At 67.6% G+C, this 53,598-nt stretch carries 57 protein-coding genes and 3 tRNA genes (2 of these 60 cut by a window edge); 23 read left to right on the top strand and 37 right to left on the bottom strand.

All coding sequences use genetic code 11. The annotated features are described in order from the left end of the window. The 4 genes from MLE18_RS05130 to MLE18_RS05115 all read right to left on the bottom strand — a co-directional run. Window positions 1–228: the beginning of a DMT family transporter gene (locus MLE18_RS05130; RefSeq protein WP_243367926.1), read on the bottom strand. Its footprint begins 729 nt before the window's first position; the window shows 228 of its 957 coding nt (coding positions 1–228); it begins with the start codon at window positions 226–228; its stop codon lies beyond the left edge, outside the window. A 19-nt stretch (window positions 229–247) separates the two neighbouring features. Further along, window positions 248–1,111, bottom strand: a complete 864-nt coding sequence (locus MLE18_RS05125; protein ID WP_243367925.1) for an AraC family transcriptional regulator — start codon at window positions 1,109–1,111, stop codon at window positions 248–250. A 100-nt stretch (window positions 1,112–1,211) separates the two neighbouring features. After that, window positions 1,212–1,288: transfer RNA gene (locus tag MLE18_RS05120), tRNA-Asp, on the bottom strand. Window positions 1,289–1,382: 94 nt separating this feature from the next. After that, entirely contained in the window at window positions 1,383–2,312 is a 930-nt protein-coding gene (locus MLE18_RS05115; protein ID WP_243367923.1) for an oxidoreductase, read from the bottom strand. A gap of 583 nt (window positions 2,313–2,895) precedes the next feature. On the opposite strand from MLE18_RS05115, the gene MLE18_RS05110 reads away from it, so the two are divergent. Next, a complete protein-coding gene (locus MLE18_RS05110; RefSeq protein WP_243367921.1) occupies window positions 2,896–3,141 on the top strand; it encodes a hypothetical protein in 246 nt (81 codons plus the stop codon). 236 nt (window positions 3,142–3,377) lie between these two features. Here the strand turns inward: MLE18_RS05110 and MLE18_RS05105 are convergent. Beyond that, window positions 3,378–3,454 (bottom strand) — tRNA-Asp (locus MLE18_RS05105). An 11-nt stretch (window positions 3,455–3,465) separates the two neighbouring features. Further along, window positions 3,466–3,541: transfer RNA gene (locus MLE18_RS05100), tRNA-Val, on the bottom strand. Between the two features lie 205 nt (window positions 3,542–3,746). Here MLE18_RS05100 and MLE18_RS05095 point away from each other — a divergent pair. From MLE18_RS05095 to MLE18_RS05080, 4 genes are read left to right on the top strand one after another with little or no spacing between them, the layout of a single operon-like run. Further along, entirely contained in the window at window positions 3,747–4,631 is an 885-nt protein-coding gene (locus MLE18_RS05095) for an esterase/lipase family protein (RefSeq protein WP_243367920.1), read from the top strand. A 46-nt stretch (window positions 4,632–4,677) separates the two neighbouring features. Beyond that, on the top strand, window positions 4,678–7,686 hold the full coding sequence (locus MLE18_RS05090) for an ABC transporter substrate binding protein (protein WP_243367919.1): 3,009 nt from the start codon (window positions 4,678–4,680) through the stop codon (window positions 7,684–7,686). Continuing rightward, complete coding sequence (locus MLE18_RS05085) at window positions 7,686–9,092, top strand: sigma-54-dependent transcriptional regulator (protein WP_243367918.1); 1,407 nt, start codon at window positions 7,686–7,688, stop codon at window positions 9,090–9,092. The genes MLE18_RS05090 and MLE18_RS05085 overlap by 1 nt, the downstream gene beginning before the upstream one ends. A gap of 11 nt (window positions 9,093–9,103) precedes the next feature. After that, a complete protein-coding gene (locus MLE18_RS05080) occupies window positions 9,104–10,342 on the top strand; it encodes a methyltransferase domain-containing protein (RefSeq protein WP_243367917.1) in 1,239 nt (412 codons plus the stop codon). A 21-nt stretch (window positions 10,343–10,363) separates the two neighbouring features. Here the strand turns inward: MLE18_RS05080 and MLE18_RS05075 are convergent, their stop codons facing one another. Together MLE18_RS05075 and MLE18_RS05070 are read right to left on the bottom strand one after the other, a co-directional pair. Beyond that, window positions 10,364–10,996, bottom strand: a complete 633-nt coding sequence (locus tag MLE18_RS05075) for a LysE family translocator (RefSeq protein ID WP_243367916.1) — start codon at window positions 10,994–10,996, stop codon at window positions 10,364–10,366. A gap of 265 nt (window positions 10,997–11,261) precedes the next feature. Continuing rightward, window positions 11,262–12,233 (bottom strand): deoxyhypusine synthase family protein, encoded by a 972-nt coding sequence (locus tag MLE18_RS05070; protein ID WP_243367915.1) that lies wholly within the window; start codon window positions 12,231–12,233, stop codon window positions 11,262–11,264. Window positions 12,234–12,564: 331 nt separating this feature from the next. On the opposite strand from MLE18_RS05070, the gene MLE18_RS05065 reads away from it, so the two are divergent. The 4 genes from MLE18_RS05065 to pdxR all read left to right on the top strand — a co-directional run bounded on the left by MLE18_RS05065 (window position 12,565) and on the right by pdxR (window position 18,080). Beyond that, complete coding sequence (locus tag MLE18_RS05065; protein WP_243367914.1) at window positions 12,565–14,256, top strand: long-chain-fatty-acid--CoA ligase; 1,692 nt, start codon at window positions 12,565–12,567, stop codon at window positions 14,254–14,256. Window positions 14,257–14,301: 45 nt separating this feature from the next. Then, window positions 14,302–14,802, top strand: coding sequence for a cyclic nucleotide-binding domain-containing protein (locus tag MLE18_RS05060; RefSeq protein WP_243367913.1), 501 nt, complete (start codon window positions 14,302–14,304; stop codon window positions 14,800–14,802). Window positions 14,803–14,836: 34 nt separating this feature from the next. Continuing rightward, window positions 14,837–16,285 (top strand): menaquinone biosynthesis decarboxylase, encoded by a 1,449-nt coding sequence (locus MLE18_RS05055; protein ID WP_243367912.1) that lies wholly within the window; start codon window positions 14,837–14,839, stop codon window positions 16,283–16,285. Window positions 16,286–16,676: 391 nt separating this feature from the next. Then, complete coding sequence (gene pdxR, locus MLE18_RS05050; RefSeq protein WP_243367909.1) at window positions 16,677–18,080, top strand: MocR-like pyridoxine biosynthesis transcription factor PdxR; 1,404 nt, start codon at window positions 16,677–16,679, stop codon at window positions 18,078–18,080. Between the two features lie 91 nt (window positions 18,081–18,171). Here pdxR and MLE18_RS05045 read toward each other — a convergent pair whose 3' ends face one another. The 6 genes from MLE18_RS05045 to MLE18_RS05020 all read right to left on the bottom strand — a co-directional run bounded on the left by MLE18_RS05045 (window position 18,172) and on the right by MLE18_RS05020 (window position 24,352). Beyond that, window positions 18,172–18,552: a pyridoxamine 5'-phosphate oxidase family protein gene (locus tag MLE18_RS05045; RefSeq protein WP_243367907.1), complete on the bottom strand. Its 381-nt coding sequence runs from the start codon at window positions 18,550–18,552 to the stop codon at window positions 18,172–18,174. A gap of 453 nt (window positions 18,553–19,005) precedes the next feature. Further along, the gene (locus tag MLE18_RS05040) at window positions 19,006–20,412 is read right to left on the bottom strand and encodes a sigma-54-dependent transcriptional regulator (RefSeq protein ID WP_243367905.1); all 1,407 of its coding nucleotides are present in this window, start codon (window positions 20,410–20,412) and stop codon (window positions 19,006–19,008) included. 2 nt (window positions 20,413–20,414) lie between these two features. Beyond that, window positions 20,415–21,041, bottom strand: a complete 627-nt coding sequence (locus MLE18_RS05035) for a hypothetical protein (RefSeq protein ID WP_243367903.1) — start codon at window positions 21,039–21,041, stop codon at window positions 20,415–20,417. A gap of 1 nt (window position 21,042) precedes the next feature. After that, a complete protein-coding gene (locus MLE18_RS05030; protein ID WP_243367901.1) occupies window positions 21,043–22,506 on the bottom strand; it encodes a sensor histidine kinase in 1,464 nt (487 codons plus the stop codon). A 62-nt stretch (window positions 22,507–22,568) separates the two neighbouring features. Beyond that, window positions 22,569–23,075, bottom strand: coding sequence for a PH domain-containing protein (locus MLE18_RS05025; RefSeq protein WP_243367899.1), 507 nt, complete (start codon window positions 23,073–23,075; stop codon window positions 22,569–22,571). A gap of 317 nt (window positions 23,076–23,392) precedes the next feature. Then, window positions 23,393–24,352 (bottom strand): rhomboid family intramembrane serine protease, encoded by a 960-nt coding sequence (locus tag MLE18_RS05020; RefSeq protein WP_243367898.1) that lies wholly within the window; start codon window positions 24,350–24,352, stop codon window positions 23,393–23,395. Window positions 24,353–24,443: 91 nt separating this feature from the next. On the opposite strand from MLE18_RS05020, the gene MLE18_RS05015 reads away from it, so the two are divergent. Then, window positions 24,444–25,583 carry an AI-2E family transporter gene (locus MLE18_RS05015; RefSeq protein WP_243367896.1) on the top strand — a complete coding sequence of 380 codons (1,140 nt, stop codon included), beginning with the start codon at window positions 24,444–24,446 and terminating at the stop codon, window positions 25,581–25,583. Between the two features lie 19 nt (window positions 25,584–25,602). On the opposite strand, the gene MLE18_RS05010 is transcribed toward MLE18_RS05015, so the two are convergent. Genes MLE18_RS05010 through MLE18_RS04995 form a run of 4 tightly spaced genes read right to left on the bottom strand, consistent with a single transcriptional unit; the run spans window position 25,603 to window position 28,552 of the window. Then, window positions 25,603–26,043, bottom strand: coding sequence for a hypothetical protein (locus MLE18_RS05010; RefSeq protein WP_243367894.1), 441 nt, complete (start codon window positions 26,041–26,043; stop codon window positions 25,603–25,605). A gap of 47 nt (window positions 26,044–26,090) precedes the next feature. Next, complete coding sequence (locus MLE18_RS05005) at window positions 26,091–26,645, bottom strand: class I SAM-dependent methyltransferase (RefSeq protein WP_243367892.1); 555 nt, start codon at window positions 26,643–26,645, stop codon at window positions 26,091–26,093. Between the two features lie 9 nt (window positions 26,646–26,654). Then, complete coding sequence (locus MLE18_RS05000) at window positions 26,655–28,136, bottom strand: SagB family peptide dehydrogenase (RefSeq protein WP_243367891.1); 1,482 nt, start codon at window positions 28,134–28,136, stop codon at window positions 26,655–26,657. Beyond that, window positions 28,130–28,552 (bottom strand): DUF4079 family protein, encoded by a 423-nt coding sequence (locus tag MLE18_RS04995; protein ID WP_243367889.1) that lies wholly within the window; start codon window positions 28,550–28,552, stop codon window positions 28,130–28,132. The genes MLE18_RS05000 and MLE18_RS04995 overlap by 7 nt, the downstream gene beginning before the upstream one ends. 124 nt (window positions 28,553–28,676) lie before the next feature. Here MLE18_RS04995 and bioB point away from each other — a divergent pair, with 124 nt between their 5' ends. From bioB to bioA, 5 genes are read left to right on the top strand one after another with little or no spacing between them, the layout of a single operon-like run. Beyond that, window positions 28,677–29,681 (top strand): biotin synthase BioB, encoded by a 1,005-nt coding sequence (gene bioB / locus MLE18_RS04990; RefSeq protein WP_243367887.1) that lies wholly within the window; start codon window positions 28,677–28,679, stop codon window positions 29,679–29,681. Continuing rightward, entirely contained in the window at window positions 29,674–30,828 is a 1,155-nt protein-coding gene (bioF, locus tag MLE18_RS04985) for an 8-amino-7-oxononanoate synthase (protein WP_243367885.1), read from the top strand. The genes bioB and bioF overlap by 8 nt, the downstream gene beginning before the upstream one ends. Continuing rightward, window positions 30,825–31,469, top strand: coding sequence for an alpha/beta fold hydrolase (locus MLE18_RS04980; RefSeq protein ID WP_243367883.1), 645 nt, complete (start codon window positions 30,825–30,827; stop codon window positions 31,467–31,469). The genes bioF and MLE18_RS04980 overlap by 4 nt, the downstream gene beginning before the upstream one ends. Continuing rightward, a complete protein-coding gene (locus MLE18_RS04975) occupies window positions 31,466–32,275 on the top strand; it encodes a methyltransferase (RefSeq protein ID WP_243367881.1) in 810 nt (269 codons plus the stop codon). The genes MLE18_RS04980 and MLE18_RS04975 overlap by 4 nt, the downstream gene beginning before the upstream one ends. Window positions 32,276–32,288: 13 nt before the next feature. Continuing rightward, the gene (gene bioA, locus MLE18_RS04970) at window positions 32,289–34,235 is read left to right on the top strand and encodes an adenosylmethionine--8-amino-7-oxononanoate transaminase (RefSeq protein ID WP_243367879.1); all 1,947 of its coding nucleotides are present in this window, start codon (window positions 32,289–32,291) and stop codon (window positions 34,233–34,235) included. Window positions 34,236–34,300: 65 nt separating this feature from the next. Here the strand turns inward: bioA and MLE18_RS04965 are convergent, their stop codons facing one another. Then, window positions 34,301–34,726, bottom strand: coding sequence for a MauE/DoxX family redox-associated membrane protein (locus MLE18_RS04965; protein ID WP_243367877.1), 426 nt, complete (start codon window positions 34,724–34,726; stop codon window positions 34,301–34,303). Further along, a complete protein-coding gene (locus MLE18_RS04960) occupies window positions 34,726–35,217 on the bottom strand; it encodes a rhodanese-like domain-containing protein (protein ID WP_243367875.1) in 492 nt (163 codons plus the stop codon). The genes MLE18_RS04965 and MLE18_RS04960 overlap by 1 nt, the downstream gene beginning before the upstream one ends. A 116-nt stretch (window positions 35,218–35,333) precedes the next feature. Here MLE18_RS04960 and MLE18_RS04955 point away from each other — a divergent pair, with 116 nt between their 5' ends. The 3 genes from MLE18_RS04955 to MLE18_RS04945 all read left to right on the top strand — a co-directional run bounded on the left by MLE18_RS04955 (window position 35,334) and on the right by MLE18_RS04945 (window position 37,124). After that, entirely contained in the window at window positions 35,334–36,182 is an 849-nt protein-coding gene (locus tag MLE18_RS04955; RefSeq protein WP_243367873.1) for a rhodanese-like domain-containing protein, read from the top strand. 83 nt (window positions 36,183–36,265) lie between these two features. Next, window positions 36,266–36,691 carry a YccF domain-containing protein gene (locus MLE18_RS04950; RefSeq protein ID WP_243367871.1) on the top strand — a complete coding sequence of 142 codons (426 nt, stop codon included), beginning with the start codon at window positions 36,266–36,268 and terminating at the stop codon, window positions 36,689–36,691. 25 nt (window positions 36,692–36,716) lie between these two features. Further along, window positions 36,717–37,124 (top strand): hypothetical protein, encoded by a 408-nt coding sequence (locus MLE18_RS04945; RefSeq protein ID WP_243367869.1) that lies wholly within the window; start codon window positions 36,717–36,719, stop codon window positions 37,122–37,124. 63 nt (window positions 37,125–37,187) lie between these two features. On the opposite strand, the gene MLE18_RS04940 is transcribed toward MLE18_RS04945, so the two are convergent. The 14 genes from MLE18_RS04940 to MLE18_RS04875 all read right to left on the bottom strand — a co-directional run bounded on the left by MLE18_RS04940 (window position 37,188) and on the right by MLE18_RS04875 (window position 48,243). After that, the gene (locus MLE18_RS04940) at window positions 37,188–37,445 is read right to left on the bottom strand and encodes a hypothetical protein (protein WP_243367867.1); all 258 of its coding nucleotides are present in this window, start codon (window positions 37,443–37,445) and stop codon (window positions 37,188–37,190) included. 6 nt (window positions 37,446–37,451) lie between these two features. Beyond that, window positions 37,452–37,868 (bottom strand): class I SAM-dependent methyltransferase, encoded by a 417-nt coding sequence (locus MLE18_RS04935; protein ID WP_243367865.1) that lies wholly within the window; start codon window positions 37,866–37,868, stop codon window positions 37,452–37,454. A 42-nt stretch (window positions 37,869–37,910) separates the two neighbouring features. After that, the gene (locus MLE18_RS04930) at window positions 37,911–38,654 is read right to left on the bottom strand and encodes a TlyA family RNA methyltransferase (protein WP_243367863.1); all 744 of its coding nucleotides are present in this window, start codon (window positions 38,652–38,654) and stop codon (window positions 37,911–37,913) included. Between the two features lie 193 nt (window positions 38,655–38,847). Next, the gene (thrC, locus tag MLE18_RS04925; protein WP_243367861.1) at window positions 38,848–40,296 is read right to left on the bottom strand and encodes a threonine synthase; all 1,449 of its coding nucleotides are present in this window, start codon (window positions 40,294–40,296) and stop codon (window positions 38,848–38,850) included. 60 nt (window positions 40,297–40,356) lie between these two features. Next, window positions 40,357–40,899, bottom strand: coding sequence for a DUF456 domain-containing protein (locus MLE18_RS04920; protein ID WP_243367859.1), 543 nt, complete (start codon window positions 40,897–40,899; stop codon window positions 40,357–40,359). Between the two features lie 214 nt (window positions 40,900–41,113). Then, window positions 41,114–42,412 (bottom strand): phenylacetate--CoA ligase family protein, encoded by a 1,299-nt coding sequence (locus tag MLE18_RS04915; protein ID WP_243367857.1) that lies wholly within the window; start codon window positions 42,410–42,412, stop codon window positions 41,114–41,116. Between the two features lie 76 nt (window positions 42,413–42,488). Further along, window positions 42,489–43,943 (bottom strand): replicative DNA helicase, encoded by a 1,455-nt coding sequence (dnaB, locus tag MLE18_RS04910; protein WP_243367855.1) that lies wholly within the window; start codon window positions 43,941–43,943, stop codon window positions 42,489–42,491. Then, window positions 43,912–44,424, bottom strand: coding sequence for a 50S ribosomal protein L9 (gene rplI / locus MLE18_RS04905; RefSeq protein ID WP_243368013.1), 513 nt, complete (start codon window positions 44,422–44,424; stop codon window positions 43,912–43,914). Before rplI ends, dnaB begins: the two co-directional genes overlap by 32 nt. Window positions 44,425–44,443: 19 nt before the next feature. Further along, window positions 44,444–44,704: a 30S ribosomal protein S18 gene (gene rpsR, locus MLE18_RS04900; RefSeq protein ID WP_243313056.1), complete on the bottom strand. Its 261-nt coding sequence runs from the start codon at window positions 44,702–44,704 to the stop codon at window positions 44,444–44,446. Window positions 44,705–44,707: 3 nt separating this feature from the next. Continuing rightward, on the bottom strand, window positions 44,708–45,025 hold the full coding sequence (gene rpsF / locus MLE18_RS04895) for a 30S ribosomal protein S6 (protein WP_243367852.1): 318 nt from the start codon (window positions 45,023–45,025) through the stop codon (window positions 44,708–44,710). A gap of 62 nt (window positions 45,026–45,087) precedes the next feature. Then, on the bottom strand, window positions 45,088–46,809 hold the full coding sequence (locus MLE18_RS04890) for a dynamin family protein (protein WP_243367850.1): 1,722 nt from the start codon (window positions 46,807–46,809) through the stop codon (window positions 45,088–45,090). Further along, complete coding sequence (locus MLE18_RS04885; protein WP_243367848.1) at window positions 46,806–47,474, bottom strand: hypothetical protein; 669 nt, start codon at window positions 47,472–47,474, stop codon at window positions 46,806–46,808. Before MLE18_RS04885 ends, MLE18_RS04890 begins: the two co-directional genes overlap by 4 nt. Before the next feature lie 2 nt (window positions 47,475–47,476). Next, entirely contained in the window at window positions 47,477–47,815 is a 339-nt protein-coding gene (locus MLE18_RS04880) for an STAS domain-containing protein (RefSeq protein ID WP_243367846.1), read from the bottom strand. A gap of 11 nt (window positions 47,816–47,826) precedes the next feature. Then, the gene (locus MLE18_RS04875; protein WP_243367844.1) at window positions 47,827–48,243 is read right to left on the bottom strand and encodes an ATP-binding protein; all 417 of its coding nucleotides are present in this window, start codon (window positions 48,241–48,243) and stop codon (window positions 47,827–47,829) included. A 94-nt stretch (window positions 48,244–48,337) separates the two neighbouring features. Here MLE18_RS04875 and MLE18_RS04870 point away from each other — a divergent pair, with 94 nt between their 5' ends. From MLE18_RS04870 to MLE18_RS04850, 5 genes are all read left to right on the top strand, one after another. Next, window positions 48,338–49,135 (top strand): YkgJ family cysteine cluster protein, encoded by a 798-nt coding sequence (locus tag MLE18_RS04870; protein WP_243367843.1) that lies wholly within the window; start codon window positions 48,338–48,340, stop codon window positions 49,133–49,135. 3 nt (window positions 49,136–49,138) lie between these two features. Beyond that, window positions 49,139–49,660 carry a D-glycero-beta-D-manno-heptose 1-phosphate adenylyltransferase gene (gene rfaE2, locus MLE18_RS04865; RefSeq protein ID WP_243367841.1) on the top strand — a complete coding sequence of 174 codons (522 nt, stop codon included), beginning with the start codon at window positions 49,139–49,141 and terminating at the stop codon, window positions 49,658–49,660. A 30-nt stretch (window positions 49,661–49,690) separates the two neighbouring features. Beyond that, entirely contained in the window at window positions 49,691–50,032 is a 342-nt protein-coding gene (locus MLE18_RS04860) for a hypothetical protein (protein WP_243367839.1), read from the top strand. Window positions 50,033–50,140: 108 nt separating this feature from the next. Next, window positions 50,141–50,878, top strand: coding sequence for a substrate-binding periplasmic protein (locus MLE18_RS04855; RefSeq protein WP_243367837.1), 738 nt, complete (start codon window positions 50,141–50,143; stop codon window positions 50,876–50,878). A gap of 4 nt (window positions 50,879–50,882) precedes the next feature. Continuing rightward, entirely contained in the window at window positions 50,883–51,794 is a 912-nt protein-coding gene (locus MLE18_RS04850; RefSeq protein ID WP_243367835.1) for a hypothetical protein, read from the top strand. Here MLE18_RS04850 and MLE18_RS04845 read toward each other — a convergent pair. The 3 genes in view from MLE18_RS04845 to MLE18_RS04835 are tightly spaced (at most 49 nt apart) and all read right to left on the bottom strand, a layout consistent with a single transcriptional unit that may run on beyond the window. Beyond that, window positions 51,791–52,891, bottom strand: a complete 1,101-nt coding sequence (locus tag MLE18_RS04845) for a sensor histidine kinase (protein ID WP_243367833.1) — start codon at window positions 52,889–52,891, stop codon at window positions 51,791–51,793. The genes MLE18_RS04850 and MLE18_RS04845 overlap by 4 nt on opposite strands. Window positions 52,892–52,905: 14 nt before the next feature. Beyond that, the gene (locus MLE18_RS04840) at window positions 52,906–53,355 is read right to left on the bottom strand and encodes a response regulator (RefSeq protein ID WP_243367831.1); all 450 of its coding nucleotides are present in this window, start codon (window positions 53,353–53,355) and stop codon (window positions 52,906–52,908) included. 49 nt (window positions 53,356–53,404) lie between these two features. Continuing rightward, window positions 53,405–53,598, bottom strand: the 3' end of a protein-coding gene (locus MLE18_RS04835) for a sensor histidine kinase (protein ID WP_243367830.1). Its footprint extends 457 nt past the window's final position; only the last 194 of its 651 coding nucleotides appear in the window; its start codon lies beyond the right edge, outside the window; it ends in the stop codon at window positions 53,405–53,407.

Genomic DNA, 53,598 nt, shown 5'->3' with positions numbered 1-53,598 from the left:
CGTGACGTGCAGCGCCAGCCGGGGGGAGCGGCGGGCGGCCCGCATCGCGGCGGGCAGGAAGGGCGTAAGCACCAGGGCTCCGGAGGCCAGGCGCAGCCAGACGGCCTGGGATGCGGCCAGGCTCGAGGTGCTGATCTTCATGAAGAGGAAGTTGGCCCCCCAGAGCAGGCCGAGGACGCCCAGCCAGAGGAACGGGGCGTTGCGCAGGGAAAGTCGGTCGCGGAGCATGAAGCCCTCCTGAGTGGATTCAGGAGCCTTCTGCATCCTTCCCTGCGGGATCGTCTTGCAGATTCTTGCTCTTTTTGCGGAAGGCCCCGGGGGTGACGCCAACAACGGCCTTGAAGCGGTTGGTGAGGTGGCTCTGATCCGCGAAACCGGTGGCCGCGGCCACGTCCGCGATGGAGGCCCCGCCCGCCAGCAGGCGCTTGGCCGCCGCGATGCGCCGCTGGAGCTGGTAGATGTGCGGGGGCACGCCCACCTCGGCCCCGAAGGAGCGCACGAAGTGGTAGGGGCTCATGCAGGCCACGGCGGCCAGCTCATCCAGTCCGGGGGCCTGGGCGTGGTGGGCGTCCAGGTATTCGCGGGCCCGCTGGATGCCCGGGCGGGCCTTGCGCAGGGGGGGCGCGGCGGGACGGGGCGAGGAGTGCCTCCCGATCAGCCGGGCCAAGGCCCAGTTGAGCAGGCTCTGCTTGGCCAGGGGGGTGGCGCAGCCCGAATCCAGGGCGGCGTGCAGGGCGAGGAAGCCGCGCGTGAGCTCGTCGTCGCGGATCACCAACTCGTCGAAGGTGGGCACGCCCACGGGCCGCCCGGCAAGCTGACTGGCCACGCCCTGCAACACGGACGGATGCGGGTAGAAGACCCGGTAGCTCCAGCCCGCCTCGGTGGCGCCGTGGCCTGTGTGCTGCTCGCCCGCGTTCATCACGCAGGTGGTGTCGGCGGGCATGATCTCGTCGCCGCCCCGGTAGCGGGCGCGCTGGGCGCCGGCCTGGATCACCCCGATGACGAACTCCTCGTGGGCGTGGGGCGCGAAGCGGTGGTTCACGAAGGAGGCCTGGAGGCACTCCAGGCCGCCGAGGTTGGGCTCGATCCAGTAGCGGGCGCTGTCTTTCATGGGCTGGACTCGCGAAGGGCTTGCCAGGCAGGATAGGCGCGGCCAGGGCGCAGGGCAAGAAAAAGGGCCGATGGAGTTACCATCGGCCCTGTGGGCTCAGTGGCGCGAGAGACGGGACTTGAACCCGCGACCTCCGACGTGACAGGCCGGCGTTCTAACCAACTGAACTACTCCCGCGCATGCCCCGCGTCGGCTTTCACCGTCGCGGGGAAGCGTGATTTATAGGGGCTGGCCAAAAAGGTCAAGCCCCTTGCGCGGGGAAAATGAAAAATCATGCTCCCGCGCACTCGCCGGGGAAGCGCACGCCAGTCAGCCGCTCGGACGCGGCCCACAGGTCGCGGGCCAGGGCCGAATCCCTGGAGCGGCAGGAGCCGCGCACCTTTTTGGGGTAGCCGCGCATCTGCATGCAGCCGTCCGGCCCGATGAAGTCCCCGCTTGCGACCTCCGGGTCGGTGGCCGCGCACAGGGTGGGCAGCGCCCCCTGCCAGGGGCGCATGGCGAAGCAACCGTTCAGGGAGCGTACTCGTGTGGTGCGCTGCAGGTTGGTCGCCGTCCAGCCCGGGTGGGCGGCGGCCACCACCATGCCCGGCTTCGCGCCGCGCGCCGCGGACGCCAGCTCGTTCATGAACAGCAGGTTGGCAAGCTTGCTGTCGCCGTAAGCCTTCCAGGAACCGCAGGAGCAGCAGCCTGTGCAGCAACAGCGGCGTTGCTCGCCCAGGCGCTTGGCGTCCAGGCATCCCCAGCGGTGGGACACGCTGGAGACCACCACCACACGCGGGGCGTCCGAGAGCAGCAGGTGCGGCCAGAGCAGGCCCGTGAGCGCGAAGTGGCCCAGATGGTTCACACCCATCTGGGTCTCGAAGCCGTCGGCGGTGACGCCGGGGGGCGGCACCATGACGCCCGCGTTGTTCACCAGCAGGTCCAGCCGGGTGAACCGCTCGCGGAAGTCACTGGCAAAGGCGCGCACGGAGGCCAGGTCAGCCAGGTCCAGCGGCATCAGGACGGCTTGCGCGCCAGGGATTTCCTCTGCCAACCGGGCCGAGGCCCCCTCGCCGCGCTCCGGGCTGCGGCAGGCCAGCACCACCTGCGCGCCCTTTGAGGCCAGGGCCTTGGCCGTCTCGTAGCCGATGCCGCTGTTGGCGCCGGTGACGATGGCGATCCGGCCCGTCTGGTCCGGGATTGAGGCTGTGGTCCATTGCATGTCGTTCTCCTTTGTTGATTGTAAAATTTGACAAGTTTCGAATTAAAACCAAATGCCTTTCCCTATGCGGACACGCGCCCGCAATAGTCTTCCGCCACCAACACAAGCTGGCGCGGCTGTCAGAGAGCCCTCCTCATCCGCAAGCCCTGTCCGGCCTGTGAGCCGATTGGCCGTAACGCGAAAGCCTCCAGCGGAACCTCAGGACCGGCGCGGAGACGTAGCCACAGGCGCGGAGACGTAGCCACAGGCGCGGAGACGTAGCTGGAGCCGCAGGCGCGCCATGGACCGGACTGCGCGAGGGTTCTGTACGCCCATACTTCACCTGGCAGGGCTGGGCGGAACGCCCTGCCGCCGCTTACAGCGGCCTTGTCGAACGGATTAACGTTTCGACAAATGTCGAAACGACTTTTATTCCGAGTTCTCAGACATGTCAACGAGAGAAACGGGGAGACACGATCCGCAATCTGCCGAAGCCTGAAAAGTCTTGCCACAGGAGGCGTTCAGCCGCACTAAATCTATAATGGATGTGATGCTCTGTGGGCGCGAGGCCCGCAATCGGGATTGGACAACTACGGGGGACTCCATGGAAGACCACACCTGCGGGAAGTGCCTGTATTGGCTGCCCTTCGACGGGCACACCCAGCGCGGCTATTGCCGCCTCAACCCGCCGTGCGTGCCGGACGAGCACTCCGGGCGGATGCTCCCGGACGGCAGCGGCAGGATCGTGAAACGCTGCCAGTGGCCCGTGACCGAGCAGGAGCAGTACTGCGCCCAGTTCAAGCAGGCGGCGGGACAGGCCACCAAGGGCGGCGCGGAGTTGTGGGCGTAGGTTCCGGCGGGGCTAACTGACCTGCGCCACGTTCGCCGGATTGGGGCGTGGCCGAGTGGGCGCTGGTTCCGGCGGGCAGGGCCGCGCGCCTGAAACCGTAGCCCCGAACCATCCCAGGCCGCCGAAGCCAATGGGGGGCCGAACCGCAGGGGGCGGCCCATGCCCCCAAAAAGCGAAGGGCCAAGCGTTCGCTTGGCCCTTCATAATCCTACCAGCCGCTGGGGCTGTTTGCTTGCTGGCGCGAGAGACGGGACTTGAACCCGCGACCTCCGACGTGACAGGCCGGCGTTCTAACCAACTGAACTACTCCCGCGCGTTTCTCTGTGGTAGGCGGAACAGGGCTCGAACCTGTGACCCCCGGCTTGTAAGGCCGATGCTCTTCCAACTGAGCTACCCGCCCGCCCTCACGAGAAAAGTGCTCTTACGCCCACACCCCGGAAAGGTCAACAATTTTCTCGCAGAAGAGCGACGTCTCCTTCCGCTGCTGATCTTCCGCCAGCACAATCCGTCTCTGATTCGCCGCTTTCGTCATCAAATCGTAACAATTGTCTTCTAATTGGCATGGACAACGCCCTGGCAGGCCTTATTCAGGGACGGAGCTCCCCATGCTGCAGACATTCATCCTATGCATTCTGGCCGCCGGCACCGTGATATCCGGCATTTCCTACACGCTGTACTGGCGAGCGGCCGTTCGTCACCCCCATCACTCCCACGCCGCGGCGTTCACCAGCGCGGCTGGACTCTTCTTCTGCGTGCTCCGGGCGTTCATGGGCAGCGTGTTCAGCCAGTTCTTCATTTACGCCTCGTACCCGCTGGGCTTTCTGAAGCTCCGCCGGGGCGGGAATATCCGCCCGGATTGCGACAAGCCCACGGTGGTGCTCGTCCACGGCCTGTACCACAACGCCTCGGCCTGGTACGTCTACGGCTGGATGCTGCGCCGCCAAGGCTACGCCAACATCGTCCGCTGGAGCTACAATACCGTCCGGCACGACTTCTGGGAGTTGGCCGGGCAGTTGCGCGGCGTCATCAAGGAAGCCTCGGAAGCGAGCGGCGGGCGGGTTGCCCTGGTGGGCCACAGCCTGGGCGGCCTGCTGGCCCGGGCCGCCGTGGCCGACCAGGACTGCGCCTCCCGCGTGCTGGCCCTGGTCGCCCTTGGCTCCCCCCACGGGGGCAGCACCCTGGCCGGGCTGGCCCTGGGACGCCTGGGCCGCAGCCTGGCCCACGGAGGCGAACTGGTCCGCCGGTTGGCCGCCCTGCCCTGCCCCAGCGGCATGCCCAAGCTCAATATCTATTCACCGCTGGACAACATGGTCCTGCCCACCGGCTCGCTGGAGGTCACACAGCCCGGATGGGTGCAGGTCGAGTCCGCGCCCATCAGCCATGTCAGCATGCTCTACCATCCGCCCACGCTGCGCCTGGCCCTGGACTTCCTGGAGGAGGCCTCGGGCTGCGCCGCCAGCCGGGGCGAAGAGGCCCTCGCCGGCGCTTGATAAACCGGGGGAAGGTGGTCTACTGCCTGTGCAGGCGGCACACCCAATGAAATCCCTCCTGCTCAATGTCCTGTTCCTGCTGGCTTTCGGCTGCGGCCTGGCCCACGCCCAGGCCGACAGCGCCAAGAAGCGCATCCTCTATTTCAATTCCTATCACAGCGGCTATGCCTGGTCCGACCAGGTGCTCGTGGGCATCCGCTCCGCGCTGGACAAGTCCGGCCAGCCCTACGACCTGCTGATCGAGTTCATGGACACCAAGCGCTTCGTGACTTCCGACGTGGGGGACATCCTGGAGCGGCTCTACCGCGACAAGTACGCCGGCATCACCCCCGACGTGATCATCGCCTCGGACGACTACGCCTTCCAGTTCCTGCTGGAGCGCCAGGACAGGCTGTTCCCGGGCGTTCCGGTGATCTTCTGCGGCGTCAACGATTTCGATCCGGCCATGATCGCCTCGCGCCGCAACATGACCGGCGTGGTGGAGAACCCGGACTTCAAGGCCAACTTCAAGCTCCTGCGGGAGCTCCTGCCGGACGTGCGCCGCGTCATCGTGGTCACGGACTACTCCCTGACCGGCCAGGCCATCCAGAAGCAGCTGATGCGGGCGGCGTCGGAATTCAAGACCGACTTCACCCTGGAGTGCATCACGGTGCGCACCCTCAACGAGGTCCTGGAGGAGACCAAGAACCTCACCGAGCGGGACATGGTCTACCTGGTGCCCATCTATCTGCACGACGACGGGCAGGTCTACTCCGTGGAGGACGTCTGCGACATCCTCTCCGCCAAGCTGCCCGTGGCCATCAACAGCGCCTGGCAGTTCATGCTCGGCCACGGCATCATCGGCGGGAAGCTGCACTCCGGCGAGGGCGAGGGAGTCCTGGCCGCCAACATGGCCCTGCAGGTTCTCGCCGGGGAGCCAACCGCGAAGATCAAGGTGGTCGACACCTTCAGCGACCCCTTCATGTTCGACTACAAGGCGCTCAAGCGCTTCGGCATCCCGCAGATCAAGCTGCCCTTCGGCTCCACGCTCATCAACGAGCCCCTGAGCTTCTACACCATCAACAAACACATCGTCTGGTTCGGCCTTGCGGGCTTCTTCTTCCTGGTGTTCATCCTGGTGCTGCTGGTCACATCCATCCTGCAGAAGCGCTCGGTGGAGCTGCAGATCAAGAACCAGCTCTCCTTCCTGCGCATCCTCATGGACACCATCCCCCTGCCCCTCTCCTACAAGGGGGTGGACGGCCGCTACCTTGGCTGCAACCTGGCTTTCGAGAAGTGGTTCGGGGTCGAGCGCGACCTCCTGCTCGGCAACCCGGTGCACCCCCTGGCCACCCGTTTCGACTCGGCCGAGCGCAACCTGCTGGCCCGCCCCGGGGTCATCAGCTTCGAGACCGACATGCTCGACGCGGCGGGCAGCCCCCACGGCGTCATCGTGAGCAAGGCCACCTACCTGGACGCCAAGGGCGAGATCGCGGGCGTGGTGGAGGCCATCCAGGACATCACCCTGCGCCGCGAGGCTGAGAAGGCCCTGCGGCAGTCCCAGACGATGCTGCAGACCGTGCTCAACAACATCCCCCAGCTGGTCTACTGGAAGGACAGGAACCTCAACTTCATCGGCGTGAACCGCTCCTTCCTGGACTTCTTCGGCCTGGAAGGCCCGGAGCAGATCGTGGGCAGCAGGCTCAACAGGCTCCTGCCCGAGGACGAGGCCAAGGCCTCGGAGGAGATCAACCGCAGGGTGCTGGCCTCCGGCCACTCCATCCACCGGAGGGAGTGGATACTCCACCTGCCCGGGCGCGAGCCCGTGGTGCTGGAGATGACCATCGTCCCCCTCTACGACGGCGCGGGCAACGTGGTGGGTATCCTGGGCACCGCCGAGGACGTCACGGCCAAGATGAGCCTGGAGAAGCAGCTGCTCCAGTCCCAGAAGATGGAGGCCATCGGCGCGCTGGCCGGCGGCATCGCGCACGACTTCAACAACATCCTGACCTCCATCATCAACTCCACCGAGCTGGCGCTCATGGACATCTCCGACGAATCGGACACCGCCCTTGACCTGGAGCGCACCCTCAAGGCCGCCCGGCGCGGCGCGCGGCTGGTGAAGCAGATCCTGTCCTTCAGCCGCCCCACGCAGGAGGGCTTCACGGCCACCGACGTTGCCGAGGTGGTGCACGAGGCCCTGGCCATCTTCGCGGCCACCCTGCCGCGCTCCATCTCGCTCAACGAGCGCATCGAGGTGCACCCGGCCATGGCCTTCGCCGACCCCACCCAGCTGCACCAGATCGTCATGAACCTGTGCGCCAACGCCTTCCAGGCCATGCGCGAGACGGGCGGGCACATGTCCATCGAACTGGACGAGACCGACTTCGACGAGGTGGGGGCGGAGGTGTTCTCCATCCAGCCGGGGCGCTACCTGCGCATCAGCGTGACGGACAACGGCCCGGGCATCCCCCCCGAGATCATGGACCGCATTTTCGACCCCTTCTTCACCACCAAGGCCAAGGGCGAAGGCACCGGCCTGGGCCTGGCCGTGGTGCACGGCATCGTCAAGTCGCACCGGGGGGCGCTCAAGGTCTCCAGCCAGCCCGGCCAGCGCACCAGCTTCGAGATATTCCTGCCCAAACTCGAGGAAGTCAGCCGCGCCAAGATCGCCCTGCCCTTGGCGGCGCCCATGCGCCAGGGCCACGAGCACGTGCTCTTCGTGGAGGACGACGAGGACCAGCTGAAGGTCATCCCCCGGGTGCTGGAACTCATGGGCTACACCGTCACGGCCAAGAGCCGGGCCCAGGAGGCGCTGGACTACCTGGCCATCTCCGCCGCCGACGTGGAAATCGTGGTCACGGACTTCGACATGCCAGCCATCTCGGGCGTGGAGTTCGCCGGACGCCTCGGCAAGCTCCACCCCCACCTCCCGGTGATCCTGGTGTCGGGGCGCCGTAGCGCCTTGACTGCCGCCGAACGCGCGGGCAACATCCGCACCGTTCTTCTCAAACCCTACAACGGCGAGGATCTGGGCCGGGCCATCGGCCACATCCTCGATGCCGGACGCAGCTGATGTCCACCATACTCGTAATCGACGACGACGCGGAAATCCGCGACACATTCCAAAGCCTTTCCCGCCGCATGCGGTTCACCTTCCTTGGCGCGGGCACCCTGGCCGAGGGCCTGGGCATGCTGCGCGCCAACCCCGTGGACGTCATCCTCCTGGATATACGCCTGCCCGACGGCAACGGCCTGGACGCCCTGCCCGAGATCAGGCGCGGGGACTCCCCGCCGGAGGTCATCATCCTCACCGGCCTGGGCGACCCGGACGGCGCGGAGATGGCCATCGCGGGCGGCGCGTGGGACTATCTGGTCAAACCGGCCCCCATCAAGCAGACCATGCTCTCGCTGACCAGGGCGCTCAAGTACCACAAGGAAAAGGGCAGCGAGGTGGCCACTGTGGCCCTGCGCCGCGAGGCCATCGTGGGCACCAGCCCCAGGCTGGAGGCCTGCCTGGACCACGTGGCCCAGGCCTGCCGCCTCACCGGACCGGTGCTCATCATGGGCGAAACCGGCACCGGCAAGGAGCTCATGGCCCGCACCATCCACCAGAACTCCCCCCGGGCCACGGGCGAGTTCGTGGCCGTGGACTGCGCCTCCCTGACCGAGACCCTGCTGGAGAGCACCCTCTTCGGCCACCGCAAGGGCTCCTTCACCGGCGCCGACCAGGACCGCCCCGGCCTGGTCAAGCTGGCCGACGGCGGCACGCTGTTCCTGGACGAGGTGGGCGAGATGCCGCTGAACATCCAGCGGGCCTTCCTGCGCGTCCTGCAGGAGAAGCGCTTCCGCCCCGTGGGCTCCAACGTGGAGGTGCAGAGCGACTTCCGGCTCATCGCGGCCACCAACCGCGACCTGGAGGAAATGGCCGCGCGCGGCGAGTTCCGGCAGGACCTGCTCTTCCGCCTCAAGACCTTCACCATCACCCTGCCCCCCCTGCGCGAGCGCAAGGAGGACATCAAGGCCCTGACCCTGCATCACCTGGACACGCTCTGCGAGCGCTACGGCCTGCCCACCAAGGGCGTGGGCACCGACTTCTCCGAGATGCTCATGGCCTACTCCTGGCCGGGCAACGTGCGCGAACTCTATGGCGTGCTGGAACGGGCCCTGGCCGCCTCGGGCATGGAGCCCACGCTCTACGCCAAGCACCTGCCCCCGGAGGTGCGCCTGCAGGTGATGAAGGCCAACATCGAGCGCGGCAGGCAGGACGACCGCCCCGCGGCCATGCCCGAACCCCTCCTGCGGGACCTGGCCAAGGGCCACATGCCCACGCTCAAGGCCTACAAGGAGAACAAGGAGCGCGAATACCTGGACGCCCTGATCCTGCATACCGGCAAGGACCTCCAGTCCATGCTGGACACCTCGGGGCTGTCGCGCTCGCACCTGTACGCCCTGCTCAAGAAGCACAACATGTCCCTCTAGGCGGGAATCCCATGGGCTACAGGCAGGCGCACGCCCCCATCTACGGCTACATGCGGGGATTCAGGCACACCATCCCCCTGCATCTGGTGCATTATGCCCGCACCTTCAGCATCTTCAGGCTGCTCAACACGCTGGACCTGGGCAGCGTGCTCAACGTGGGCGGGGCGGACGGCTGCCAGTCCCACCTGGTGCGCACGCTCTTCGGCAAGCCCGTGACCACCGTGGACATTGACGAGGGGGCGCTGGCCATCGCCCGCGAGCGTTTCGGCCTGGAGGTGGCCCTGGGTTCCGCCCTGGACCTGCCCTTCGCGGGCGACTCCTTCGACACGGTGCTCTGCATCGAGACCATCGAGCACATCCGCGACCCCGGGCGCGTGGTGGCGGAGCTTACGCGCGTGGCCCGGCGCAACGTGATCGTCTCCACCGAGAGCTTCTTCGACAGCGAGGAGCAGAAGCGGGCCTTCCTGCTCTACATCCGCGAGACGCACCCCCAGTTCTTCCGCGAGCGCGACCCCGTGACGCCGGGGGACGTGAGCTACTTCACCCGCGAGGACTTCCACGCCCACTTCGGCACCCGGAAGCTGCGCTTCCTGCCGCAGTTCAGCAGCAAGCAGGCCGAAATCATCGGGAGCATCGAGGCGGTGCGCGAACACGTGCGGGACATGACCGAGAACATCCAGCCGGACAGGCGCAGCAAGGTGATCGTGCACTACTCCAAGGGCGCGCCCGCGCCCAACCCCTCGCCGCTGGACGAGGACGACATACTGCGCGCCATCGTCACCGAAGGCCCCCTGTTTCCGATGCCCTCCCTTGAGCGAGACGAAGAGATGCTGGCCGAGGATGAGGAAAACCTGGAGAGGATCGCCCGCTTCCACGAGGAGAAGGCCTTCTGCGCCGTGACGACGCCGGATGGAGTCGCCGAAACGCCAATCGAGGAAACCGGGGCCGTCGGCATGAGCATGCGCTGGCTCACCCGGGACGACCTGGAGCGCTCACCCCGCTTCTGCACTAGGCTGGTCACGCTGGCCCCTGGTGGGCGCACCCCTGAGCGGGAAACACCCTGGGAGCACCAGCTGCACATCCTCTCGGGGAAGGGCCTGCTGGTCGAACGGACGCGCGAGACGGAGCTGGCCCCCGGCGCGACCGTGCTGGTCCGCGAAGGGCTGGGCTTCCGCGTGGAGAACGCCGGGGACGAGCCCCTGAGCTATCTGGACATCATCCCCTCCATCACCCACTACTTTGGGCGCTGACGTCAGCGGCTTCGAGGGGCCTCACGCCTCCCGCAACGCCGTCCAAACTCCCGCCCCGACCAGCACGGCCCCGCCGGTGCGCGCGCAGGCCCGCTGCATCCTGGGGTTGGACGCCACGCGGCGCAGCCTGCCCGCCAGGCAGATGTAGGCCAGGGTGTTCAGGAAGGCTAGAAAGAGGAAGGTGCCCAATATCGTGGCCAACTGCGGCAAGGGCTCGGCCTGGGCCGAAATGAACTGGGGCACGAAGGCCACGAAGAAGAGGATGGACTTGGGGTTGAGCGCGGTGACCGCGAAGGCCTGCGTGACCAGGCGGGTGCGGATTCCCCCCGCCGCCGCCCCGCCGCCAGCTGCCGGGCTTGCGGAGGTCTCGGGGCGCTGCCGCCACATCTTGTAGCCCAGCCAGAGCATGTAGGCCGCGCCCGCCATCTTGAGCACAGTGAAGGCCGTGGCGCTGGCCTGCAGGAACACCCCCAGCCCCGCCAGGGAGCAGCCCAGGGACAGCGCGTCGCCAAGCACGACCCCGATGGCCGCCCACCAGGCCCGCCGCGCGCCGTAGGCCAGCCCGAACCCGGACACGAGCATCACGGTGGGCCCCGGAAACACCAGCAATATGGTCGAAGCCCCCACGAAAGCCAGCCAGGTATGCAGTTCCATCCCGCTCTCCATATCAACACGGCCTGCCACCGCGAAAGTTTACGTTACCGTTCCATCCCCGCCCGCCCCGGCGTTCGCATACTCCGCGCTCCTGCGAGAAAGGCCGCGTTCTCTTCGTATCCGTGCGGCCCCACCGCAATCTCTGTTCAAGTCTCGGGGGCGTCCGACGCCTGCCCGGCCTTCGTGTGAGGCGGCCGCCACGAGAAAGGCCGCGCCCTTGCGGGCGCGGCCTCTTCGATCGTCAGTCGGAGGCGTTGCCCTCCCGCTAGTCGCCCAGCACGTAGCTGAAGATCAGCGGGGCCACGATGGCCGCGTCGGAGTTGATCATGTAGCGGGGGGTGTCGATGTCGAGCTTGCCCCAGGTGATCTTCTCGTTGGGCACCGCGCCGGAGTAGGAGCCGTAGGAGGTGGTGGAGTCGCTGATCTGGCAGAAGTAGGCCCAGAAGGGGGTGTCTTCCATCTCCATGTCCTGGATGAGCATGGGCACCACGCAGATGGGGAAGTCGCCCGCGATGCCGCCGCCGATCTGGAAGAAGCCGATGGGGGTCTTCTGCTTGGCCATCTCGATGTACCACTCGGCCAGGTGCTGCATCTGCTCGGTGCCGTGGCGGATGGCGGCGTGGCTCTTCACGTTGCCGCGCATCACCTCGGAGCAGAAGATGTTGCCCAGGGTGCAGTCTTCCCAGCCGGGGGTGTAGATGGTCAGGCCCATTTCCTTGGCGGCCAGCACCCAGGAGTGCTCGGCGGGCACCTGGAAGTGCTTCTCGATGCCGGGCTGGTCCAGCAGGTCGTAGATGAACTCGAAGGGGAACTTGGGCTTGTTCTCGTCGGCGGCCTTCTTCCACAGCTTGGAGATGTCGCGCTGCACCTGGCGCAGAACGCCCTCGGGGATGCAGGTGTCCGTGACGCGGTTGAAGCCCGCGTCGTAGAGCTCCTTCTCGGCCTCGGGGGAGAGGTCCCGGTAGTTGGCGCACATCTTATATTCGTTGTGGTTGAAGAGGTTGAACAGGTCCTCCTCCAGGTTGGCCGCGGTGCAGCAGATGGAATGCACCTTGCCCTGGCGGATCATGCGCGCCAGGATGATGCCGATCTCGGCGGTGCTCATGGCGCCGGCCATGGTCAGGAACATCTTGCCCCCGCCAGCCAGCAGCGTGTTCCATTCTTTTGCCGCGTCCAGGGTCTCGCGAGCGTTGAAGTGCCTGAAGTGAAGGTCCATGAATTTCGTGATGGTGCTCATTGCCGCTCCTGTGCCGCTGATCGCGCCGTGTGGCGCTTGAGGATCTTTATTGGATATATGTGTATTCAAAGGAAATGCTCGAATGCACTCCGCCCTGGCCCCGTTCCGGCCGCCGCTTCCGCTGGCGTTGCGGCTGCCGGATCGGCCCTTGGCGGCGATGCCCCAGCCAAAGAATCAAGTCCGTACCAGATGAAAGGGGTACGCGTAAAGCCCGGCGGGCCATCCGGGGCGGTTGAAGGGGGGCGAAAGTCACTGTAGTGTAACCTTCGCCGGGCAAAACATGTCCGACCGGCCGCATCCGGCCCGCATGCCACCCCAACCCGGAACACCCATGACGTACAGCGCCACCCCCTGGATCGACCACTACGACCCGGGCGTCCCCTCCAGCATCGACTACCGCCTGGAGCCCGTCACCGCCCTGCTCGATTTCGCCGCCGAGTGCCACCCGAAACGCACCGCAGTGCTCTTCCGCAACCTGCGCATGGATTACGCAACCCTGCGCCACAAGGCAGGACGCTTCGCCAGGGGCCTGCGCGACATGGGCATACAGCCCGGCGACCGTGTGGCCATCATGCTGCCCAACCTGCCCCAGACCATCGTGGCGTATTGGGGCGCGCTCTACGCCGGGGCCGTGGCCGTGTTCGTCAACCCGCTCTACATGGATACGGAACTGACCCACATCCTCCAGGACAGCGGGGCCAGGGTGCTCATCGTGCTGGACCTGCTCTGGGAGCGGCACAGGCCGATCCTCGAGGCCTCGGCCCTGGAGCGCATCATCGTCACCCGCATCAGCGACGGCCTCGCCTTCCCCATGGACTGGCTCTACAGGCTATCCGCCTGGCGCCAGGGCAAGTTCCCCCGCCTGGAGCTGGACGGCAAACGCACCCTGCCCTTCGTCGGCTGCTTCGGTTCCGAGCCGTACCACATAGAGGGCGTGGACCCGGTGGAGACCACGGCCCTGCTGCAGTACACCGGCGGCACCACCGGCATCTCCAAGGGGGTGGTGCTCACGCACCACAACCTCTCCTGCAACATCCAGCAGGCCAAGGCCCTGCTCTCCGTGATGGCCAAGGAGACGGAGGTCTTCCTGGGGCTTCTGCCCTTCTTCCACATCTACGGGCTGCAGCTGCTGGTCAACTTCGCCACGGCCAACGCCGCGGCCGTGGCCCCGGTGCCCCGCTTCGACCCGCTGGAGACGCTCAAGGCCATCGCCCGCTACAGGCCCACGGTGTTCCCGGGCACGCCCTCGGTCTACATGGCGCTCCTGCAGCAGAAGGCCCTGCCCGATTTCGACCTGACCTGCGTGCACTACTGCGTGTCCGGCTCCGCCCCGCTGCCCGTGGAGGTGCTGCGCCGCTTCAAGGAAATCACCCGCGCCGAGATCGTGGAGGGCTTCGGCCTCACCGAGGCCTCGCCCTTCACCCACGTCACGCCGCTGCAGGGCAGGCGCAAGCCCGGCTCCATCGGCCTGCCCTTCCCGGACACCCAGGCCCGCATCGTTGATCTTGCCGACGGGGTGACCCCCATGCCCCCCGGCAGCCCCGGCGAGCTGCTCATACGCGGCCCGCAGGTGATGCGCGGCTACTGGAACCGCCCAGGCGACACCGAGGAAACCCTGCGCGGCGGCTGGCTTTACACGGGCGACATCGCCGTGATGGACGAGGAGGGCTATTTCTTCATCGTGGACCGCAAGAAGGACATGATCATCAGCGGCGGCTTCAACGTCTATCCCCGGGAAATCGAGGAGGTGCTGCACACCCACCCCGGCGTGCAGGAGGTGGCCGCCATCGGCGTGCCGCACCGCTCACGCGGGGAGGTGGTCAAGGTCTACATCGTGCCCAAGCCCGGGCTGACCCTGACCCGAGAGGAGGTCATGGCCTTCTGCAAAGCGCACCTGGCCGCCTACAAGGCCCCCAGGTTCGTGGAGTTCCGCACCGAGCTGCCCAAGACCTTCGTGGGCAAGGTGCTCAGGCGCACCCTGCGGGCCGAGAACCCGCAGCACGCCCCCGAAGCGCGGGCCTAGCGGTTTTCCCCGCCCTGTGGCATACCCGCCGGGCGGAGGAACATCATGGACTACTGCGCGGGCGAAGACCTGTACCACAACCCCGACGTGGGGCCCAAGCTGCTGGAGATGCTCGACAGCTCCACCTGGGCCAAGCACCTCTCCGAGGACGACATCAAGGGGCTGTGCCGCTATTTCAGGCTGGAGCACCACCCCAAGGACTCAATCATCTTCGAGGAAGGCGCCGCCGAGGACTCGATGGCCATCATCCTCACCGGCGCCATCGAGATCACCAAGCGGGACGCCACCCCGGACCACCGCCCCAAGTGCCTGGTGCGCATCGGCCCCGGCAGGGCCTTCGGCGAACTGGCGCTCATCGAGGGGCCGCCGCGCTCGGCCACGGCCCGGGCCATCGAGGACGTGTCCATGCTCGTGCTCACCCGCCCCAGCTTCGACTGTCTTTGCGCCAAGGAGCAACCCCTGGCGCTCAAGTTCGTGCTCAACATCGCGCGCCTCATCAGCTTCCGCCTGCGCAACACGAGCGTGAAGCTGGTGGAATATCTCTAAAGGCCCAGCGCCCAATCACATTCTGGAGAAACGCATGGCTTACAAGGACCTGCAGGAATTCATCCGCGTCATCGAAAAACACGGCGAGCTCAGGCGCGTCGGCGTGGAGCTGGACCCATACCTCGAAATCGCGGAGGTCACGGACCGGGTGAGCAAGTCCGCCGGCCCGGCCGTCCTGTTTGAGAACGTCAAGGGCAGCAAGTTCCCCGTGCTGACCAACGCCTTCGGCTCCTACAACCGGATGAACCTCTCACTGGAAGTGGAGAGCCTGGACGCCCTGGCCGAGCACATCGAGACCTTCTTGGAGGTCAAGAAGCCCGACGGCATCATCGAAAAGCTCAAGCTGCTGCCCAAGCTGGCGCGCATGGCCAACATCTTCCCCAAGGAGGTCTCCAAGGCCCCCTGCCAGGAAGTCGTCCACACCGGCGACGACGTGGACCTCTCCATCATGCCCGTGCTCACCACCTGGCCCGGCGACGCCGGCCCCTTCATCACCCTGCCCCTGGTGATCACCAAGAACCCCGAGACCGGCGTGCGCAACATGGGCATGTACCGCATGCAGGTGTTCGACAAGAACACCACCGGCATGCACTGGCACAAGCACAAGGGCGGAGCCTACCACTACCACCTGGCCGAAAAGCTGGGCAAGCGCCTGGAAGTGGCCGTGGCCATCGGCGCTGACCCCGCCGTGACCTACGCCGCCACCGCGCCCATCCCCGACGAGATCGACGAGATCATCTTCGCCGGGTTCCTGCGCGAATCCCCGGTGGAGATGGTCCAGTGCAAGACTGTGGACCTGCAGGTGCCCGCCAACTCCCAGTTCATCCTGGAGGGCTACGTGGAGCCCGGCGAGCGCCGCCGCGAAGGCCCCTTCGGCGACCACACCGGCTACTACTCCCTGGCCGACAACTACCCCGTGTTCCACGTGACCGCCCTGACCCACCGCAAGGACGCGATCTACCCCGCGACCCTGGTGGGCCCGCCCCCCATGGAAGACTGCTACATGGGCAAGGCCACGGAGCGGCTCTTCCTGCCGCTGATCAAGAAGTCCCTGCCCGAGGTCAAGGACATCAACCTCCCCCTGGAGGGCGTGTTCCACAACCTCTGCTTCGTCTCCATCGACAAGCGCTACCCCGGCCAGACCCGCAAGGTCATGTACGCGCTGTGGGGCATGGGCCAGATGATGTTCACCAAGGTCATCGTGGTAGTGGACGCCGAGGTCAACGTCCAGAACGTCTCCGAGGTGCTCTGGCGCCTGGGCAACAACGTGGACTGGCGGCGCGACATCGTGGTGCTGGAAGGCCCCACCGACGCCCTGGACCACGCCTGCCCCCTGCCCCACTACGGCGGCAAGATCGGCATCGACGCCACCAAGAAGACCGCAGAGGAAGGGCACTACCGCGAGTGGCCCGACGCCCTGACCATGAGCAAGGACGTAAAGGCCAGGATCAGCGGCCTCTGGAGCAGCCTGGGCATCGACTAAGCCCGGCCTGCGCCCCCATAAAGATCGAAGAGCGCCCCACGGCTGATGGCCGTGGGGCGCTTTTTCCGTTCAATGGTGCGGCTCCGCGCGAGCGGTGTCTCGGACGGTTTCCGCCTTTGGGCGTGATGAGACGCAGCGGGTCCAGCCGTGTCCTCCCCGGGACCGAACTGGCTGATGTTCTTCAAATACAGCGGACAGTCCGGCCCCGGGGAGGATACGGCTGGAGCCTGGACGAACGAAGAGCCTCCGGCGGCCAAAGGGCCTTCGGCCCTCTGGACTCCCTTTCCGCTTCGCCGTGGACCGGCCCGCGCTTGCGGGCCGGACGTCGCTTCCGTACACTCTGGATACGGCTTCCCTCCGGCCGGAACCGCCTCCCCCAGGTGCCACCGCCATGCTCATCCTGAACCACGAAGACCCCAGGCCGCTCTACGTCCAGATCTACGCGCAAATCAGGGAACGCGTGCTCTCCGGGAAGCTGCTGGCGGAGGCCAGGCTCCCCTCGGCCAGGGATCTGGCGGCTGAGCTGGGCGTCAGCCGCAACACGGTGGAGAGCGCCTATCAGGAGCTGCTGGCCGAAGGCTACATCCACACCCGGACTCGTAGCGGGTACTTCGTCTCGACCATCGGCCACGAGGTCCCTCCCGCGCCCCGGCGGCGGACCACCACACCCGCCAGCGCCCCCCGCACCCGGTACGCCTTCGATTTCCATCCTGCAGGCCTGGACCCGTCCAGTTTCCCCGCGTCGGTGTGGCGCAAATACTACCTGGAGCATCTGCGCCTGGACCAGCCCCTGCTGGCCCAGTACGGCGACCCGCAGGGCGACCCGGCCTTGCGCGCGAGCCTGCGGGACTATCTGGAGCGTTCACGGGGCGTGGTCTGCGGCATCGAACAGCTCGTGGTCTGCTCCGGGCTGCAGCACAGCCTGGACACGGTGGCCCAACTGCTCTGGGGCAAGTGCCGGGCCCTGGCCACCGAGGACCCCGGCTACCCCCTCCCCCGGGAGGTTTTCGCCAACCACGGCTACGAGGTGGTGCCCACGCCGGTGGGGCCGGGCGGCCTCGACCTGGCGGCCCTGGACTCGAGCGGTTGCGACATCGCCTACATCACGCCCTCCCACCAGTTCCCCCTGGGCGAGGTGATGCCCATCGCCAACCGGCTGCGGCTCATCGAATGGTCCAGGCATGGAAGGTACATCATCGAGGACGACTACGACAGCGAACTGCGCTACCAGGGAAGGCCGATACCGTCCTTGCAGGGCCTGCAGCCGGGCGGCAACGTGATCTACACGGGCACCTTCTCCAAGATACTCTCCCCGGCCCTGCGCCTGAGCTACATGGTCCTGCCGGTATCGTTGCTGGACACGTACCGCCGGCGTTTCCGCTTCCACCTGCCCGGAGCGTCGCTGCCGGAACAGAAAACCCTGGCGGCCTTCATGGACAACGGCCACCTGGAGCGCCACCTGCGGCGCATGCGCACGATCTACAGGAAGAAGCGGCAAGCCCTGGCGGCGGCGCTGGGGCGGCACTTCGGCCCAAGGGCTGAGATCATAGGGCAGGAGGCCGGGCTGCACGTTGTGGTGCGCCTGCGGGGCGAACCGCGCGGTGAGGCTGAAAGGGGCCGGCTGGCCGAGGCGTCGGGCATCCGCCTGCTGCCATTCTCCATAACGAACGCCGACAACAGCCCTGCTGACGGACACCTGCTCCTGGGATTCGGGGCCATGTCGCCCGAGGAACTGGACCAGGGGGTGCGGCTTCTCGCGGAGATCTGCTACGGACAAGAGCCCCGGACGAGCTGAAACGAAAAGCCCGGCGCGGCCTCATGGGCCGCACCGGGCACGGAAAGCGGGGAGCGGACGGTTCGGAATCGAGCCGGGCGTCCTCCCGGAGCTACAGCGTCTGTTCGATCTCGGCGACCGTTACCACCAGCGCGGCCCGGGCCCACTTGAACTTGGTCACGGCCTCGAAGTCGTGGCCATCGGTCACGAATTTCGCCGTTCCCTTCACCAGGAAGCCCGTGCCGGGTCCGTTGCGGCCCTTCACCTTGCGGCTGCCCAGGGTAAGGAGCACGCGGTCGTTCGCGGCCACGTTGGCCTGGGTCTTGTTCATGCCGCCCACCGGGATCACCAGGCGCTCGTTGTCGAAGAGTTGCAGGTAGCTGTTCCAGGTGTTGACCATGTGCGGGCCGTCGTCGCCCAGGGTGGCGATGGCCACCACGCCTTCGTTCTTCATGACCTCGCGCAGGATTTCGAGGATGCTTTCGGGTATCATGGCTTGCTTCTCCTTGGAGTCGGTGTGCACGGCGCGGATGAACGCGCCATGCCGGGAGACTTATCCACGAAAAGGACGGGACGACAGGGCCAGTTGGAGAAAAAAACAGGGGGCCAGAAAGGGCTGGAGTGGACCGGAAAGAGCCTCCGGCGGCCAAAGGGCCTTCGGCCCTCTGGACTCCCTTTCCGCTTCGCGTTCACGGTGGGCAATTTCCTGCAACGCGAAAAGACGCCGTGTCTTCGGGCGGTGCCTCCGGGCGCGAAGCCGATGGATGTTCTTCCAATACGTCCGAGGCTTCGCGCCCGGAGGCGCCGCCTGAAGACTACAACCACACCTGAAACGCCCCCCTGCACCCCATATGGGATTCCAAAGGGAGGAACTCCCTTTGGCGGGTGATTCCAAAGAGGGCGGAGCCCTCTTTGGCCGCCGGCGGCATCCCGCATCCGGCAACGGCTATTTCGGTTTCTGAGCCTTGCGGCGGGTGGGGATGTCGATCTCGTACTTCTGGATCTTGTAGTTCAGGGCGCGCCTGCTGACGCCGAGCAGCGGCGCGGCGTCCTTCTGCACCCAGTCGGACTTCTCCAGGGCGCGGATGATGGCCTGCTTCTCGCTCTCGTCCAGGGAGAGCGCCCCGGACTCCTGGTGCGCCTTGGCGCTGGGCGCGATCTGGAGGTCGTCGGGCTGGAGCACTCCGTCGCGGCAGAGCACGATGCCCGCCTCGATGGCGTTCTTGAGCTCGCGGATGTTGCCCGGCCAGGAGTAATCCATCATGTAGGCCAGGGTCTCGGGTGGCAGGCGCACGGGGTCCAGGCCCTGGCTGGAGGTGAAGTCGGCGGAGAAGTGCTCAGCGAGGAGGGGGATGTCCTCCTTGCGCTCGCGCAGGGGGGGCACGTTGATGGTCACCACGCGCAGGCGGTAGTAGAGATCCTCCCGGAAGGTGCCCTCGGCCACGTCCTGGGCCAGGTCGGCGTTGGTTGCCGCGATGACGCGGCAGTCCACGGCGATCTCCTTGGTGTCGCCGATGCGCCGTATCTTCCTGTTCTCCAGGAAGCGCAGCAGGCGCACCTGCATCTCCTGGGAGATGTTGCCGATCTCGTCCAGGAAGAGCGTGCCCTTGTGGGCCTCCTCGATGAGGCCCTTCTTGTCGCGCACGGCGTGCGTGAAGGAGCCCTTCACGTGGCCGAAAAGTTCGGATTCCAGCAGGCTGGCCGGGGTCGAGCCGCAGTCCACGATGACCAGCGGGTGCTCGCGCCGGGGGCTCAGGGTGTGCAGCAGGTGGGCGATGCGCTCCTTGCCGGTGCCGGATTCGCCCAGCAGCAGCACGTTGACGTCGCGCGGGGCCACCTTCTCCACCATCTGGGCCATCTCGCGCATGCGCGGGGATTTGGTCTGCCACATGCCGCCGTCCGGGCTGGCCGGGGCGGCGGGGGAGGCGGGCTTGCGCGCGGCTGCGGGCTTGGCCTGGGCCTGCTGCAACTCGCGGGCCTGGCCCAGCACCTTGCTGACCTTGTCCAGCAGCTCGCGGCCCTCGAAGGGCTTGGTCAGGTAGTCCACCGCGCCGCTCTTGATGGCCTTCACCGCGTCCTGGATGGAGCCGTAGGCCGTGAGGAAGATCAAGGGCATCCCGGGGGAGGATTTCTCCAGCCGGGCCTGAAGCTGCAGACCGTCTAGGCCGGGCATGCGGATGTCCGAGATGACGAGGTCCACCGGGCGCTCGGCCAGGATGTCCAGGGCCTCCTGCCCGTCGGAGGCCAGGATGACGTCGCAGCCCGCAGAGGTCAGGCGCACCTCCAGGACTTCCTGGATGTGCGGGTCGTCGTCGGCGACGAGGATGGTCTTTCCTTCGAGCTGTCCTGGCATGCCTATTGCGCCGTCATCTTTTTCTTTTCCTGGATTTCGCGGTGGATCGCCTCCAGGGCCTTGATCTGCTTCTGCAGCAGCAATACCTCTTTCTCCTTTTCCTGCAAGCGCTTTGCAAGCTCCTGCTCCCCGCTGGAGGCCTTGGCCGCGGGGACGGGCTGCTTGGGCTCGCGCTGCGGCGCGAAGAGCTTGGCGTTCATCAGGAAGGGGGTGAGCATCCTGGGGTCGGCCTGGCCGATGTTGCCGCCGGAAGAGTGCTCCCACTCCTTCCAGATGGCCCGGGCGGCCTTGATGTCATCGGCGTTCTCGGCCCCGGCCAGGCGGGCGCAGGCCAGGCCGAACAGGGCCTTGGAGCGCACGGCCTGGTCGTCCACGCGGCGGGCCATGGCGTCGAACAGGGCCGCGCTGGCGCGGTAGTTGCCGTTCCAGAAGGCCTGGAGGCCTTCGCTGTAGGCGGTGTCCACATCCAGGGTTTCCAGGGTCTCGGGGCTGGGCACGGCCTGCAGGGATGGCTCCGGCGCGGGTTGCGGAACCTGCTTGGGCGTGCAGCCAGTGGCGGCGATGCCGAGCGCCGCCGCCAGTAGGGCCGCGGCCAGCCAGCGCTTCCGGTTTGTTGGTTGGGAATGCATCTTACGGATTCTCCCTGGAGATGGGTATGGTGAAAAAGAACGTGCTGCCCCGCCCCGGCCTGGAGTTGAGCCAGATCTTGCCGCCATGGGCCTCCACGATGTTCTTTGCGATGGAGAGCCCCAGGCCGATGCCGTCGGCGGACTTCTTGAGCTTCTCGCCCCGGTAGTACTTGTTGAACACCAGGGGCTGCTCCCCTTCGGGGATGCCCGGCCCGGAGTCCACCACCGAGAACAGCAGCTGATTGCCGCCGTCGGCCAGTTGGAGCGAGGCCTCCACCGTGGAGCCCGCCGGGGAGAACTTCACGGCGTTGCCGATCAGGTTCAGCAGGGCCTGGCGCAGGTGCTCCACGTCGGCGGTCACCGAGGGCACGTCGGGCAAGGCGTGGGCGTTGATGGTGATCTTCTTGGCCTCGGCCGCGGGCATGGCCTTGTCCACGGTCTCCTGGAGCAGGTGCACCGGGTCCATGGGCTTGAAGCTCAGGTTGATGAAGCGCGAGGACATGCTGGAGACCTGCATCAGCCTCGCCAGCAGCTTGGAGATGCGCTCCAGCTCGGAGGAGGCGATGTCCAGGAAGCGCTTCTGGCGGTCGCTGACCTCGCCCAGCACCTGCTCGCGCATGAGGTTCACGGACTCGCGGATGGAGGTCAGCGGGGTGCGTATCTCGTGGCTCAGCATGTCGATGAAGTCCGTGCGCATCATCTCCTCCTCCTTGAGGCGCGCGGTCATCTCGTTGAAGGCCTGGGCCAGTTCGCCCAGTTCGTCGCGGGAGATGACCCGCACGGAGGTGAGTTTGCCGTCCAGGGTGAAGGCCCGGATGCCGCGCCTGAGCTCCCGAAGGGGGCGCACAAGGGAATAGGTCAGGTAGGCGCTGCCCATGAGGGCCACGGCCATGAGGATGCCCAGGCCGATCATGCCCGCGCGCACGGAGCGCTCGCTCCAGGCGTAGAGCTCGCGCATGCTGGATTCGATGAAGCGCTCGTTGTCCTGCTTGGCCGAGGCGATGGTGGTCAGCCAGGCGTTGAGCTTCTCCTGCGGCACCCAGGGCGGCTCGGACTTGAGCAGCTCCGCCGGGTCGCCCAGGTTGGGGAAGGTCTCGCGGTAGTCGTCCTGCAGCCTGGTCCACACGTCGGAGCCGGGGTAGCTGAACCACTGGATGGAGCCCAGGTTGCGCCTGTACTCCTTGAAGGCGGAGAGGAAATATTCCTTGTAGTTGTCCTGGCGCAGAACCTCGTACTTCTTCTGGTTCTCCTCGATGGCCAGCAGGTTGTCCACCATGGCCTGCGAGATGGAGATGACCTCGAAGCGCACCTTCACCACCTCGCGCGAGATGTTCACGATGCCCTTCTGGTAGTCGAAGATGTTCGAGGTCGTGAAAAAGATGATCACCAGGATGCTGGCGAATACGAGTATCAGCTTGAAAAGCAAGCCGATGCGGAAGATGCGGGGTCTGCTGGGAAAACGCATGGTCTGGTCGGGTCCACTCTGTTGCCGGCGGGTTGCTTACACCCAGGCGTGCCGGGGGGCAATCACTTGGCGCCGAAAAGTTCGCGCTCGAACTCGTGGGGACGGCGCAGGTTGTGGATGGAGAGCTTCTGCCCCGATCCCGTCACGATGCTCACCTTGCCGTAGTTGAGGAGCGAGCCGAGCAGCCCCGTGTGCGCGCACACGGACTCGATGCGCCGCAAATCCACCGAGAAGACGGAGCCCCAGAGCACGTCCTGCTGGATCATGCGCTTGGGCGTCACAATCACCTTGTTGCTGAAGAAGCCGAGCAGGCGCGTGAGGCCCATGAGACTGAGCACGGCCGCGGTGGTGTAGCAGGCACCCTTCACGGACCAGGCGATCACGGGGGGCAGGATCTTCTTGAGGTCTTCGGGCGGATTGAACTGGGTGATGGCGAGCAGGTAGGCCACGTTCTGCATCACCGCGTAGGCCAGGGCGAAATAGATGGCAGCCTTGAGAAACACGGCCCAGTGCTTCTTGGTCTGGTAGAGAATTTCCTCGTTTTCAGCCAGAAGGCGTCGCGTGTTCATTGGGGCTCCTGCTGCGGCATGCGCCGGTCTTGTCCGAAGCCAGGGCTGTAGCGCATGGAGGCCGCCGGTGTAAAGGAATGCGGGGGGTTGAATGAAAACGCTCCCCCGACCTTCTCTTTTCCCGCATCGGGAGTTATGATCTCATCATTGAGACTTGATAGGAGAATCGAATGCAGGACGCCATCATCTTCTTCGCCGTGGTCGTGGGCTTGGTGCTCGTGCTGAACAAGCTGTTCCCGAACCTCAAGGGCCGGGGCGGCTGAGTGCCCCGCGTGGAGGACTTCGGTCTGGAGTCCGACGGCAAGAGCAAGAAAAAATCATGCGATTAGGGCCACGAACCAGGCCCCCGCGCACATGATCACCGCCGCCATCCCCAGCCAGGGGGAGAGGCGGCGGTCCTTGTTTCCGGTGGCCCGCAGCCACCAGGCGTAGGCCGCCCCCAACAGAAAGCCTGTCCCGAAGCCGAAGAAGTGGCCCATGAGGTCGATCTTGCGGGCCTCGTCCTCGTCGCCCACGCCCAGGAACGCCAGGATCATAAGCCCCGCCGCGAAGGGCAGCGCCCGGCGCCAGCGCAGCGCCCGCCCCAGGCGCACCAGCCTGACGCCCGCCAGGGCCCCGAGGGCCGCGAACACCGCCGTGGATGCGCCCAGGAAGGTGTAGCCCGGGTCGTTGAAGGGTATCTTGGCCAGGTTGGCCAGCGCGCCAGCGGCCACGGCCAGCCACCAGGCCCCGCCCAGCCCCACCTCCTTGGCCAGCAGCAGCAGGAAGGTGCCGCCCAGGCCCACGTTGCCGATCAGGTGGGCGATGTCCGCGTGCAGGAAGAGCGAGGTCACGGCCCTCCAGAGCTGGCCGTGGGCCATGAGCCGGGTGTCGCCCAGGCCGCGCCCGTGCCAGTCCACCTCGAAGGCCCCCAGGGAGTGCTGCGCCCCGGTGAGAGTGAGGAACACCGTGACGATGGAGAGGCTCCAGATCACCCCGGGCAGCTCCCCCCAGGAGAAGCCCGGCTTGCGCAGGTCGCGCAGTTCTATGGGCTGAGGCGGGTTTTCGGAGGTGAAGGCGCGCAGCTCGGCCACGGCCTCCTGCTCGCGGGAGGGCGGCACCAGCAGGCGCATGCCCGGCCAGCCCTGGCGGATGCGGCAGGGGATGCCCGCCGCCATGAGCGCCAGGGACCAGTGATGGGCCATGTCCGGAGTGAGTTCCGCGAGCCCCAGTTCTTCCAGGACGGGGGCCGCGGCGTCCGGCCAGGGGCTCGGGCGCAGGGGGGGGCTTGGGTGCATGGTGCTTCCTGACGTAATTGCCGCTTTGCGGCCGGGTGCAACTTTGCTAGACGTTGGTCCGGCATTCCAACCGATCAACCGAGGCATCAAAATGGCCAGACAAAATAAGACCAGACAGGAACAGGCCAGGCAGGAACAGATCTACTCGTTCTTTCTCCTGGGCATCCTGGCGGTATCGCTCTTTTTCGCCTTCCAGGTGCTCACGCCCTTCCTGCACAACATCCTCATCGCCATCATCCTGGCGTCGCTGTTCCACCCTCTGCAGGGGAGGCTGAACAAGGAGCTGAAGGGCCGCAAGACCCTGGCCGCCCTGATCTCCACGCTGACGGTCACCCTGGTGATCGTGCTGCCCACGCTGTTCTTCCTGGGCGCGCTGCTCAGCCAGGCCGCCATCTCCATCGGCGCGCTGCAGAACTGGCTCAAGGACACGCACCTCTCCACCTGGCTCAACAGCGAGACCTTCACTCCCTACATAACCTGGATCAACGAGTACATGCCCTGGCTTGAGATCGACCTGAACAAGCTGAACCTGCAGGGCAGCCTGCTGGACCTCTCCAGGAAGCTCGGCCAGATGATGATCGACTCGGGCACGAAGATACTGGGCAATTTCATCGGCCTGGGCCTCGATTTCGCCATCATGCTCTTCGTGCTCTTCTTCCTCTTCCGCGACGGCGACGCCATGCTCGTGCAGCTCAAGCACCTCTCGCCCCTGCACGACAGCCAGGAGGACCGCATCCTGCGCCGCATGCGCGACGTGGCCCGCTCCGTGGTGGTGGGCAGCTTCCTGGTGGCCGTGTGCCAGGGCGTGGCGGGCGGCATCGGGCTCTACATCGTGGGCATCCCGGCCCTGTTCTGGGGCGCGATGATGGGCTTCGCCTCCCTGGTGCCCGTGGTGGGGACGCTCTTGATCTGGGGCCCGGCCGCGATCTACCTGCTCATCGTGGGGGACTGGAAGGGCGCGCTCATCCTCACGGGCTGGGGCGTCGTCATCGTCTCGGGCATCGACTCCCTGGTGCGCCCGCTGCTGATGCAGGGCCAGGCCCAGATGTCCACCTTCTGGGTGTTCCTCTCCATCATCGGGGGCATCAAGTACTTCGGCCCACTCGGCATCCTCTACGGCCCCATGATCCTGGCGCTGGCCATGGTCATGCTGACCATCTACGCCGACGAGTACCACGAGGTGCTGGAGGCCAAATGCCACAACCCCGAGGCGGAACGCCCCAAGGACTGAGCAGGCTCCGAAGCGCAGGTCAGGAGCCCGCGGCCCACTCCTTGCGCAACTCCTCCAGGATCTCGGCGGCTTCGGGCACGTGCTTGCGCTGCATGGCCCAGACGCGCAGGGCCTTGTTCACGGGGATGTGCTTGTTGGCCGGGTCCTTGTAGAAGGCGTCCATGCCCTCCACGAACTCCTTGAGGGAGAGCCCGAAGAAATAGCGGCTGGTGTTGTACTCGTAGGTGGTGCGGGTCTTCTCCACGCAGGGCTGGTCGGGCTTGTAGAGCGCCACGCTTCCCCGGGAGAGCACCGGCTGGGAGAAATCCCCGCCCGTGACCACGCCGTCGAGCACGCCGGTCAGGTAGGCGTATTTCCAGATGTCGTTCTGCTGGTTCCAATAGGCTCCGTCGCGTTCCTGGGCGAGGGCGGACGACGCTGTGAGCAGCAGGGCGCAGACGAGGGTCAGGATCAGGCGCATGGAAGTCCTCCGGCGGAATGTGTGCGTGGAAAAACGATGCGTAGGTATCAGCCGCGCCCCCCGCTGGCAACAAGGGAGGCTGAGCCCGGCTTGCGGCAGACCATCCTGCCCATGAAACGGGGCGGATCGTCCAGGCGGCCCTCGAAACTCTCCAGGATGTCCCACCCCCGGAACCAGGCTTCCAGCTCGCCGCGCCGCAGCAGGTGCGCGGGGTTGCGGGGCTTGCCGAAGGCTTCCTGCCCTTCCAGGTAGGTCTCCATCACGAACAGGCCGCCCGGGGCCAGGCAGGCTTTGAGCCCTTCCATGAGCGGCCTGTGCAGGTAGCGGAACACCAGAACGGCGCCGTAGGATTCGGGCTCGAACGCGGGCGGCGGGTCCGTCTCCAGGTCCATTTGCCTGAATCGCACGTTGGCGGGCCAGCCCCCCTGCTCCAGCCCCTCGCGGGCCAAGGCGGAGATGTCCACCAGCAGTACGGTTGCCCCGAAGCCTGCCAGGTACAGCCCGTTGCGGCCATCCCCGCAGGCCACGTCCAGCACGGGGCCCAGGCGCGCGGCGGCCAGGGCCTCATCGCGCCAGCGCGCCAACAGTTCAGCCGCCTTCATGCCCAGCCCCTAACCGCAGCCAGCCAAGGACTTCCTGGGCCCGGCCCGGCGCGGAACACCCACCGTCACGGCGTAAAGCAGGCCCACGCCGGAAGGCAGGCCCAGCACGTCGGCGGCCTCGGCGTCATAGAAGGCGCCCACCCCGCAGGCCCCGAGCCCAAGTGATTCGGCCGCAAGGTAGAGCCTGTGCCCCAGGCGTCCCGCCCCGATGAGCGCCGCGCGGTAGCCTCTCGGCCCCAGGGTCTCCTCCAGGGCGGGAATATCCGCCAGGAAGACCACCTGCAGGGCCGCGTCGCGCATCCAGAGCTGGTCCAGGCAGATTCCGGCCATGGCGGGCCCCATGTTGCCGTCGCGCACCTCGGCCGCGCGCAGGGCCGTGCGGTTGAGCAGGAAGAACCCGGGCAGGGCCAGGAAACCCGCCAGGCAGGCGTTTTCGCAGGGGTGCCCGGCCGGATGCAGGGGCGCTCCCAGAACCTCGATCAGCTGCCCCAGGGCCCCGTCGGGCAGGCGGTCCTGCGAGTAGGCCCGGCGGGACCGGCGCAGGGACATGGCCCGGAACATGTCCGTGGCGGGGGCGGTGGCCGGCAGAGGCGGCAGGTCCTGCCAGTTCAGGCCCTGCCCCAGGCGCGAGGCCTCGGGGCGGGGCATGGCTGCCCCGGCCTGGAACCGCGCCGAGCACACCCCGTGCACGGCTGCCAGCTGGGCGGGCAGGGCATCGGCGGCGCTGGCCCTGCTCCACGCTGCCGCCCCGGCGGGGAGCGGCCCGGGCTCGGCCAATCCGTCCGCATCGTGGCAGGCGGCCCGCAGCACGGCCAGGCAGCCTTCGCGGGCGGGGTCCACGCCCAGGTATCCGTTCACGGCCTGGTCGTCGAAATCCATCTCCATGGAGGCGTCCACCTCGAAGGCGGCCAGGCCCAGGGCCAGGCCCTCCACCATGTGCCCCGTGTCCAGATTGAGGTAGCGGTAGGCCCTGGTCCGGTATTTCCAGGCGCTGCGGAAAAAGATCGTCGTCACAAAGATGAGGGCCTCGCCGCTCTCCCCCGGCAGGCCCAGGCTCGCGGGCGAAGCGTTGCCCGGGCGCAGCAGGGTCAGCCCGTGGCCCGCAACGCTGAAATGATAGAGCCCCTGCCCCAGCCCGTCGCCGCCGGGCCACTGCACGTAGATTTCGCACGGGTAGAGCGCGCCGGCCGATGGACAGGCGCGGTAGAACATCATCCCGTCCCGGTGCGGGCAGGAGCGTGTGAGCCCCGCGGCATGGAACAGCACCGAGGAGAGGGCGTCGAGGTTCAGGGTCCGGGAGGCGCGGCTTCGGCCCAGGGTACCCCAGAGGGTCGCGGCCGGAAGCCTGGCGTCGCGGGTCAGGGGGCGCAGGGGCAGATCCCCATAGGTCTTGAAGGTCGAAGGCTCGTTGCCCCAGTCCAATCCGAGGCCCGAGAGGCGTCCCCTGCCGTAGGAGACTGCGCTGTGGTACTCCGTGGCGGAGCTCACCATGCCACGGCCCGGAGCAGGTCGATCCCGGTGTAGAGCTGGCAGAAGGCCAGCAGCACGGCCAGGGTGTTGCCCACGGCGTGCAGCAGGCCCAGGCGGGTGCCCGGTTTCTTCTCGCGGTCCAGCCGGACGCCGGTGGCCAGGCCGGAGACCGCCAGCGCCCCGATCACCAGGGCAACCTTGCCGTGGAGGCCCGTGGTCCCGGGGGCCGTCCAGACCAGCCAGGTGGTGGAGAAGCCTGAGACAAGGCCCAGGAGCATGCCCGCCAGGGCGATCTTGCCCAGGAGCACATGGGTGCGCCAGGGGAACATGGCCTTGCGCCCAAGGCGCACCGAGGCGAAACGGATAGCGCCCTGCCGAAGGGCCACGCAGGCAAGGAACAGGACCAGGGACATGAAAACGGGGTGAGGATAGTTCATCAACGCATTTCCGGGCGGCGCGGGCGGCCGGTTGCCAAGCCTCTCCGCGCCGGGTAAGGGTGATCGCCGACGGCCGCCGCGCCGATGCGGGCGGATAACACTTCAATTCTCCTACCGTGATATCATGGGCATTGGCAACAAAACCATCTTCACAGACGCCTCGGAGCGTGTGCTGGCGGGATCATCCCTGCACGGCGGACAGCTCGACGATTTCATAGCCGCCGTGGCCGGGGCCGCGGGCGACGAGGCGGAGGCCTTGCTCGCGGCTGCAAGGCGCATCCGGCTGGAGACGCTGGGCACCGGCGTGGGCCTCTGCGCCATCGTCAACGCCAAGAGCGGGCGCTGCTCGGAGAACTGCTCCTTCTGCGCCCAGTCCGGGCATTTCAGCACCAGCGCTCCGGAGCACCCCTTCCTGGAGGTCGCGGAGGTGGTCCGCGCCGCCCGGGCCATGCGGGAGCGCGGGGCCACACGCTTCGGCATCGTCACCAGCGGCCTGCGCCCCACCGGGGAGGACTTCCGCCGCCTCAAGCAGTGCATCCGCGAGGTCGCCGCCCTGGGCATGGGCGCGGACACCTCCTGCGGCGTGCTGACCCGGGCCGAGTTGGACGAACTCAAGGAGGCGGGCCTCAGCGCCTACCACCACAACCTGGAGACCGCGCGCAGCTTCTTCCCCCGAGTCTGCACCACCCACGATTACGAGGATGACGTGCAGGCCGTGCGCGACGCCCTGCAGGCCGGGCTCTACGTCTGCTCCGGGGGCATCTTCGGCCTGGGCGAGAGCTGGGCCCAGCGCGCCGAGCTGGCCCTGACCCTGCGGGATCTTGACGTGCCCTCCGTGCCGGTGAACTTCCTCACGCCCATCCCGGGCACGCCCATGGGGGAGCGCGAGCCCATGCAGCCCCTTGAGGCCCTCAAGACCGTGGCCCTGCTGCGCTTCCTGCTGCCGGGCGCGCAGCTGCGCATCTGCGGCGGCCGGGACGCGGTGTTCGGCGCGGAGCGCGGCCTCGACCCCCTGGAGGCCGGGGCCAGCGGGCTCATGATCGGCGACTACCTGACCACCAAGGGCGTCCGCGTTGAAGAGGACGTGCGCAACCTCCGGGCCAGGGGATGGGAGACCGGCGGTGATTGAGCGCCGCTTCGCGGAGGCGCTCTCGCGGCTGGAGTCGGTCCACCGCCTGCGCCGTACCCGCACCTTCGACCCCAACCGGCCGGGGTTGCTCAACGCCTCATCCAACGACTACCTGGGGCTGGCCCGCCACCCGGTGTGCGCGGCGCGGGCCTGCGAATACGCCCGCGTCTGGGGCTCTGGCTCGGCCTCCTCGCGCCTGATCTGCGGCACGCTCCCCCCGCACGAAGCCCTGGAATCCAGGCTGTCGGCCATGAAGGGCAGCGAAGCCGCCCTGGTGATGGGCTCGGGCTTCCAGACCAACTCCTCGGTCATCGCCACGCTGCTCGATGCGCAGGCCCTGGGCCAGGCCCCGCTGGTCTTCTCGGACAAGCTCAACCACGCCAGCATGCACGAGGGCTGCCGCCTGGCGGGCGCTCGCCAGATCCGCTACCGCCACCTGGACCTGGACCATCTTGAGTCCCTGCTCGCGAAGCACGCCGCCGAGCCCGGCCCGCGCTTCATCCTGAGCGAGACGGTCTTCTCAATGGACGGCGACAGGGCCGACGTGCCCGCCCTGGCCGCCCTGGCCGAGCGCCACGGAGCCTTCCTCTACCTGGACGAGGCCCACGCCGTGGGCGTGCTCGGGCCTGCCGGGCGCGGCCTGGCCGCGGGCGTGCCCCTGGAGCAGGGGCTGGTGATGGGCACCTTCAGCAAGGCCCTGGGCAGCTACGGGGCTTACGTGTGCTGCACGCGCACCGTGCGGGAGTACCTGGTCAACCGCGCTCCCGGGTTCATCTTCTCCACCGCCCTGCCGCCCCCGGTGCTGGGCGCGGTGGACGCCGCCCTGGACCTGATCCCGGCCATGGACGCCCAGCGCGCCAATCTTTCAGCCTGCGCTGAACGCCTGCGCCAGGGCCTGCGCGATGCCGGGCTGGACACCGGCGGCTCAAGCACGCAAATCGTACCCGTGCTGGCCGGGGAGGAAGCCCGGGCGCTGGCGGCCATGTCCGCCCTGGAGGCCGAAGGCATCCTGGCTGTGGCCGTGCGCCCCCCCACCGTGCCGCCCGGCGGCAGCAGGCTGCGCCTCTCGCTCACGGCCGCCCACACCGAGGCGGATGTTGACCGGCTCGTCGAAGCCGTCGCCCGCGCCCTGGGGGATGTGCGATGAACTCGCCCAGGCTGCTCTTGACACACGGCTGGGGCTTCGGCCCGGCGTTCTGGTCACCCCTGCTGGAAGCGCTGGGCGGGGTGGATGCCCACCGGCTGGACATGGGCTTCTTCGGCCCCCCGCGCCTGGAGCTGCCGCCCGGACCATCCGGACCATGGCTCGCCGTGGGGCACTCCCTGGGCGCGCTCTGGCTGCTGCGCGAGGCCCTGCCGCAGCTTGAGGGCCGCCTTACGGGCTTCGTGAGCCTGGGCGGTTTCCCGCTTTTCGACGTACCCCCGGGACCCACCCGCGCCATGCGCCGGGGTCTGGGCAGGGACGCGGCCCTGGTGCTCGGGAATTTCTACACCGCCTGCGGGCTCCCAGAGGCCCTCCACCCCGATGTCTCCAGTGCGGACCCGGAGCGCCTGGCCGAAGGCCTGGACGCCCTGCTGCGCTGGGACGAGCGCGAACGGCTGGCGGGCCTGGACGTTCCCCTGCTGGCCCTGGCCGCCGAGGATGACGCCATCGCGCCGCCCGAATTGAGCAGGGCCAGCTTCCCCGCAGACCGGCTGGTCATGCTCCCGGACGGCGGCCACGCCTTCCCCTTCAGCCGCCCCGGCATCTGCGCCCGGCACCTCCGGGCCTTCATGGAGACGCTTTGAGAGAGCCGCAGCTCCTTTCGCGCAGACGCCGCATCATCCGCGCCTTCTCCGGGGCGCGCACCTACGACGCCCACGCCACGGCCCAGGCCGCCATCGCCGCCCGCCTGGCCGGGCTTGTGCTGGAGTCCGCCGTGCCGCCGAACGCCCTGGCGCTGGACATGGGCTGCGGCACCGGCGCGCTGGCGGAACGGCTGCTTTCAGGCGGCTCGTTCGGCGGCTACCTCTGCGCGGACATCTCCCCCGAGATGCTGGCCCGGGCGCGCTCGCGCCTGAACTCCCGGGGGCTGGCTGCCCGGCAGCAGACATGGTTCGCGGCCATGGACGCCGCCCGCCCAGGCTTGGCCCCGTGCTTCAATCTGGCTGTCTCCAGCATGGCCCTGCACTGGGCCGCCGACCTGGGCGAGGCGCTGCGCGCCCTGTGGGACGCCCTGCTCCCCGGGGGCAGGCTGGCCGTGGCAATCCCCGGCGAGGGGACCTTCCAGGCCTGGAAGGACGCACACCAGCGCCTGGGCCTGCCCTGCGGACTCCAGGATTTTCCATCCGCCAGCCGATTGGAAGCCCAACTGGCTGACCTGCTCCCGGAAAATGCCACGCTCCTCCAGGAACGTTTCCCCCTGCGCGCCGCCCGCGCCGTGGACCTGCCGCGCCACCTCAAGGCCGTGGGCGCGTTCGTGCCCAGGCCCGACCACTCGCCCCTGCCCCCGGGGGACTTCCGCGCCGTGCTGCGCGAACTGGACCGGGCCATGCGCCAGGGGGCCGCGATCGAATACCGCGTGCTCTTCGCCCTGACGGACAAGCCCGCCTGACACGAGGCCACCCATGAAAGGATATTTCGTCACCGGAACGGACACCGACGCGGGCAAGACCGTGCTCTCGGCGCTTCTGTGCATGGCCCTGGAGGCCGACTACTTCAAGCCGTTCCAGACCGGCCAGTCGGGCCAGCCTGGGGTCGACTCCGACACCGCAACCGTGGCCCGGCTGGCAAACCTGGGCCCGGATCGGCTGCACCCGCCCGCCGTTAACCTGCCGGACCCGCTCTCCCCGGCGCAGGCAGCGGCGCGGGCGGGCATCACGCTGGACATCGCCGCCGTCGCGCTGCCGGAAACGCCGCGCCCGCTGGTGGTCGAGGGCGCGGGCGGCGCGCTGGTGCCCATCGCCCCCGGGCAGGACATGGCCGCGCTCATGGCCCGCCTGGGCCTGCCCGTGATCGTGGCGGCGCGCTCCGGCCTGGGCACGGTGAACCACACCCTGCTCACCCTGGAGGCCCTGCGCCTGCGCGGCCTCGAGGTCGCCGGCGTGGCCCTCTCCGGCCCGCCCAACCCGGAGAACCGCCGCGACATCGAGCGCCTGGGCAACGTGCCCGTCATCGTCGAAATTCCCCGCCTGGACCCGCTGGACCACGACTCACTCAAGGCCCTGCTGCCCGCGCTCGCGCTGCCCGGCGCCGCAAGCGACGTCACCAGCGACGTGATCCGGTGGGACCGCGAGCACGTCTGGCATCCCTTCACCCAGGCCAAGACGGCCCCCGTGCCCATCCACCTGAGCCGCGCCAGCGGGGCGGACCTGGTGGCGGCGGACGGCAGGCGCTTCGTGGACCTGGTTTCTTCCTGGTGGGTCTGCGCCCACGGGCACGCCCACCCGGAGGTGGCCCGCGCCGTGGCCCGGCAGGCCGCCACCCTGGAGCAGGCACTGTTCGCGGAGTTCACCCACGAACCCGCCGCCCGGCTGGCCCACAGACTGGCCGAGCTGCTGCCCGGCGACCTTGAGCGCGTGTTCTACTCCGACAACGGCTCCACCGCGGTGGAAGTGGCCCTGAAGATGGCCCACCAGTACTGGCGCAACCAGGGCCGCCTGGAGCGCACCCGCATCGCCGCCTTCGAGGGAGCCTACCACGGCGACACCGTGGGGGCCATGTCCGTGGGGCGCACCAGCGGCTTCTTTACACATTTCGAGCCCCTGACCTTCGGGGTGGACTTCCTGCCCTACCCCTCAACCTGGATTGCCGACCCCGAGGGGGACCGGAAGCTGGCCCAGGCCCTGGCCGTGCTGGAGAACTACTTCAGCGTGCACCACGGCACCGTGGCCGCCGTCATCCTTGAGCCGCTGGTGCAGGGGGCCTCGGGCATGCGCATGGCCCCGCCCGCCTTCGTGAAGGCCGTGGCGGAGATGGCACGCAAGGCCGGTGCCTTGGTGATCCTCGACGAGGTGATGACGGGCTTCGGGCGCACCGGGACCATGTTTGCCTGCGAACAGGCCCAGGCCCAGCCGGACATCGTCTGCCTGGCCAAGGGGCTTACGGCGGGCTTCCTGCCCATGGCCGCCACCGTGGCCAGCAATGCCGTGTATGAAGGCTTCCTGGGCGAGACCTTCCACCGCGCCCTGGCCCACGGGCACTCCTTCACGGCCAACCCCCTGGGCTGCGCCGCCGCCCTGGCCGGGCTCGAACTCTTCGGGCGGGAGGACACACTGGGGCGCATCGCCCGGCAGCAGGCCGTGCACCGCGAGCGCCTGGAGGACCTGTTGGAGCACCCGAAGCTCGTGCGGCACCGCGCGTTGGGCTGCATCGGCGCGGTGGACGTCACCGGGCGCGGCGAAGGCTACGACGTGGACACCGGGCGCAGGCTCAAGGCCTTCTACATGGAGCGCGGCTTCTTCGTGCGGCCCATGGGCGACGTGTTCTACTTCCTGCCGCCGTCCAGCGTCACGCCGCAGCAACTCCATGACGCCTACGACCTGCTGCCCCAGGCTCTGGAGCAGTGCCTCTAGAACGCAAAAGCCCCCGGAGAACGGCTTGCTCCGGGGGCTTCCTCATTGGATCATGTGAACAATTCCTAGCAGCGGCCGGAATCCTCGCCGCCACGGAACGCACCCCACAAAGCCACGAGCCCCACGAACAGGATGACCGCGTCGCGCACCAGGGTCTCCTTGCTCACAGCCTGCCCAGCCCCGCCGAAACAGCCGCAGGTCACGTCCAGCCCCCGGGCCATGACCCAGCCCATGAGCGCCATGAACACGGCCATGAGCACATTGAGCACCACGGCCGCGCCGCGCACCAGCGTCCCGGCGCACAGGGCCAGGCCGCAGACCACCTCCAGGGCGGGCAGCAGCATGGCCGCGCCGTAGACCATCTTGGCCGGGAGCACCTGATAGTTGAAGATCACGGCGGCGAAGGTCTGGGCGTCCATGACCTTCTCGGCCCCGGCGTAGACGAACAGCGCCCCGAACACCAACCGGCTGAGCGTGAACACGGCGCGCATCAGTTGCCCCCCTCCACCGCGCCGCCCGCGGCGATCCAGCCATCCATGCCCTCGGGCATCACGGCCAGGGCGGTGAAGCCCATCTGCTTGAAGCCTTCGGCCAGATCCTTGCTCTTGGGGCAGCTGATGCCGCCGCAGTAGAACAGCAGGGGCTTGTCCTTGGGGAAGGCCTGTGCGGCGGCGTCCAGACCGGTGAGCAGCGCCTCGGCGGAAATGTGCACCGCGCCCGGGATGTGCCCGGCGGCGAACTCGTCCGGCTCGCGGGCGTCCACGAACACCCAGGTCCCGGCCTTCAGCGCCTCCATGGCCTGGGCGGGGGTGAGCACCTCCAGGCCTTTGCGGGCCGCCTCCTGGACCTTGACGGCCTTGTAATCCCCCCACCAGGGCAGGGGCTGCGGCCTGGCGACATTGACAACCCAGGCGGCCATGATTGATATGACTGTGAGAACAACGACATCCGGCCACCAGGGGCGGCGCGCTTGCTGGAACATGCTGTGCCTCGCTGTAAGTGCTTGCGGCCCCCTGCCTAGAGGAAATCGTGCGGAAACTCAACGCCCTGCTGGACTACTTCAAGTTTGTCCTGCGACATATGTTCGGAGGTGATTCAATGACGGAGAGCGCCACCCAGCCCAGAGACGTGGACCCTGAAACCGTGCGTTCCATCCTGGCAAACACCCCGCCGGGGGGCGTGACCGTCCTGGATGTGCGCCAGCCCTGGGAATACGAGCAGTTCCACCTGCCCGGAGCCACGCTCCTGCCGCTTGGCGAGCTTGAGGAGCGCATGGGCTCCGTCCCGGCAGACAAGCCCCTGATCGTCTACTGCCATTCCGGACGGCGCAGCGCCGCGGCGGCGTCCCTGCTGGCCGGGCGCGGCCATCCCGGCGTGATGAACATGCTGGGCGGCGTCATGGCCTGGACCGGGGCCACCGCCGTGGGCGCGCCGCAGACCGGGCTGCAGTATTACCGGGGCGACGAGACCCCGGAGGAGATCCTGGCCCTGGCCTACGCCATGGAGGCTGGCCTGGGCGAATTCTACGAGTGTCTGGCCTCCTCCGCCGCCACCCCCGAACTGGCCGAGACCTTCTCCCGGCTGGCCGGCTTCGAGGACAAGCACAAGCTCATGGTCTACCACCTCTACAAGCGGCTCCACCCCGAGAGCGCGACCGTGGAGGACCTGGCAGGCCGGGCGACCGCCAAGGCTCTGGAGGGCGGGCGCAGCGGCGAGGAGATCCTTGCGGACGCCAAGTCCCTGGATGGGGCGCGGTCCGCGCTTGAGCTGGCCATGGGCGTCGAGGCCCAGGCCATGGACCTCTACATGCGCCAGGCCGCCCTGGCCAAGGACGAGCAGGCCAGGGAAGCCCTGCTGGAGCTGGCCCGGGAGGAGCGCACGCACCTGCGCTCCCTGGCGGTGCTCATGGACAGGCTGGGCCAGGCCCCCAAAGCCGCCCCCGCCTAGGCGGACGGCCAGGCCCCGGCTGTAACTTCCATGCAACAACCGCGCGGCATCCTCAGCGCGCGAACCAACCACGAGGTTCACACATGGCTCCGGTCAATTTCTTCATGAACGTCCTCTGGCTCCTGTTCGGGGGCATCTGGATGGGGCTGGGCTGGTGCCTGGCCGGGCTGATCATGGTCGTCACCGTCATCGGCATCCCCTGGGCGCGCTCCTGCTTCGTCATCGCCGGGCTGGCCTTCTGGCCCTTCGGCAAAATGATCGTGGACCGCCAGTACGTGCAGGGCTACCACGACGCCGGCACCGGCCCCCTGGGTCTTTTGGGCAACGTGCTCTGGTTCGTGTTCGCGGGCTGGTGGCTGGCCGTGGGGCACCTGAGCGCGGCGCTGGTCAACTTCCTCTCCATCATCGGCATCCCCTTCGGCATCCAGCACCTCAAACTGGCGCTCATCTCCCTGGCCCCGGTGGGCAAGACGGTGGTGAACAAGCCGGAGTGCGTGGTCTGCCAGTAGACCTGGCACACAAGGAGCATCAGCCATGAAACGCATCGTGCCCGCGATCGTTCTTGCCGCCCTGGTGGCGGCCCCCGAAGCCGGGATGGCCAAGAAGAAGGACAAGGACTACCAGGGCGCGCCCCCCGGCAGCGTGCTCATGGAGCCCCTGCCCCCGGGCCAGGCCAAGAAGCCCGGCGGCGGCCCCCCGCCCTGGGCCCCGGCGCACGGCTACCGCGCCAAGCAGCAGTACCGCTACTATCCGCGCTACAACCTCTACCAGGATCCTGCCACGGGGCTGTTCTTCAGCTTCCAGGGGGGAGGATGGATCAAGGGCGGGCTGCCCGGGAACGTCCCGCCGGGGCATCTGGGCAAAGGATACATGATCCAGGGCGACCCGGACGCGCCCTACAAGGGCAACGACGGCCACATGAAGAAGTACAAGGTGAAGTAGGCGGGAAGAAAGACACGAGGGCGGCTGTAAGGCCGCCCTTTTTCGTTGTTGGAGAGCTCCGGGTCACATGGGATGGCAGAGCAGGGATTCCATCATGGGCAGGCCCGAATAGAACCTGGGCAGCAGGGAGCTGACGCGCCAGCCCGAATCCCTGATGAGCTTGGCCAGCAGTTCCAGGGAATACATGGAAGCCCCCGTGGGGACGGTCCGGTTTTTTTCCTCATAGAAATCGATGCGGCCCTCGATGTTGGCCGTGAAGAACAACATGCCACCATCGGCTACATATCTGCGCAGCATGGTCAATATGTACAGTGTGTTCACCGGAATCTAATGCGTTATGACCGAGAACATGGATATGACGTTGAAACTCCTGTCGGACAGGGCTTCAGGCAGTGTGGAGTCGATGTGCAGCGGAGGCGCGGCCTTGTTGTAGACGTAGTTGAATACGTCGATATAGTGGAAGGACATACGCTCGTCGGTGACGTTCTCCCGCAGGAACTCCACCATGTCCGCCTTGACGTCCACCCCCGTATAGCTCTTGATGGGTATCTCCAGGTTCACGATGGCGTCCGCGAAGCGCGAGCCGCAGCCGTAGTCGAGCAGGTCCATCTCCTCCAGGGGGATGCCCGTGCGCGCGGCCAGGTGGTACAGGAGCATCCTCCCGGTTTGGGCGGGCGGCCCCATGGCCAGCACCTTGGGAGCGTTGAGCAGGAATCGGTCGGGGATGACGAGTTTGGTATTCATGCGGCTTTCCATTTTTGTTTGGAAACCCGGCACGGCGGTTTCTCATTTAACGCAGGCCAGCAGATACTCCTGGTTGCCCTTGGGGCCCTTGATGGCGGCGGGCTCCACGCCCAGCACGTGCAGGCCAAGCTCCTGCGCGGCGTTTTCCACCATCCTCACGGCCAGCTGGCGAAGGCTTTCGTCGCGCACCACGCCTTTCACGGTCTGGCCCGGCCCCACCTCGAACTGGGGCTTGACCAGCGCCACCACGCGCCCGCCGGGCTTCACGAACCCGGTCACGGCGGGCAGCACCTTGGTCAGCGAAATGAAAGACACGTCGATCACCGCGATGTCCACCAGCTCGGGGATCAAATCCGGCGCGGCGGTGCGGAAGTTCACGCCCTCCATGCTCACCACGCGCGGGTCCGCGCGCAGCTTCTCGTGCAGCTGGCAGGTGCCCACGTCCACGGCATAGACCTTGGCCGCGCCGTGCTGCAGCAGGCAGTCCGTGAAGCCCCCGGTGGAGGCCCCCACGTCCAGGGCCACGGCCCCGTTCACGTCCAGCCCGAAATGCGTAAGCGCCGTGAGCAGCTTGTAGGCCCCACGGCTCACGAAGCGCTCCGGCTCCGCCAGGGAGAGCTCCGCGCCCGCGGGCAGCATGCGTCCGGGCTTGTCCAGCAGCTCGCGTTTGCCGTTCACGGTGAGATAGACCTGCCCGGCCATGACCAGGCGCTTGGCCCGCTCGCGGCTCTCGGAGAGGCCCTGGTCAACCAGGAGCTGATCCGCCCTGAATTTGGGATTCGCCATGTTCTTAGCCCGCCTGACCGGGCTGGGTTGATGATGCAGGCGCGGCAGCCGCGCGCCTGGGGTGTTTCACGTATTGACAGGCAGGGTCAAGATACACGGCCTGCAACTAAAGAGCCCCGGCCGGGCCGGGGCTCTGTCGATTGAACGTTTCGCAATCCGCCGCAGGCCGCGTTCCGGCCTAGAGCGGAGCGGCTTAGTTCTTTCCGGCCAGGCCCAAGCGGGCCACCACCTTCTCGGCGGCCTTCACGGTGTACTCCTCGGGGGTCAGGGCGGCCTTCTCCTCCGGGGTGATGACCAGTTCGGGCTTGTTCACCAGCTCGGGCTTGGGGATCACGCCGTAGTCCGCCGGGAAGGAATCCGTGAAGTACATCTCCTGGAAGCCGGAGAACTTCAAGCTGTGGGCCGTGGCGTCCAGGATGGCCAGCTCCGAGGTCTCGATCAGACCGGCCTCCTTGGCGCGGATCAGGCCCGCCAGGCATTCGCCGCCCTGGGTGCAGCTGATGTGCCCGTGGCGGTTGGCCAGGAGCATGGCGTCCATGATCTCCTGCTCCTCCACCTGGATGACCTGGAAAGAGCCGGGGCCGCCTATCTTCTCGTACTGTTCGGCGAAGTGCTTCACGCGCGGGAAGGAGACCGGGTTGCCGATCATGGCGGCCTGGGCCACGCTGGGGATGACCTTCACGGGCTCATAGACGCGCTTGGCCGGGTCGGGCTCGCGGTAGAAGCGGAACACCGGGTCCGCATGGGCGGACTGCACGCCGAAGATGCGCGGCAGCGAGGGGATGACGCCCAGGCGCTGCAGCTTGAGGAAGCCGCTCATGACGGCGGTGATGTTGCCCGCGTTGCCCACGGGCACGAACACGGCCTTGCGGTAGGTGTCCCAGTCGTACCACTGGGCCACCTCGAAGGCGTAGGACTCCTGGCCCAGGATGCGCCAGGCGTTCTTGGAGTTGAGCAGCGCCACGCGGTAGTTGTCCGCCAGGTGCTCCACCACCTTCATGCAGTCGTCGAACACGCCGGGCACCTCCAGCACGATGGCCCCGCTGCCCAGGGGCTGCGAGAGCTGCGAGGGCGTGACCTTGCCCTGCGGCAGGATGACCACGGAGGTGAGCGGGTGCCCCACGTAGGCCGCGTACTGCGCGGCGGCGGCGGAGGTGTCGCCCGTGGAGGCGCAGACGGTGAGCACGCTGTCCCAGTTCTTCTCGCGCACCAGCGACTTCAGGAAGCTGAAGGCGCAGGCCATGCCGCGATCCTTGAAGGAGGCCGAGGGGTTCTGGCCGTCGTTCTTGAAGGCCATGGGCGTGCCCAGGACCTTGGAGAGCGCGGGGCTGGCCTCGATGACCGGGGTGTTGCCCTCGCCCAGGTAGACGATGTCCTGCGGCTCGAGGATGGGGGCCATCAGCTCGTAGAAGCGGAAGATGCCGCGCAGGGGCGTGGTCTTGGTTGCGGCGCGCTTGTCGAACAGCGACTTCCAGTACACTGGCGGGTTCTCCGCCAGGGAGTCGAACCAGGTGTCCTCCAGCAGGAACACGCCGCCGCACCTGGGGCAGGTGTAGTGGAGTTCGCCTATGTCGAAGCGCTCCTCGCAGCCGAGGCAGAAATATTCCATGTTTCCGCGATACGTGGGGAAATCGTTGCTCATGCTCGTTCCTTCTGTTTCCGGCTCAGGCCGGGGGCTTGGCATGTGATAACCGCAGCGGGATTAAAAGCCAAGCAGCACGACGGCTTGCTGTGCGGCCTTGCCGGGCCAGATCGAACGGGCGATCAGGGCCAGCATGGCGCCGCCCAGGCCGATCTTGACCACGAAGCCCAGCACCCTGCCCCACATGGCCCCCTTGGCGGCGTGCCAGGCCTCGGGCGAGGGGCGGCCGTGCATGCGCTCGAAGGCGTAGCAGCCCAGGTAGGCCCCGCCCACCGCGCCCAGCAGCGCGCCGAAGCCCAGCAGGAACGGGGCGCAGAAGATGGCCCCCACGATGGCCCCGATGAAGGAGCCCATGTTGCCCTTGGAGGAGCCGCCGTACTTCTTGGTGCCGACGTACTGCGCGCCGAACTCCAGGGCCTCACCGGCGGCGGCCATGGCGATGAGCGGGGCGAAGAAGCCCCAGCCAAGCGGCAGCGAGGGATGGATGAAGCCCCAGAGCCAGGCCAGGCCCAGCATGATCCAGTTGGCGGGCAGGCCCAGGACGTTGAGGCCGAGCACCGCCAGCTGCACGGCCAGGAAAAGGGAGGCGTAGAAGTATTCCATGGTGTTCCTATCGGGACGAGGGAAAAAAGTTCTGGTGGGTATGTGACATCGCACCGCGGCCGGGCTCAAGCCATACGTCGGCGGAGTGACGGCCGCTAGCGCTGCGACGCGACGTATCCATACCCATCCCCCTTCGCGGGGTCCAGGGGGATCATCCCCCTGGCGGGTGCGGGGCGGAGCTCTGCCCAGGGCCTGGGGGCAGCGCCACCGTCCGCTAACTGTCCTTGGCGCGCTTATCCACCACGCGCACGGCCTTGCCCTCGCTCTTGGGCAGGCTGTTGTGCTCCACAAGGTCCACCTTGGGGGTCACTTGCAGCTCGTCGCGCATCATGTGGGCGATCCTGGTGCGCAGCGCGCCCAGCACGCGCATGTCCTCCACGAAGACGTCCTCGCGGACCTCCACCTTGATGCGGATCTGGTCGATGGGGCCTTCGCTCTCCAACTCGATCAAGTAGTTCTGGCCCACCTCGGGCAGGCGCATGAGCACCTGCTCGATCTGCATGGGGTAGATGTTCACGCCCTTGATGATGATCAGGTCGTCCGAGCGGCCGGTGATGCGGTCCAGCCGGGCGTGTTCGCGCCCGCAGGGGCAGCGCCCGGGCAGGAAGCGGGTCAGGTCCCGGGTGCGGTAGCGCAGGATGGGCATGCCCTCTCGGCAGAGCGTGGTGAGCACCAGTTCGCCCACCTCGCCCTCGGCCACGGGCTCGAGGGTCTCCGGGTCGATGACCTCGGCCAGGTAGGCGTCCTCCCAGAGGTGCATGCCGCTCTGCTCCCGGCACTCGAAGGCCACGCCGGGGCCGTTCATCTCCGAGAGGCCGTAGGAGTTGAAGGCCTTGAAGCCGAAGATGTCCTCCAGGCGGCGGCGTGTCTCCTCGGAGTGGGGCTCCGCGCCCACCAGGGCGATGCGCAGGCCCAGGCCCTTGGGGTCCACGCCGTGCTGCTCGCAGAAGTTGGCCAGGTAGAGCGCGTAGGAGGGGATGATGTGCAGGGCCGTGACCTTGAAGTCCTGGATGAGCTTCAGCTGGCGCTGGCTGTTGCCCGCGCCCATGGGGATGGCCAGGCAGCCCAGGCGCTCCGCCCCGTAGTGCATGCCCAGCCCGCCGGTGAACAGGCCGTAGCTGGTGGTGTTCTGGAACACGTCGCCGGGGCGCATTCCCACCATGTGCATGCAGCGCGCCACCAGGGAGCTCCACCAGCTGATGTCCGAGGCGGTGTGGTAGACCACGGTTGGTGTGCCCGTGGTGCCGGAGGAGACGTGCAGGCGCACCATCTGTTCCGTGGGCGCGGCGTTGAGGCCGTCGGGGTAGGACTCGCGCAGGTCCTGCTTGGCGGTGAAGGGGATGCGGCGCACGTCGTCCAGGGTCTTCACGTCCTCTGGGCGCAGGCCGGCCTCCTTGAGCTTGCGGGCGTAGAGGGGCGAGCGCGCGGCGCGCTCCACGGTGGTGCGCAGGCGGGAAAGCTGCAGGCGGGAGATGTCCTCGCGGGTGAGGGACTCGGCCGGATCGTAGTACATGCGCTCTGCTCCGTGGATGAGCCGCCCCGGCCACGTGCGCGAGCGCCTCTTGGCGGGCGGCGGGTGTTTGGGAGGCTCAGCCGCCGTATTCGGAGGGCGGCGGGATGTCCGTGGGGTTCTCGAAGGAGGTGGATTCCCGGAAGAAGCGCAGCTTGACCATGCCGGTGGGGCCGTTGCGCTGCTTGCCGATGATGATCTCGGCCACGTTGTCCTCGGGGGTCAGCTCGTCCTTCTTCTTGTAGGCGGCTTCGCGGTAGAGGAAGATGATCATGTCCGCATCCTGCTCGATGGCGCCTGATTCGCGCAGGTCGCTCATCATGGGGCGCTTGTCGCCGCGCTCCTCCACCTTGCGGTTGAGCTGGGAGAGCGCGATCACGGGGACGTGCATCTCCTTGGCGAGGGCCTTCAGGTTGCGGGAAATGTCTGATATCTCCTGCTCGCGCGAGTCAACGCGGCGCGCGGAGCGCATGAGCTGGAGGTAGTCCACAACCACCAGGCCCAGGCCGTGCTCGGCCTTGAGGCGGCGGCAGCGGGAGCGCACCTCCATGGTGGTCAGGGCCGCGGAGTCGTCGATGAACAGGGGCGCGGGGGAGATGGCGTTGGCCGCGTCGTAGAGCTTGGCCCAGTCGTTGTCGTCCAGCCTGCCCTTGCGCAGCTTGGAGAGGTCCACCTTGCCCCAGGAGCAGAGCGTGCGCATCATGATCTGCTCTTTGCTCATTTCCAGGGAGAAAATGGCCGTGGGCGTGTTGTACATGCAAGCCGCGCGCATGGCCAGGTTCATGGCGAAGGCCGTCTTGCCCATGGAGGGGCGGCCCGCCACGATGATCAGGTCAGAGGGCTGGAGCCCGGCGGTGTATTCGTCGAAGCTGTAGTAGCCCGTGGGCACGCCGGTGACCACCTCGTGGTTGGCCATGCGGGCGGTGAGCTGCTCGAACACCGAATCCACCAGCGTCTTGCTGGGGCTCATGACGCCGGTCTTCTTGGAGTCCGAGATGGCGAACACGGCCTGCTCGGAGGCGTCCAGCAGGGCCTCGGTCTCCTCAGCGCCCTCGAAGACCTTCTCGATGATGTCCGAGGCGGCGGAGATCAGGCGGCGCTTCACCGCCTTGTCCCGCACGATCTGGGCGTGATACTCGGCGTTGGCCGCGCTTACCGTGGCGCTGGCCAGCTCCGCCAGGTAGATGGGGCCGCCCACGTCGTCGAGCTTGCCCATGCGGGCCAGCTCGTCGGCCAGGGTCACCAGGTCAACGGCGACAGATTTTCGATTGAGTTCGAGGCAGGCCTGGTAGATGGCCCGGTGCACCGGGGAATAGAAGTCGTCTTCCCCGAGGATGTCGATGAGGGCGTGGAGGGTGGAATTCTTGATCAGAATCCCGCCCAGGACGGATTGCTCGGCTTCGGGAGAATGCGGGGGGACGCGGCGAAGGAGATCGCCGGAGACCCGCTCGAGAGTTTGCGGGGCGAGCTGGCCGTCGGCCTCGCCCGCCCCGCGACGGGTCTTACGCCTGGGCTTCGTCTGTGGGCTGTCCACTTTCCGCCGCTTCGGCTTCGGGGGTCAGGAGCTTCTCGCCCTGACGGCAGACGCGCACGCGCACGACGCCGCGCACGTCGGCGTGGAGCTTCACTTCCACTTCGTGCACGCCGAGGGTGCGGATGGCGTCCTCGAGCATGATCTTCTTGCGGTCGACGACGATGCCCTGGGCTTCCAGGTTGTCGGCGATCATGGCGGAGGTGACGGAGCCGTACAGCTTGTCGCCGTCGCCGGTGCGCACCTCGATGGCCACGTCGGCGGCGGCCAGCTTCTCAGCCAGGTCGGTGGCGCCTGCGCGCAGGGAGTCCATCTTGGCCTGGAGCTTCTTGCGCTCCAGTTCGAAGACCTTCAGGTTGGAGTTGGTGGCCAGCATGGCCAGGCCCTGGGGAATGAGGAAGTTGCGGCCGTAACCGGGCTTGACGGTGACGACATCGCCCAGTTTGCCCAGGTTTTCCATATCGGCGCGCAGGATGAGTTTCATGGCAGACATGTGATATCTCCTACGGCATCTTCTTCAGAAGTTCGGCGCTGTGCGTGGCGGTGTAGTAGATGAGGGCCATCTGGCGCGCACGCTTGATCTGGGTGGTCAGCCGGCGCTGGCACTTGGCGCAGGTGCCGGTGATGCGGCGGGCGATGATCTTGCCGCGCTCGGTGATGAAGTCGCGCAGGATGTCGGGGCGCTTGTAGTCCATGGGCAGGTTCTTGTTGGCGCAGAACCGGCAGAACTTCTTCTTGGGGGTGAATTTCTTCTTGAAGGACATGGGTTAGGCCTCCACGGGGGCGGCGGGCTCGAACTTGTCGGCCAGCTTGACGGTGACGAACTTGTAGATGCCGTCCGTGATGCGCACGATGCGCTCCAGTTCGGCAACGGCCGTGCCGGGAGCGGCGAACTCCATGCGGACGTACTGGCCGCGCACCTGCTTGCGCACGGGGTAGGCCAGTTCCTTGGTTCCCCAGTCGTCAACGGTCAGCATCGTGCCTTCCTGGCGGACGATGAGGCCGCTGAGGCTTTCGATGAGCTCTTTCTTGCTTTCCGCGTTGAGCTCGGGGCTCAACAGCAGAAGCGTCTCGTACTTACGCATGCGATCCTCCTTTTGGTCTGTGGCCCTCCCCCTTCGGGGAAGAGCAAGGCGAGGGGTTGTCGTTAGGCGGTTTGCCCCGGTGTGTCAAGGGCTTTGGCGAATCCTTCCCGAAGCGAGGCGGCTTGGGCCTCCTGCTCCGCAAGGGCCTGTCCGCGCCGGTCCAGCTCGGACCTGAGGGGCTCAAGCAGGGCGACGATATCCGAGAATATCCGTTCCACGCGGGTTCGCAGCAGGGCGTCCAGCTCCTCCTCCAGGCGGCGTCCGCCCTGGCTCAGCTCCTCGCGCACCCGCCGGATGAGCCTGGGCCTGCTCACGGCGAGCACCCCGCCCGCCAGGAGCACGCCCGCCCCGGCCAGCACTCCGCCCGTGACGTCCACCACGACGCCCTTCACGGAGAGCACGAAGAGCCCCCCCGCCAGCACCATGAGCCCGCCCATGGCCGCCTTGGGGTCCATGCGGGCCACGCTCAGGGGGTCCACCCGCCCGGGCTGCCCCCCGGAGGCGAGGAAGCTGTCCAGCCCGGCGGCCACGTCGCGCAGCACGGCCTCGCGCTGGAGGTCAAGCCGGGCGGCGTCCGGGGCGGCGCCAGGCCCGGCCAGCTCGCGCAGGTCGCGGGCCATCTGCGAAAGTTCGAGCCCCAGGTTGCGCGTCAGGTTGGATGCCCCCTCTCGGGCCAGGGCGTCCACCTTGCCCTCCAGCGAATCCCTGAAGGCGCGGGCCAGCTCATCGAGCAGGGCGGGCACGCCTGAGCGCCTGCGGAAGAAGCTCCCCAGGCTGCGGCGCACCATGCTGGGGAAGGAGAGCTCCAGCTCCACGGCGGCCAGGTAGTCGGCGCAGGCCTGGTCGTAGCTGCGCATCACCTGCGAGGCCAGCAGCCCGGCCTCGCGCGCGGCGGCGTCGCGGGCCATGTCCAGGCGCTCCAGCAGGTTAGAAAGGCGGGCCTGATCCTTGGCGAGGGCCGCGCGCTGCTCAAGGCCCTGGGCGTCCAGGCCGTCCAGCAGGCCCAGCGCCCCCCTGGCCAATGATTCCAGCTTGGCCGACCCGTGCGCCCCGCCCGTGACCATCTCCCGAATGTGGCGGCGCACCGCCTCGATGCCGGAAAGCTCCGGCTGCACGGCCTCCAGCACGGAGGAAACCACGAACACCGGCGGCTCGCCCAGCCCCTTCTCGCGGGCCAGCTCCGCCACCTTGCGCCGGTTGACGGAGAGCTGCTCCACGCTGGCCAGGTCAGCCTGGGTGAGCACCAGCACCACCTTGCGCCGCCAGCGCCCGGCCACCTGCTCCAGGAAATCCCAGGCGGAGCGCGTATAGGGGTTCAGGGCCGAGAAGGTGAACAGCACGAGGTCGCTGCGGGGGATGAAGCGCTCGGTCACCTCCTGGTGCCTGTCCACCACGGAGTCCACGCCCGGGGTGTCCACCACGGCCACTTCGCGCAGGATGGGATGGGGCAGCAGCAGCCGGGTGAGCAGCGGGCCTTCCTCCAGGGATGCCCGCTCCGGGCCGTAGCTGATGATCTGGATGCGGTCCGTGCAGGGGTCGGGGGCCACCTGGGCAGCCTGTTCCCCCAGCAGGGCGTTGATGAAGCTGGACTTGCCCGTCTTCACCTCGCCCACGGCCACGAACAGGAAGGGCTCGCCCGCCGCCGTGAGCAGGGAGCGCGCATCCTGCGCCACGTCGGCCCGCCCGGCGCGCTCCGCCAGGGAGCACAGCCCGCCAAGCAGTGCGGACAGGGCGGCCCTGCGTTCGGCCAGGGCGTGGTCCACCAGGGTGGGCGCGGCGCTCAATGCGGCATTCCCGCTTCCATGTCCTTCAAATGCCCGCCGCGATGCTGGCGGCCCTTGACGCCGGGGTTGGCGGCGGACCAGCAGTCGCGGTTCTGCGAGATGAGCCCGGGGGCCGAGAGGCGGATGGAGTTGCCCTTGGTGAAGGTGTCGTCATCCCCGGAATAGTATTGAAGGATCAGGGAGACTTCGCCCAGTTCGGGATCTGTGAAGCTCCACTTCCAGATGCGGAGGTTGCCGAAGGGGTTGCCCCGCCACTGGGCGGGCTCCCCGTAGCGCTGCTTGAGCAGGGAGAGGAGCCTTTCGTAAAAGGCCCTGGAGTCGTCGGCGTAGTTCATCTTGACGCGCACGATGCGCCCCGGCTGCTCGCAGTTGCCGTAGGTGACGTAGCCGGAGCGGAAGCCCTCGGGCACCTCCACGGCCACGGTGGAGAGGTAGCGCATGGCGATGTCCACCTCGGGCGATCCCGGCGCCACCCTGGGGCCGTATTCCTTGATGTCCGCGCCGAGGCGCAGCCCCGCGATCTCCCGGGGGGCCTTGGCCTCGGTCCTGTCCGCGGTGTGGCCCGAAGCCTGGGCGCGGGCCGGAAGCGCGGGCTGGAGGCCCGCCAGGATCACCAGCAGGGCGGCCAGGGCCAGCAGCCTGGAGGCCGGAACGGGGGCGCGCACGGTCAGCCCTGGAAGGCGGCCAGGGCCTCGGCCTGGCCGGAGAAGATGGGGAATATCTCGTTGTAGCCCGAGATCTCGAACACCTCGCGCATGTAGTCCTTGATGTCGCAGAGGTGCAGCAGGCCCCCGGTCTTCTTGAGGTGCTGGAAGGCCATGAGCAGCACGCGCAGGCCGCTGGAGTTGATGTAATCCACTCCGCCGAAGTCCATCAGCAGGAGCTGTGAGCCGCCGGTGATGAGGCCCATCACCTTGTCCTCAAGCTCCTTGGAGGTGTTCGAGTCCAGCCGCCCGGCAATGGCGAGGACGGTCACGGGTCCGGCGTTGGTCACGGCGAATTCCATCGGCTAGCTCCTCAGGTGATGTTCTTGTGGATGCGCAGGATATTCCTGCCGTCCTCGCGCTGGTAGGACAGGTGATCCATGGTCTTGCGCACGAAATGGATGCCCAGCCCGCCGATGGGGCGGGTTTCGGGCGGCGCGTCGAGGTCCGGCTCGGGGGCTTCCAGCGGATTGAAGGGCCTCCCCCCGTCCTCCAACACGATTTCGAGCCCCTCCGGGGTGCGGGCGAGCGAGACGTGTATGGGGTGCCCGCCTTGGCCCTCGTACGCGTAACAGATGATGTTGGTGACCAGCTCGTCCAGGGCCAGCTGGATGTGGTAGGCGTCCCGCCCGGTCACCGAGCAGGCGTTCAGGAAGCCCTCCAGAGTGGCGCTCAAGCGGGTGAGTTCCTGAAGGCGGTTGTCGATGTGCAGGGTCATCTGCTGGGGCATGGCTCAAGTGTTTTTCATGATAGGGGGCGGCTGTCAACGCGGCGGCCCTTTTCGGGTTTTCAAGCCCGGCCCGTGATGATAGACGGGGCGGGCCATGACCACAGACAACACCCCCCTGAGCGACCACGACGCCACCCAGGCCTTCTTGGAGAGCCTGCCGGAGCTTGCCCCCGGCCAGAGCTTCCGCTTCGCCTGCCATCCGCAGGTGCCCTGCTTCAACGCCTGCTGCTCCGACCTGACGCTGATGCTCACGCCCTACGACGTGCTGCGCCTGCGCACCCAGCTGGGCATGTCCAGCAAGGAGTTCATCGCCAAGCACGCCCTGGTGGCCCAGGCTCCGGACACGGGCTTCCCCATGATGCGCCTGCGCATGCTCGACGAGGTGCACGGCTCGCCCTGCCCCTTCGTGCGCCGCGAGGGCTGCTCGGTCTACCCGGGCCGCCCCGGGGCCTGCCGCACCTACCCCCTGGGCCGCGCAACAAAGACCGGCCCGCAGGGCGAGGTGCTGGAGCAGTTCTTCATCGTGCGCGAGCCCCACTGCCGGGGCTTCGAGCAGGAAAGCGGCTGGACTTCCGCCGAATGGCTCAAGGACCAGGACCTCCAGCGCTACAACGAGAGCAACGACCGCTACATGCTGCTCATGGCCCAGGCCAGGGACAAGGGCGCGCCGCTTGACCAGCGCCAGGCCAACCTGGTCTTCCTGGCGGCCTACAACCTCGACGCCTTTGGCGACTTCCTCACGCGCATGGGCGTGCTTGAACGCCTGGAACTGGACGAGGAGCGCAAGGCCGGGATTCTCTCCGACGAGGGCAAGCGCCTGGAGTTCGGGCTGGACTGGCTGGAATTGATGCTGTTCGGCTCCGAGCGCACGCTCAGCAAGAAGAAAGACTGAGCCATGTTCCCCCCCACCCGGCACAAGGCCCTCCCCCTGGAGGAACTGCTCGCCCGGCTGGAGCCGCTGCGCGCCGCCGGGGGCATCGTGTTCACCAACGGCTGCTTCGACCTGCTGCACGCCGGGCACGTGGACCTGCTGGAGCGGGCCAGGGCCCTGGGCCGGGTGCTCGTTGTTGGCCTCAATTCCGACGCCTCGGTGAGCGGGCTCAAGGGCTCCTCCCGCCCCGTGACCCCCTTCGCGGACAGGGCCCGGGTGTTGGCCGGCCTCGCCTGCGTCGATTTCGTCACCGGCTTCGACCGCCCCACCCCGCTGGAGCTCATCGAGGCCGTGCGCCCAGACGTGCTGGTGAAGGGCGGCGACTGGCCCGTGGAGTCCATCGTGGGCAGGCAGTCCGTCCAGGCCCGCGGCGGCCTGGTGCTGAGCCTGCCCCTTCTGCCCGGATACTCGACAACCTCACTGATCGAACGCATTCTTGCCCTTGCCGGACATGCGGGCCTTGACGCCTCTCCCTGCCGGGATTAAAATTTGTTCATCATTTACGGGAGAGATTTCATGGCTGCCTTCATTTCCCCTATTGTCAATCGCGCCCTGTGCGCCACGATTTTGGCGTTGCTGCTGTGCGGCGTCTGTTATGCGCAGGCCGAGCTGGAAATGCAGGTCGTGGCCAAGGAAGCAACGCTCGTCGCCGTTGTCGGCGAAGAGGATGGAGAAGGCCTCTGGGTTGTGACCAACGACGGCACCAGCTACTCCGTCTGGACGCCCGAAGACGTCAGCCTCGAAGCCGTTTCCGCCTTCCAGCAGAGCTACAAGAACAAGGAAGTCAGCCTCATCGGCGACATCTACAAGGACAAGTTCGGGAACCTCAATCTCTTCGTGAAGTCCCTGCCGAAGTGATCCCCGGACGGGCAGGAGATCGCCACGTCCCACAACTTTTCGCTCCAGCCCCCAAGCCGCCCGTCGGATGCATTCCCATGCGGCCGTCTCCTGCGGGGGCTCCTGCCTTTGGCCTGCTTCCTCGCCGTCTGCCTGAGCGCGCTGTGCGCGCCCCCGCGAGCGGCGGCCCAGCCCGTCACGGTGCTCACCTTCGAGCGCCCGCCCTACTACACGCTCGGCGTAAACGGCCATCCCCAGGGTTTCCTGCTCTCCCTGGCGGACCGCATCCTGCGTGAAGCCGGCCTGCTCCCCGAATATGTGGACATTCCCTCCGGGCGCATCCTCATGGAGCTGGCCGCGGCCAAGACACCCACCTGCGCCGTGGGCTGGTACATGACCCCGGAACGGACCCGCACCGCCGAGTACAGCTACCCCATCTACCAGGACGCGCCGCTGATGGCCCTCTTCCGCGACGACTTCCAGGGCCTGCCGGACGGCCCCGCCACCCTGCGCGGGCTGGCCGCCATGCCGGGCCTGGTGTTCGGGCTCAACGAGTCCTTCTCGTACGGACCGGAGGTGGACACGCTCATGGCCAACATGCCCCGGCCGCCCGTGCGGGTGAACGGCACGCAGCTGCAGCTGGTGCGGATGCTCCACGCCAGCCGCTTCGACGTCATGCTCGTCAACCCCGAGGAGATCGACGCCCTGGCTACCGAAACGGGCGTCGACCCGTTCTCGTTGCGCATCGTCCCCCTGGCCGACCTGCGCAAGGGCCGCCTGCGCTACCTGCTGTTCAACAAGTCCATCGACCCGGCCGTGCTCGGCAGGGTCAACAGGGCCATCGAGAAACTCGTCAAACTGGAATGATGCCGTGACGTTATCCGCCGAACTTCTTCCGGCTCTGGCGGCCGTCCTCACCCAACTGGAAAGCGGCCTGCCGCAGGACGAATCCGTGCTGCGCTATGCGGCCTCCACCCACGCCGACGCCAGCCCCGAGGCCCTGGCAGCCCTGTTCGCGCTCCGCGACGACCCCGAGTCGTCGTCCCTGGCGGAGCTGCTGCTCTTCCCTGGGGAGGAGGTGCAGCGCCGACTGGAGCCCGCACTGGAAGCCGCCCGGGCGACCCCGGAGCAGGCGCGGGAGCTGGAGCTGGCGCTGGAGGACGCCGTCACGCGCACCTGGGCTATCCTCCCCGGCGGGCAGCGCCTCGAACTGCCCCTGGAGGCAGGAGAGGCGGCGCAATTCGTGCGGCGGCTGCGCCCTGAGCACACAGCCCCGCCCGAGGCGCTGGCCGCGGTGGAGCGCCGCTTCCCGGGCGAGGCCGGCCTGGAGTTCAAAATCATGCTGCGGCACTGCCGCCTGGAATGGACGCCGCAGCGCCGGGCCTACGTCTGCGCCGTGCTGGGCGGGCTGGAGGTTTCCGCGCGCAACACCGCCGACGCCCTGGCCTGGACCCTGCGCCACCTAGCCGACGCGGACCCCCAGGGATCGTTCGTGGACGGCCTGGGCGCGGCCTACGCCGCCCTGGAGGTCAACCTCAAGCGCGCGAGGGATTTCGGGCGCATGCTGCGGACCTCCAGCTACGAGGTGATGTTGTCGCAGGGGGTGCGGGCCCCGCACCTGCACGAGGACGGCATCAGGCGGGAGATGGAGCTGGTGGACATGGTCTGCCAGGCCGTGGCCGGACGCCCGGCCTGGACCTTGGCGGGCCTGGGGCAGATGGACATGGGCGACATGGACGATCCCGAGGCGCTCATGGAGGCCTTCACGCGCCTGGGGGGTTAGGTTCCTGCGGGCAGAGCGGGCAGCGTGACCACGAAGACCGCCCCCGGGCCGTCGGTGCGCGTCAGCGCGACGCCCCCGCCCAGGGACTTCATGATCCCGTCGCAGATGGAGAGCCCCAGCCCCGAGCCCTTGCCCACCTCCTTGGTGGAGAAGAACGGCTCGAATATGCGCTGGGCGATGGCCTCGGGCACGCCGGGGCCGGTGTCTTCCAGCTCGATTTCCACGCTCCCGGGCGGGTGGTCGCGCACCTCCACCCGGAGCGTTCCGCCCCGGGGCATGGCGTCCAGGGCGTTCTCGGCCAGGCGGCGCACCACCTGCTCGATCTCGAAGCGCGGAAGGAAGACCCTGGCCACGGGTTTTCCCGCGCAGACGTCGAAGGCGACGCTCTGGTTCGCCGCGCGCTCGCGCACTAGCTCCAGCCCGGCGCGCACGGCCTCCACGGGGTCGAACTCGGAGGCGCGGGGGTCGATGCGCCCGCCCACCTTCATGAGCCGCCCCACCACGGTCTTGCAGCGCCGCCCCTGGTTGACGATGGCCTCCAGCTCCGAGCGCACCTCGTGCGAATCCGGGCAGGCGGAGAAGCCGGGCTCCTCCATGAGCTCAAGGGCCCAGCCGGCCTTCTGCATCATAATGTTCACGGGGTTGCTGATCTCGTGGGCGACCCCTTCGGCCAGCCGGCCAATGGCGGCGAGCTTGCCCGTCTCGATCATGCGCAGGTTCTCTTCCTGGTCCATGCGGCGCATCACGGCCCGCTCCAGGGCGGCCGTGAGGGCCTCGATGTCCACGGGCTTTGTCAGGTAGTCGGCCGCCCCGTACTTCATGCCCGCCACGGCCGTGGCCACGTCGGACTGGCCCGTGAGCATAACAACCTGGACCAGCGGCCAGCGCTCGCGCATTTCGCGCAGCACGTCCAGGCCGCTGCGGTCCGGCAGGTTGATGTCCAGCACCACCACCGAGGGGGCCTGGCTCTCCACGAGCGCGAGCCCCCCGGCCGCGTCGAACGCGGCCGTCACGGGGAAGTCCCTTGCCTCCAGGCGCACGGCCAGGAGCTGGACGAAGTCGCGCTCATCGTCGATGAGCAGGGTCTTGGGGCGCATGGCCCCCTCCGGGGTTATTTGTCCTCGTCGAGCACCTGGCGGGCGCTGTCGAAGTCGCCTTCCTCGGCCAGGGCCGCCACGACCATGGCGTCTTCCATGCGGTCGCGGTAGGCCTTCTTCACGGTGCCAAGCAGCTCGTCGATGTCGATGGGCTTCTTGTGGTAGTGGAAGGCGCCCAGCTTGCGGGCCTCTTCCTCGTCCAGGTCCGTGCCGTGGCCGGTGAGGATGATGATGCGCACGGTGGGGTTGGTCTGGCGCACCTTGCGCAGCACTTCCATGCCGTCGATGCCGGGCATGCGCAGGTCGAGGATCATCACGTCGGGTTCGCCGGTCCTGAGCGCGTCCAGCGCGGCCTCGCCCGAATAGACCACCTTGGAGGGCACGTCGCGCATCTTCATGCGTTCGGCCAGGGTGTTGACGAAGTTTTCCTCATCATCCACGAGAAGCAGCTTGATCTTGTTCATTTCCATCTCCTTCCATCATTGGGCGCACTCGCCCGCCTCGGTAAAACGCCTATCGCCCGGCCTCCGCGAAGGCCAAGCGCACCCCGCCTTGAACAATGCCAACCGTGAAAATCCCGGGCCTGCCAGGCGGCAGAGCCCCGGCCAGGGCTTGCGAACGCTCGGCGTCCAGCCCCTGGCAAACGATGTCGATGTACACCTCGCCTTCGCCGCGCCCGGGGACCAGCCGCACCACGCGCTGCTCCC

Source organism: Fundidesulfovibrio soli (assembly GCF_022808695.1).
Classification (GTDB): domain Bacteria; phylum Desulfobacterota; class Desulfovibrionia; order Desulfovibrionales; family Desulfovibrionaceae; genus Fundidesulfovibrio; species Fundidesulfovibrio soli.
Note: the sequence above shows the minus strand (reverse complement) of the source record. Positions and strands in the feature narration are given on the sequence as shown.

What these genes read in the sequence shown, in the direction of transcription:
- MLE18_RS04875 (WP_243367844.1), bottom strand. Translation starts at nt 48,243, where the DNA reads ATGCCCCAGCAGATGACCCTGCACATCGACAACCGCCTTCAGGAACTC.
- MLE18_RS04955 (WP_243367873.1), top strand. Translation starts at nt 35,334, where the DNA reads ATGACGGAGAGCGCCACCCAGCCCAGAGACGTGGACCCTGAAACCGTG.
- MLE18_RS05095 (WP_243367920.1), top strand. Translation starts at nt 3,747, where the DNA reads ATGCTGCAGACATTCATCCTATGCATTCTGGCCGCCGGCACCGTGATA.
- MLE18_RS04945 (WP_243367869.1), top strand. Translation starts at nt 36,717, where the DNA reads ATGAAACGCATCGTGCCCGCGATCGTTCTTGCCGCCCTGGTGGCGGCC.
- MLE18_RS05065 (WP_243367914.1), top strand. Translation starts at nt 12,565, where the DNA reads ATGACGTACAGCGCCACCCCCTGGATCGACCACTACGACCCGGGCGTC.
- MLE18_RS05075 (WP_243367916.1), bottom strand. Translation starts at nt 10,996, where the DNA reads ATGGAACTGCATACCTGGCTGGCTTTCGTGGGGGCTTCGACCATATTG.
- MLE18_RS05045 (WP_243367907.1), bottom strand. Translation starts at nt 18,552, where the DNA reads ATGATACCCGAAAGCATCCTCGAAATCCTGCGCGAGGTCATGAAGAAC.
- MLE18_RS05020 (WP_243367898.1), bottom strand. Translation starts at nt 24,352, where the DNA reads ATGCACCCAAGCCCCCCCCTGCGCCCGAGCCCCTGGCCGGACGCCGCG.
- MLE18_RS05070 (WP_243367915.1), bottom strand. Translation starts at nt 12,233, where the DNA reads ATGAGCACCATCACGAAATTCATGGACCTTCACTTCAGGCACTTCAAC.
- bioB (WP_243367887.1), top strand. Translation starts at nt 28,677, where the DNA reads ATGGGCATTGGCAACAAAACCATCTTCACAGACGCCTCGGAGCGTGTG.
- MLE18_RS05085 (WP_243367918.1), top strand. Translation starts at nt 7,686, where the DNA reads ATGTCCACCATACTCGTAATCGACGACGACGCGGAAATCCGCGACACA.
- MLE18_RS05060 (WP_243367913.1), top strand. Translation starts at nt 14,302, where the DNA reads ATGGACTACTGCGCGGGCGAAGACCTGTACCACAACCCCGACGTGGGG.
- MLE18_RS05110 (WP_243367921.1), top strand. Translation starts at nt 2,896, where the DNA reads ATGGAAGACCACACCTGCGGGAAGTGCCTGTATTGGCTGCCCTTCGAC.
- pdxR (WP_243367909.1), top strand. Translation starts at nt 16,677, where the DNA reads ATGCTCATCCTGAACCACGAAGACCCCAGGCCGCTCTACGTCCAGATC.
- MLE18_RS05080 (WP_243367917.1), top strand. Translation starts at nt 9,104, where the DNA reads ATGGGCTACAGGCAGGCGCACGCCCCCATCTACGGCTACATGCGGGGA.
- MLE18_RS05030 (WP_243367901.1), bottom strand. Translation starts at nt 22,506, where the DNA reads ATGCGTTTTCCCAGCAGACCCCGCATCTTCCGCATCGGCTTGCTTTTC.
- MLE18_RS04935 (WP_243367865.1), bottom strand. Translation starts at nt 37,868, where the DNA reads ATGAATACCAAACTCGTCATCCCCGACCGATTCCTGCTCAACGCTCCC.
- MLE18_RS04915 (WP_243367857.1), bottom strand. Translation starts at nt 42,412, where the DNA reads ATGTACTACGATCCGGCCGAGTCCCTCACCCGCGAGGACATCTCCCGC.
- rpsR (WP_243313056.1), bottom strand. Translation starts at nt 44,704, where the DNA reads ATGTCCTTCAAGAAGAAATTCACCCCCAAGAAGAAGTTCTGCCGGTTC.
- MLE18_RS05040 (WP_243367905.1), bottom strand. Translation starts at nt 20,412, where the DNA reads ATGCCAGGACAGCTCGAAGGAAAGACCATCCTCGTCGCCGACGACGAC.
- MLE18_RS05010 (WP_243367894.1), bottom strand. Translation starts at nt 26,043, where the DNA reads ATGCGCCTGATCCTGACCCTCGTCTGCGCCCTGCTGCTCACAGCGTCG.
- MLE18_RS05035 (WP_243367903.1), bottom strand. Translation starts at nt 21,041, where the DNA reads ATGCATTCCCAACCAACAAACCGGAAGCGCTGGCTGGCCGCGGCCCTA.
- MLE18_RS04950 (WP_243367871.1), top strand. Translation starts at nt 36,266, where the DNA reads ATGGCTCCGGTCAATTTCTTCATGAACGTCCTCTGGCTCCTGTTCGGG.
- rpsF (WP_243367852.1), bottom strand. Translation starts at nt 45,025, where the DNA reads ATGCGTAAGTACGAGACGCTTCTGCTGTTGAGCCCCGAGCTCAACGCG.
- MLE18_RS04870 (WP_243367843.1), top strand. Translation starts at nt 48,338, where the DNA reads ATGACCACAGACAACACCCCCCTGAGCGACCACGACGCCACCCAGGCC.
- MLE18_RS05090 (WP_243367919.1), top strand. Translation starts at nt 4,678, where the DNA reads ATGAAATCCCTCCTGCTCAATGTCCTGTTCCTGCTGGCTTTCGGCTGC.
- MLE18_RS04995 (WP_243367889.1), bottom strand. Translation starts at nt 28,552, where the DNA reads ATGAACTATCCTCACCCCGTTTTCATGTCCCTGGTCCTGTTCCTTGCC.
- MLE18_RS05015 (WP_243367896.1), top strand. Translation starts at nt 24,444, where the DNA reads ATGGCCAGACAAAATAAGACCAGACAGGAACAGGCCAGGCAGGAACAG.
- rfaE2 (WP_243367841.1), top strand. Translation starts at nt 49,139, where the DNA reads ATGTTCCCCCCCACCCGGCACAAGGCCCTCCCCCTGGAGGAACTGCTC.
- MLE18_RS04840 (WP_243367831.1), bottom strand. Translation starts at nt 53,355, where the DNA reads ATGAACAAGATCAAGCTGCTTCTCGTGGATGATGAGGAAAACTTCGTC.
- rplI (WP_243368013.1), bottom strand. Translation starts at nt 44,424, where the DNA reads ATGAAACTCATCCTGCGCGCCGATATGGAAAACCTGGGCAAACTGGGC.
- MLE18_RS04965 (WP_243367877.1), bottom strand. Translation starts at nt 34,726, where the DNA reads ATGCGCGCCGTGTTCACGCTCAGCCGGTTGGTGTTCGGGGCGCTGTTC.
- MLE18_RS05025 (WP_243367899.1), bottom strand. Translation starts at nt 23,075, where the DNA reads ATGAACACGCGACGCCTTCTGGCTGAAAACGAGGAAATTCTCTACCAG.
- bioA (WP_243367879.1), top strand. Translation starts at nt 32,289, where the DNA reads ATGAAAGGATATTTCGTCACCGGAACGGACACCGACGCGGGCAAGACC.
- MLE18_RS04880 (WP_243367846.1), bottom strand. Translation starts at nt 47,815, where the DNA reads ATGGAATTCGCCGTGACCAACGCCGGACCCGTGACCGTCCTCGCCATT.
- MLE18_RS05125 (WP_243367925.1), bottom strand. Translation starts at nt 1,111, where the DNA reads ATGAAAGACAGCGCCCGCTACTGGATCGAGCCCAACCTCGGCGGCCTG.
- MLE18_RS04845 (WP_243367833.1), bottom strand. Translation starts at nt 52,891, where the DNA reads ATGCGCCCCAAGACCCTGCTCATCGACGATGAGCGCGACTTCGTCCAG.
- MLE18_RS04930 (WP_243367863.1), bottom strand. Translation starts at nt 38,654, where the DNA reads ATGGCGAATCCCAAATTCAGGGCGGATCAGCTCCTGGTTGACCAGGGC.
- MLE18_RS05005 (WP_243367892.1), bottom strand. Translation starts at nt 26,645, where the DNA reads ATGAAGGCGGCTGAACTGTTGGCGCGCTGGCGCGATGAGGCCCTGGCC.
- MLE18_RS05115 (WP_243367923.1), bottom strand. Translation starts at nt 2,312, where the DNA reads ATGCAATGGACCACAGCCTCAATCCCGGACCAGACGGGCCGGATCGCC.
- MLE18_RS04920 (WP_243367859.1), bottom strand. Translation starts at nt 40,899, where the DNA reads ATGGAATACTTCTACGCCTCCCTTTTCCTGGCCGTGCAGCTGGCGGTG.
- MLE18_RS05055 (WP_243367912.1), top strand. Translation starts at nt 14,837, where the DNA reads ATGGCTTACAAGGACCTGCAGGAATTCATCCGCGTCATCGAAAAACAC.
- thrC (WP_243367861.1), bottom strand. Translation starts at nt 40,296, where the DNA reads ATGAGCAACGATTTCCCCACGTATCGCGGAAACATGGAATATTTCTGC.
- MLE18_RS04960 (WP_243367875.1), bottom strand. Translation starts at nt 35,217, where the DNA reads ATGTTCCAGCAAGCGCGCCGCCCCTGGTGGCCGGATGTCGTTGTTCTC.
- MLE18_RS05000 (WP_243367891.1), bottom strand. Translation starts at nt 28,136, where the DNA reads ATGGTGAGCTCCGCCACGGAGTACCACAGCGCAGTCTCCTACGGCAGG.
- MLE18_RS04980 (WP_243367883.1), top strand. Translation starts at nt 30,825, where the DNA reads ATGAACTCGCCCAGGCTGCTCTTGACACACGGCTGGGGCTTCGGCCCG.
- MLE18_RS04860 (WP_243367839.1), top strand. Translation starts at nt 49,691, where the DNA reads ATGGCTGCCTTCATTTCCCCTATTGTCAATCGCGCCCTGTGCGCCACG.